At 67.0% G+C, this 55,055-nt stretch carries 54 protein-coding genes and 1 tRNA gene (2 of these 55 only partly in view); 34 read left to right on the forward strand and 21 right to left on the reverse strand.

What is annotated here, in order from left to right:
* On the forward strand, positions 1-763 hold the final stretch of the coding sequence (locus tag ACQR50_RS03195; protein WP_428969758.1) for a putative bifunctional diguanylate cyclase/phosphodiesterase. Its footprint begins 908 nt before the window's first position; 763 of the gene's 1,671 nt are visible here — the last part of the coding sequence; its start codon lies beyond the left edge, outside the window; the stop codon is at positions 761-763.
* Here the strand turns inward: ACQR50_RS03195 and ACQR50_RS03200 are convergent.
* Genes ACQR50_RS03200 through ACQR50_RS03215 form a run of 4 tightly spaced genes read right to left on the reverse strand, consistent with a single transcriptional unit; the run spans position 754 to position 3,624 of the window.
* Positions 754-1,914: a CCA tRNA nucleotidyltransferase gene (locus ACQR50_RS03200; RefSeq protein ID WP_428970631.1), complete on the reverse strand. Its 1,161-nt coding sequence runs from the start codon at positions 1,912-1,914 to the stop codon at positions 754-756. The two genes, ACQR50_RS03195 and ACQR50_RS03200, sit on opposite strands and share 10 nt — an antisense overlap.
* Positions 1,902-2,495 carry a CoA pyrophosphatase gene (locus ACQR50_RS03205; protein ID WP_428969759.1) on the reverse strand — a complete coding sequence of 198 codons (594 nt, stop codon included), beginning with the start codon at positions 2,493-2,495 and terminating at the stop codon, positions 1,902-1,904. Before ACQR50_RS03205 ends, ACQR50_RS03200 begins: the two co-directional genes overlap by 13 nt.
* Positions 2,492-3,064 carry a DUF1285 domain-containing protein gene (locus ACQR50_RS03210; protein WP_428969760.1) on the reverse strand — a complete coding sequence of 191 codons (573 nt, stop codon included), beginning with the start codon at positions 3,062-3,064 and terminating at the stop codon, positions 2,492-2,494. Before ACQR50_RS03210 ends, ACQR50_RS03205 begins: the two co-directional genes overlap by 4 nt.
* A 50-nt stretch (positions 3,065-3,114) precedes the next feature.
* Positions 3,115-3,624 carry a GNAT family N-acetyltransferase gene (locus ACQR50_RS03215; RefSeq protein ID WP_428969761.1) on the reverse strand — a complete coding sequence of 170 codons (510 nt, stop codon included), beginning with the start codon at positions 3,622-3,624 and terminating at the stop codon, positions 3,115-3,117.
* A 125-nt stretch (positions 3,625-3,749) separates the two neighbouring features.
* Between ACQR50_RS03215 and ACQR50_RS03220 the strand changes: the two genes are divergently transcribed.
* Positions 3,750-4,118 carry a dihydroneopterin aldolase gene (locus ACQR50_RS03220; protein WP_042486371.1) on the forward strand — a complete coding sequence of 123 codons (369 nt, stop codon included), beginning with the start codon at positions 3,750-3,752 and terminating at the stop codon, positions 4,116-4,118.
* Positions 4,119-4,123: 5 nt separating this feature from the next.
* Positions 4,124-4,411 carry a Rossmann fold domain-containing protein gene (locus ACQR50_RS03225; RefSeq protein ID WP_428969762.1) on the forward strand — a complete coding sequence of 96 codons (288 nt, stop codon included), beginning with the start codon at positions 4,124-4,126 and terminating at the stop codon, positions 4,409-4,411.
* Here the strand turns inward: ACQR50_RS03225 and ACQR50_RS03230 are convergent.
* Positions 4,387-5,280, reverse strand: coding sequence for a hypothetical protein (locus ACQR50_RS03230; protein ID WP_428969763.1), 894 nt, complete (start codon positions 5,278-5,280; stop codon positions 4,387-4,389). The two genes, ACQR50_RS03225 and ACQR50_RS03230, sit on opposite strands and share 25 nt — an antisense overlap.
* A 215-nt stretch (positions 5,281-5,495) precedes the next feature.
* Here ACQR50_RS03230 and ACQR50_RS03235 point away from each other — a divergent pair, with 215 nt between their 5' ends.
* The 5 genes from ACQR50_RS03235 to ACQR50_RS03255 all read left to right on the forward strand — a co-directional run bounded on the left by ACQR50_RS03235 (position 5,496) and on the right by ACQR50_RS03255 (position 9,109).
* Entirely contained in the window at positions 5,496-6,179 is a 684-nt protein-coding gene (locus ACQR50_RS03235; protein WP_042486331.1) for an energy transducer TonB, read from the forward strand.
* A 54-nt stretch (positions 6,180-6,233) separates the two neighbouring features.
* Positions 6,234-7,028, forward strand: coding sequence for a MotA/TolQ/ExbB proton channel family protein (locus tag ACQR50_RS03240; protein WP_056430507.1), 795 nt, complete (start codon positions 6,234-6,236; stop codon positions 7,026-7,028).
* A 100-nt stretch (positions 7,029-7,128) separates the two neighbouring features.
* Positions 7,129-7,608, forward strand: a complete 480-nt coding sequence (locus tag ACQR50_RS03245) for an ExbD/TolR family protein (protein ID WP_042486325.1) — start codon at positions 7,129-7,131, stop codon at positions 7,606-7,608.
* A gap of 34 nt (positions 7,609-7,642) precedes the next feature.
* Entirely contained in the window at positions 7,643-8,068 is a 426-nt protein-coding gene (locus ACQR50_RS03250; protein WP_042486322.1) for an ExbD/TolR family protein, read from the forward strand.
* A 681-nt stretch (positions 8,069-8,749) separates the two neighbouring features.
* Positions 8,750-9,109, forward strand: coding sequence for a tetratricopeptide repeat protein (locus ACQR50_RS03255; RefSeq protein WP_428969764.1), 360 nt, complete (start codon positions 8,750-8,752; stop codon positions 9,107-9,109).
* Positions 9,110-9,253: 144 nt separating this feature from the next.
* On the opposite strand, the gene dcd is transcribed toward ACQR50_RS03255, so the two are convergent.
* Positions 9,254-9,808 (reverse strand): dCTP deaminase, encoded by a 555-nt coding sequence (gene dcd, locus ACQR50_RS03260; RefSeq protein WP_042486309.1) that lies wholly within the window; start codon positions 9,806-9,808, stop codon positions 9,254-9,256.
* Positions 9,809-9,921: 113 nt separating this feature from the next.
* On the opposite strand from dcd, the gene ACQR50_RS03265 reads away from it, so the two are divergent.
* Positions 9,922-10,701 carry a MerR family transcriptional regulator gene (locus tag ACQR50_RS03265; protein ID WP_428969765.1) on the forward strand — a complete coding sequence of 260 codons (780 nt, stop codon included), beginning with the start codon at positions 9,922-9,924 and terminating at the stop codon, positions 10,699-10,701.
* Between the two features lie 394 nt (positions 10,702-11,095).
* Here ACQR50_RS03265 and ACQR50_RS03270 read toward each other — a convergent pair whose 3' ends face one another.
* The 3 genes from ACQR50_RS03270 to ACQR50_RS03280 are packed head-to-tail and all read right to left on the reverse strand — an operon-like array spanning position 11,096 to position 12,701.
* On the reverse strand, positions 11,096-11,548 hold the full coding sequence (locus ACQR50_RS03270) for a cytidine deaminase (RefSeq protein ID WP_428969766.1): 453 nt from the start codon (positions 11,546-11,548) through the stop codon (positions 11,096-11,098).
* Complete coding sequence (locus tag ACQR50_RS03275; RefSeq protein ID WP_428969767.1) at positions 11,545-12,219, reverse strand: GH25 family lysozyme; 675 nt, start codon at positions 12,217-12,219, stop codon at positions 11,545-11,547. Before ACQR50_RS03275 ends, ACQR50_RS03270 begins: the two co-directional genes overlap by 4 nt.
* A complete protein-coding gene (locus ACQR50_RS03280; RefSeq protein ID WP_056430331.1) occupies positions 12,219-12,701 on the reverse strand; it encodes a UPF0262 family protein in 483 nt (160 codons plus the stop codon). Before ACQR50_RS03280 ends, ACQR50_RS03275 begins: the two co-directional genes overlap by 1 nt.
* A gap of 97 nt (positions 12,702-12,798) precedes the next feature.
* Here ACQR50_RS03280 and ACQR50_RS03285 point away from each other — a divergent pair, with 97 nt between their 5' ends.
* The 3 genes from ACQR50_RS03285 to ACQR50_RS03295 all read left to right on the forward strand — a co-directional run bounded on the left by ACQR50_RS03285 (position 12,799) and on the right by ACQR50_RS03295 (position 15,501).
* Positions 12,799-14,292, forward strand: coding sequence for a replicative DNA helicase (locus ACQR50_RS03285; RefSeq protein ID WP_056430330.1), 1,494 nt, complete (start codon positions 12,799-12,801; stop codon positions 14,290-14,292).
* A 108-nt stretch (positions 14,293-14,400) separates the two neighbouring features.
* Positions 14,401-15,108: a hypothetical protein gene (locus ACQR50_RS03290; RefSeq protein WP_428969768.1), complete on the forward strand. Its 708-nt coding sequence runs from the start codon at positions 14,401-14,403 to the stop codon at positions 15,106-15,108.
* A gap of 141 nt (positions 15,109-15,249) precedes the next feature.
* Entirely contained in the window at positions 15,250-15,501 is a 252-nt protein-coding gene (locus ACQR50_RS03295; protein ID WP_428969769.1) for a helix-turn-helix transcriptional regulator, read from the forward strand.
* Between the two features lie 15 nt (positions 15,502-15,516).
* On the opposite strand, the gene ACQR50_RS03300 is transcribed toward ACQR50_RS03295, so the two are convergent.
* From ACQR50_RS03300 to cobA, 5 genes are read right to left on the reverse strand one after another with little or no spacing between them, the layout of a single operon-like run.
* Positions 15,517-16,251, reverse strand: a complete 735-nt coding sequence (locus ACQR50_RS03300) for a phosphoadenylyl-sulfate reductase (RefSeq protein WP_428969770.1) — start codon at positions 16,249-16,251, stop codon at positions 15,517-15,519.
* Entirely contained in the window at positions 16,244-16,702 is a 459-nt protein-coding gene (locus ACQR50_RS03305; RefSeq protein WP_056430324.1) for a DUF934 domain-containing protein, read from the reverse strand. Before ACQR50_RS03305 ends, ACQR50_RS03300 begins: the two co-directional genes overlap by 8 nt.
* Complete coding sequence (locus ACQR50_RS03310; protein WP_428969771.1) at positions 16,695-18,320, reverse strand: nitrite/sulfite reductase; 1,626 nt, start codon at positions 18,318-18,320, stop codon at positions 16,695-16,697. The genes ACQR50_RS03305 and ACQR50_RS03310 overlap by 8 nt, the downstream gene beginning before the upstream one ends.
* Before the next feature lie 10 nt (positions 18,321-18,330).
* Positions 18,331-18,627 carry a DUF2849 domain-containing protein gene (locus tag ACQR50_RS03315; RefSeq protein ID WP_056430319.1) on the reverse strand — a complete coding sequence of 99 codons (297 nt, stop codon included), beginning with the start codon at positions 18,625-18,627 and terminating at the stop codon, positions 18,331-18,333.
* Entirely contained in the window at positions 18,624-19,415 is a 792-nt protein-coding gene (gene cobA, locus ACQR50_RS03320; protein ID WP_428970632.1) for a uroporphyrinogen-III C-methyltransferase, read from the reverse strand. The genes ACQR50_RS03315 and cobA overlap by 4 nt, the downstream gene beginning before the upstream one ends.
* A 164-nt stretch (positions 19,416-19,579) precedes the next feature.
* Between cobA and ACQR50_RS03325 the strand changes: the two genes are divergently transcribed.
* Entirely contained in the window at positions 19,580-22,609 is a 3,030-nt protein-coding gene (locus ACQR50_RS03325) for a TonB-dependent receptor domain-containing protein (protein ID WP_428969772.1), read from the forward strand.
* A gap of 43 nt (positions 22,610-22,652) precedes the next feature.
* On the opposite strand, the gene astD is transcribed toward ACQR50_RS03325, so the two are convergent.
* On the reverse strand, positions 22,653-24,074 hold the full coding sequence (astD, locus tag ACQR50_RS03330) for a succinylglutamate-semialdehyde dehydrogenase (RefSeq protein WP_428969773.1): 1,422 nt from the start codon (positions 24,072-24,074) through the stop codon (positions 22,653-22,655).
* Between the two features lie 142 nt (positions 24,075-24,216).
* Positions 24,217-25,593: a protein adenylyltransferase SelO family protein gene (locus ACQR50_RS03335; RefSeq protein ID WP_428969774.1), complete on the reverse strand. Its 1,377-nt coding sequence runs from the start codon at positions 25,591-25,593 to the stop codon at positions 24,217-24,219.
* 37 nt (positions 25,594-25,630) lie between these two features.
* Here ACQR50_RS03335 and ACQR50_RS03340 point away from each other — a divergent pair, with 37 nt between their 5' ends.
* The 4 genes from ACQR50_RS03340 (at position 25,631) to ACQR50_RS03355 (ending at position 29,822) form a co-directional block, all read left to right on the forward strand.
* Complete coding sequence (locus tag ACQR50_RS03340) at positions 25,631-26,491, forward strand: alpha/beta fold hydrolase (RefSeq protein ID WP_428969775.1); 861 nt, start codon at positions 25,631-25,633, stop codon at positions 26,489-26,491.
* Positions 26,492-26,688: 197 nt separating this feature from the next.
* Positions 26,689-27,825, forward strand: coding sequence for a glycosyltransferase family 4 protein (locus ACQR50_RS03345; RefSeq protein ID WP_428969776.1), 1,137 nt, complete (start codon positions 26,689-26,691; stop codon positions 27,823-27,825).
* Between the two features lie 101 nt (positions 27,826-27,926).
* Entirely contained in the window at positions 27,927-29,330 is a 1,404-nt protein-coding gene (locus ACQR50_RS03350) for an NAD(P)H-dependent flavin oxidoreductase (RefSeq protein ID WP_322539171.1), read from the forward strand.
* Between the two features lie 6 nt (positions 29,331-29,336).
* Positions 29,337-29,822, forward strand: coding sequence for a hypothetical protein (locus ACQR50_RS03355; protein ID WP_428969777.1), 486 nt, complete (start codon positions 29,337-29,339; stop codon positions 29,820-29,822).
* Between the two features lies 1 nt (position 29,823).
* On the opposite strand, the gene ACQR50_RS03360 is transcribed toward ACQR50_RS03355, so the two are convergent.
* Positions 29,824-30,015 carry a hypothetical protein gene (locus ACQR50_RS03360; protein WP_042486195.1) on the reverse strand — a complete coding sequence of 64 codons (192 nt, stop codon included), beginning with the start codon at positions 30,013-30,015 and terminating at the stop codon, positions 29,824-29,826.
* A gap of 32 nt (positions 30,016-30,047) precedes the next feature.
* Between ACQR50_RS03360 and ACQR50_RS03365 the strand changes: the two genes are divergently transcribed.
* Positions 30,048-30,539 carry a hypothetical protein gene (locus ACQR50_RS03365; RefSeq protein ID WP_428969778.1) on the forward strand — a complete coding sequence of 164 codons (492 nt, stop codon included), beginning with the start codon at positions 30,048-30,050 and terminating at the stop codon, positions 30,537-30,539.
* Between the two features lie 276 nt (positions 30,540-30,815).
* Here ACQR50_RS03365 and ACQR50_RS03370 read toward each other — a convergent pair whose 3' ends face one another.
* Positions 30,816-31,814 (reverse strand): 2-hydroxyacid dehydrogenase, encoded by a 999-nt coding sequence (locus ACQR50_RS03370; RefSeq protein WP_428969779.1) that lies wholly within the window; start codon positions 31,812-31,814, stop codon positions 30,816-30,818.
* Between the two features lie 135 nt (positions 31,815-31,949).
* Here ACQR50_RS03370 and ACQR50_RS03375 point away from each other — a divergent pair, with 135 nt between their 5' ends.
* Positions 31,950-32,453: an SH3 domain-containing protein gene (locus tag ACQR50_RS03375; protein WP_244955748.1), complete on the forward strand. Its 504-nt coding sequence runs from the start codon at positions 31,950-31,952 to the stop codon at positions 32,451-32,453.
* Positions 32,454-32,817: 364 nt separating this feature from the next.
* On the opposite strand, the gene ACQR50_RS03380 is transcribed toward ACQR50_RS03375, so the two are convergent.
* Positions 32,818-33,999, reverse strand: a complete 1,182-nt coding sequence (locus tag ACQR50_RS03380) for an acetyl-CoA C-acyltransferase (RefSeq protein WP_428969780.1) — start codon at positions 33,997-33,999, stop codon at positions 32,818-32,820.
* 213 nt (positions 34,000-34,212) lie between these two features.
* On the opposite strand from ACQR50_RS03380, the gene ACQR50_RS03385 reads away from it, so the two are divergent.
* The 8 genes from ACQR50_RS03385 (at position 34,213) to ACQR50_RS03420 (ending at position 47,770) form a co-directional block, all read left to right on the forward strand.
* Positions 34,213-34,974, forward strand: coding sequence for a prepilin peptidase (locus ACQR50_RS03385; protein WP_428969781.1), 762 nt, complete (start codon positions 34,213-34,215; stop codon positions 34,972-34,974).
* Entirely contained in the window at positions 34,971-35,396 is a 426-nt protein-coding gene (locus tag ACQR50_RS03390; protein WP_428969782.1) for a hypothetical protein, read from the forward strand. Before ACQR50_RS03385 ends, ACQR50_RS03390 begins: the two co-directional genes overlap by 4 nt.
* 99 nt (positions 35,397-35,495) lie before the next feature.
* On the forward strand, positions 35,496-37,721 hold the full coding sequence (locus tag ACQR50_RS03395; protein ID WP_428969783.1) for a BamA/TamA family outer membrane protein: 2,226 nt from the start codon (positions 35,496-35,498) through the stop codon (positions 37,719-37,721).
* Positions 37,721-41,953 (forward strand): translocation/assembly module TamB domain-containing protein, encoded by a 4,233-nt coding sequence (locus ACQR50_RS03400; protein ID WP_428969784.1) that lies wholly within the window; start codon positions 37,721-37,723, stop codon positions 41,951-41,953. Before ACQR50_RS03395 ends, ACQR50_RS03400 begins: the two co-directional genes overlap by 1 nt.
* 179 nt (positions 41,954-42,132) lie before the next feature.
* Positions 42,133-43,302, forward strand: coding sequence for an acetylornithine deacetylase (argE, locus tag ACQR50_RS03405; protein ID WP_428969785.1), 1,170 nt, complete (start codon positions 42,133-42,135; stop codon positions 43,300-43,302).
* Positions 43,303-43,602: 300 nt separating this feature from the next.
* Entirely contained in the window at positions 43,603-44,916 is a 1,314-nt protein-coding gene (locus ACQR50_RS03410) for an EAL domain-containing protein (RefSeq protein ID WP_428969786.1), read from the forward strand.
* Positions 44,903-47,317 carry an ATP-binding protein gene (locus ACQR50_RS03415; RefSeq protein WP_428969787.1) on the forward strand — a complete coding sequence of 805 codons (2,415 nt, stop codon included), beginning with the start codon at positions 44,903-44,905 and terminating at the stop codon, positions 47,315-47,317. The genes ACQR50_RS03410 and ACQR50_RS03415 overlap by 14 nt, the downstream gene beginning before the upstream one ends.
* A 66-nt stretch (positions 47,318-47,383) precedes the next feature.
* Positions 47,384-47,770: a response regulator gene (locus ACQR50_RS03420; RefSeq protein WP_428969788.1), complete on the forward strand. Its 387-nt coding sequence runs from the start codon at positions 47,384-47,386 to the stop codon at positions 47,768-47,770.
* Here ACQR50_RS03420 and ACQR50_RS03425 read toward each other — a convergent pair whose 3' ends face one another.
* On the reverse strand, positions 47,771-48,613 hold the full coding sequence (locus ACQR50_RS03425; RefSeq protein ID WP_428969789.1) for a class I SAM-dependent methyltransferase: 843 nt from the start codon (positions 48,611-48,613) through the stop codon (positions 47,771-47,773).
* Between ACQR50_RS03425 and ACQR50_RS03430 the strand changes: the two genes are divergently transcribed.
* The 6 genes from ACQR50_RS03430 to ACQR50_RS03455 all read left to right on the forward strand — a co-directional run bounded on the left by ACQR50_RS03430 (position 48,603) and on the right by ACQR50_RS03455 (position 53,132).
* Positions 48,603-49,427, forward strand: a complete 825-nt coding sequence (locus tag ACQR50_RS03430; protein WP_428969790.1) for a double zinc ribbon domain-containing protein — start codon at positions 48,603-48,605, stop codon at positions 49,425-49,427. The genes ACQR50_RS03425 and ACQR50_RS03430 overlap by 11 nt on opposite strands.
* A 31-nt stretch (positions 49,428-49,458) precedes the next feature.
* Positions 49,459-49,716 carry a glutaredoxin 3 gene (grxC, locus tag ACQR50_RS03435; RefSeq protein WP_042486177.1) on the forward strand — a complete coding sequence of 86 codons (258 nt, stop codon included), beginning with the start codon at positions 49,459-49,461 and terminating at the stop codon, positions 49,714-49,716.
* Positions 49,713-50,537, forward strand: a complete 825-nt coding sequence (locus ACQR50_RS03440; protein ID WP_428969791.1) for a carbon-nitrogen hydrolase family protein — start codon at positions 49,713-49,715, stop codon at positions 50,535-50,537. Before grxC ends, ACQR50_RS03440 begins: the two co-directional genes overlap by 4 nt.
* Positions 50,534-50,965 carry a DUF1178 family protein gene (locus ACQR50_RS03445; RefSeq protein ID WP_428969792.1) on the forward strand — a complete coding sequence of 144 codons (432 nt, stop codon included), beginning with the start codon at positions 50,534-50,536 and terminating at the stop codon, positions 50,963-50,965. Before ACQR50_RS03440 ends, ACQR50_RS03445 begins: the two co-directional genes overlap by 4 nt.
* 70 nt (positions 50,966-51,035) lie before the next feature.
* Positions 51,036-51,112, forward strand: a tRNA-Arg gene (locus tag ACQR50_RS03450).
* Between the two features lie 139 nt (positions 51,113-51,251).
* Complete coding sequence (locus ACQR50_RS03455; RefSeq protein ID WP_428969793.1) at positions 51,252-53,132, forward strand: methyl-accepting chemotaxis protein; 1,881 nt, start codon at positions 51,252-51,254, stop codon at positions 53,130-53,132.
* Positions 53,133-53,168: 36 nt separating this feature from the next.
* Here ACQR50_RS03455 and asd read toward each other — a convergent pair whose 3' ends face one another.
* Positions 53,169-54,026: an archaetidylserine decarboxylase gene (gene asd / locus ACQR50_RS03460; protein ID WP_428969794.1), complete on the reverse strand. Its 858-nt coding sequence runs from the start codon at positions 54,024-54,026 to the stop codon at positions 53,169-53,171.
* A gap of 38 nt (positions 54,027-54,064) precedes the next feature.
* On the opposite strand from asd, the gene ACQR50_RS03465 reads away from it, so the two are divergent.
* Positions 54,065-55,055: the 5' portion of an aminotransferase class III-fold pyridoxal phosphate-dependent enzyme gene (locus ACQR50_RS03465; protein WP_428969795.1), read on the forward strand. Its footprint extends 689 nt past the window's final position; only the first 991 of its 1,680 coding nucleotides appear in the window; the start codon lies at positions 54,065-54,067; its stop codon lies beyond the right edge, outside the window.

Below are 55,055 nucleotides of genomic sequence, written 5' to 3' on the forward strand. Positions count from 1 at the left end.
GGAGACCGCGCTGCGCCGCGCGATCGAACGGGAGGAACTGCACCTCGCCTATCAGCCGATCTGCGACCTGAGCACCGGCCGCATCGTCGCGTTCGAGGCGCTGGCCCGGTGGCGCGATGCCGAGGGGCGCGATCATTCGCCGGTCGATTTCATTCCCGTGGCCGAAGAATCGGGGCTGATCGTGCCGCTGGGCCGCTGGGCCGCGAACCAGGCGCTGCTCCAGCTGGCGGATTGGGACCGGCGGGCGGGCGGGGACTGTGGCGTGCGCATGTCGGTCAACGTCTCGGCGATCCAGTTGCAGCGCGACGATCTCCCGGCCGTCATCGAATCGGCACTGGCCAAGGCGGGCGTGGCGGGCGAGCGGCTGATCCTGGAACTGACCGAAAGCGCGATCGTCGGCGATCCCGACCGGGTCAGCGCGATCATGAATGCGCTGAAGACGCTGGGCCCCACCATCGCGATGGACGATTTCGGCACCGGCTATTCCAGCCTGGCCTATCTCCAGAAACTGCCGATCGACATCTTGAAGATCGACCGCAGCTTCGTATCGGGCATGCTGGCCGACCGCGACAAGATCGCGATCGTCCGCGCGATCCTGGGCCTGGCGCAGGCCTTGGGCATGAAGACCACCGCGGAAGGGATCGAGGCGGTCGAACTGGGCCAGACGCTGGCCGCCCTGGGGTGCAGCCATGGGCAGGGCTATTATTATGCCCGCCCGCTCGATCCCGATGCCGCCTGGGCGATGATCGCCGATCAGGCCTGAGCCACCGCCTCATCGGCGATGCGGCCGACCCGTTCGGCGTCGGGAAAGCCTTCGGCGATCCACTGGCTCTCGATCCGGCGGAGCAGCCGCGCCACCTCCGGCCCCTTGCCGACTCCCCGTTCGACCAGCGCGCCACCGGTCAGCGGCAGGGCAGGGGGCGTCCAGTCGCGAATCGGCTCGATCGCTTCGCCCGCCAGCAACAGCCGGTCGATCGCGCTCACCAGCCCCGCGCGATAAGCCAGCGCCCGCGGTCCCTCGTCGCCCGATCCGGCGGTCGCGGCGATCAGGCGCTTGCGGTCGGTATTGGACAGTTTCAGCCGCGCCCCGACATTCTCGGCGGCTGGCGGGGGTAGCAGGGCGGCGAGTCGCCGGATCGCATCGGGCGCGATTCCCGCTGCCTCTTCGCGCTCGGCCAGCCGGGTCAGCCGCTCCACGCCCTGCGCATCGATCTCGGGGATGACCGCGCGGAAGATGCCATGCTCGACCATCAGTGCGACCACCGGCACGGCGCGGGCGGCGACCAGCAGTTTCAACAATTCCGCCGCGATCCGTTCGCGCGACAGCGCCATCAGGTCGTTGGCGCGCATGGCGCAAGCGGCCAGTCCGGCCTCGTCGACCGCATGGCCGAAGCGCGCATGGAAGCGGAAGAAGCGCAGGATGCGCAGATGATCCTCGGCGATCCGCTGCAATGGATCGCCGATGAAGCGCACCCGCCCGGCCTTCAGGTCGTCGAGACCGCCGAAATAGTCGAACAATTCGCCGGTCGCGGGATTGGCATAGAGCGCGTTCATCGTGAAGTCGCGCCGCGCCGCATCCTCGCGCCAGTCATCGGTGAAGGCGACCACGGCATGGCGGCCATCGGTCGACACGTCGCGGCGCAGCGTCGTGACCTCGACCGGGCCCTCGGGCAGGACGGCGGTGATCGTGCCATGCGCGATGCCGGTCGGCACCGGCTTGAACCCGCTGTCGCGCACCCGGTCGATGACGGTTTCGGGCGACAGCGGCGTCGCCAGATCGATATCGGCAACGGCCAAGCCCAGCAGCATGTCGCGCACTGCCCCGCCGACGAACCGTGCCTCCAGCCGCTCGGCCAGCGCGATCAATTCAGGTCGGTCGGCCCAGGGCGCGGTGCCGGGCGTCATGCCGCCCATTGCATCCGCCGCGACAGGTTGACGATCATGGCGGCAGTTGCGCCCCAGATGCGCCGGTCGTTCCATAAGATCTCGTAGAAATGGCGGGTCCGTCCGCGCCACGGCGCGCTGACCCGGTGGTGATGGGCAGGATCGAGCAGGAAGGACAGCGGCACCTCGAACAGGTCCGCGACTTCCGCCTCGGCGGGGGTCAGCGTCAGGTCGGGCGGGATGACGCCGACGATCGGCGTCACCTCGAACCCGGTGACGGTGCGATAGCGATCGGCCAGGCCTATGACCGTGACGGTGGCGGGGGAAAGCCCGATTTCCTCCTCCGCCTCGCGCAGCGCGGTCGCGACCAGATCCACGTCGCCGGGATCGGCACGGCCACCCGGAAAGGCGATCTGCCCGGCATGGTTGCGCAAGGTATCGGTCCGCTGGGTCAGCAGCACGCCCGGTTCGGCGCGATCGGTTACGGGCACCAGCACGGCGGCGGCGGTGGGCGTCGCCATGATCTCATGCGGCTCGACGCCGTCGCCGGTCAGCAGGTCGGTCGCCGGTATCCGCGCCATCGCCGCTGCCAGCCTTTCGGCCAGCGTCATGCGGCAGGCGACGCCGTCAGGGGAAAAAAGACGCCGTCGCTCCACACGCCGGGCGCTTCGCCCTCGCCCGCCAGCGCGCGTTCGGCCAGTTCGTAATAGACCGGCCGCGCGATCAACGCCTCCAACCCGTCGCGGACATGCACATAGGGGCGGGGGCCGTCCTCGCCCTCGACGAAGCGCAGGCGGTGGTCCGGTCCCGCCGCGACCAGATCGCCGGTGTTGAGCTGGAACACCAGGCGACCATTCTGGCCCTTTCCTTCGGCCTTCAGCGTGGTGGCGACGAAGGGCGCGTCCTCGACCGCGATGTCGAGCTTTTCGACCGGCGTGACCAGCACGTGACGGCCATCGGGCTCCCGCCGCAAGATGGTGGAGAACAGGCGCACCATGGCGGGCCGGGTGATCGGGCTGCCCTGATGGTACCAGGTGCCGTCGCGCGCGATCCGCATCTCGCTGTCGCCGCAATGGCTGGGATGCCATTGCGAGACGGGGGGCAGCTTCTGCGCCTCCATCGCCTGGACGATTTCGGCCAGGCTCAGCGCGGACAGATCGGGGGGCGGTGCCATCGGCATGATGGACCCGAGTTAGGGATGCGGGGCGGGCAGGTAAAGGCCTGCGCGATTCAGACCTGCCCCGGATCGGGGCCGAGCATGCCAGCCAGTGCAGGCACATCCGGTCCGCGCGCCAGCAGCCGGTGCCGCTCGACCGGGCCGGGCAGTCGCCAATCGGCGGTGCGCTCGGCGGAGAAACCGAAGAAGCGGCCATAATATTCCGGGTCGCCGATCAGCATCATCGCACGGTCCAGCCCCTGTGCCGCCGCAGCGTCCAGCATATGATGCAGCAATTCGCGTCCGATCCCGCCCTGCTGGCGATCCGGATCGACCGCGACCGGGCCGACCATCACCATCGGATGGGTGCCGCCGTCATCGTCGGTCAGCGCGACCGGCCAGCACTGGATCGAACCGATCAGCCGATCCTCCTCGACCGCGGCGAAGCAGAGCGAGGCGATCGGCCGTACGCTGCCTCGCACCTTATAGGCGGTGCGCGCCTGCCGTCCGGGCGGAAAGGCGCGGTCCAGCAGCGCCTCGACCGCATCGGGTGCGACCGCGTCGAGCGGGACAAGGGCGGTCATCACGGTCAAGAGGCGAAGTCCGGTGGTGCGGGGAGGGGGACGCGCGCCCTTAGCGCGACGGCGGGGGGATGCAAGTCTTCCCTGATCCTTTCCATCCGGGCGCCCCCTCTGCTAGGGGCACGGACATGGAAGACCGTCTCCAGCTCGAAGTCCACGACCTCGAAGTCCAGGTGCTGACCGGCATCTACTCCGAGGAAACGCACCTGCCGCAGCCACTGCGCATCTCGCTGACCGTCGATCTCGACTGTCCGGCGCGCTACACGCCCGACAGCCCGCTGACCGAGTCCAAAAACTATCTCGACCTGAAACATGCCGCGACCCAGCTGCCCGAGGGCGTGCATTTCACGCTGATCGAGGGTGTTGCCGACCATATCTGCGACACGCTGTTCCTTCAGGACAAGCGGGTCCGCCGCGTTCAGGTGAAGATCGTGAAGCTGGCCATCGCCGAGGATGGCGAGGCGATCGGCATCACCCTGGTCCGCCACCGGCGCTGAGCCGCATGACGGCGCGGCGAGTCGATCTGGCGCCCGACGCCGATATCGCGGGCGTCGTTGCGAGTTATTCTGGCGAGGATCTGGTGCTGGTGATCCGTCCCGGTCGCGACGCACTGTCCCAGGCGATGGTCGAGGCGGCGATCGCCCCGCTCGCCATCGCGGCGGCGCCGGGCGCACGGATCAACGCGGTGATCCCGGCCGAGGGGGCGGCGGACGAAGCGGTCGCGGCGGCGGTCGCTTATCTCGCCGCCGCGCACGCCGTCACGGGTCAGTCGCTGGCCGTCGGCATCTGACGCTCGCGCCCGCACGGGCCGAGCTTCTGCAGCACGAACCGATAATCCTCGCGCGCGGCCTGGGCATTTTCCGGTCCCAGCGAGGCGGTGCTGCGATCGGGCAGCGATTCCGGCAGCGCACAGGCCAGCCGATACCAGAGCAATGTGTCGCGCGCCGGGGGGGCGGCGGATTCGTCGACGATCTCGCTCAGCGCCACGGCATAGCGCCGCTCCTCGCCCGGGCGACGCAGCACCGATAGCGAGACGGGCCGGTTGTTGGCGGTCGTCAGGAAAATCTGCGTCTCGCCTTCGCCGGGCAGGCTGCCGGGCACGTAGAAGGCATTGCCGACCCCGGTGATGACCGGCGGCGCGTCGGTGGACAAAGCGTCGCGCACGATGGTCCGGCTGCGCTGCTCGGTATCGGGTGTCCAGGGCAGCTGCGCATCGGGCGCGACGAGCTGGAGCTGGTCGGCGGCACTGGGCACCCGGCGGGCATAGATCAGCACCCGCATCTTCTTGAGCTTCGGCGCGCGGCCCCGCGCATCGGTGGCGGCGTCGAACAGATAGCCGACCCGCGCAGGCAGGCCGCCCGCACCGCGGATCAGCGTGCCGACATCGGCCTCGACATAGAAACGCTGATGGCCAGGGGCGACCCCGGCGGCCTCGGCGCCCTTGATCGCGGTGGCCGATCGGATGGTGGCATCGGCGATGACCGGGGCCGACAGGACAAGGTCGGCGAGATCGGCATAGCCCGGTCCTGTTTGCGCTACCATCGAATCACCCGGCCGGGCCGATGGCGCGGTCGCCATCTGGGCGGGCAGGGGAACGGCGAACAGGGGAATCGACAGCGTCAAAGCGCCAGCGCGAATGGCGTGGGACAGGGGATTCATAGCTTCGCGCTACTCCTTTGCTCATTAACGGTACAGAAATAATTTCGTCATGCGCAGGTTGTACGTTTATTACGTCCGACAAACTGATTGCACCGCGCCAGCCGTCACGATAGGGTCCAAGGCTCTGCCGCATGCCGAAAGAGCATGGCAGGAGTTTCCCACGTCCCCACGCTACGGCGAGGCGAAACTGGCAGACTGAGGAGTTTCGTTGCTGAATGGCCTATACTGACCAGAAGATGTCCGGGGGCAAGGTGGTCGCGATCGTTATCGTCGTGCTCATCCATGCTGCTCTGGGCTATGCCTTCGTCACGGGGCTGGCTTACCAGTACGTGAAGAAGGCGACCGAAAAGCTCAACACGTTCGACGTGCAAGAGCCGCCACCCCCACCCCCGCCGGAGGAACCGCCGCCCCCGCCGCCGCCGGAACAGCCCAATGTTCCGCCGCCGCCGACGACGGTTGTGACGCCGCCGCCGATCGTCAACGTGCCGACCCAGGCGCCGACGATCGCGACGACGACCGTGATTCCGCTGAGCCAGCCCACTGCGCCGCCGGCCCCGCCTGCGCCGCCGTCGCCGCCCGCCCCGCCGGCCCCGCCTGCGGTGTCGAAGGCGGCTGGCCTGAAGGGCAATCCGGGCCAGTTCTTCGGTCCCGACGCTTATCCGCCCTCGGCCCAGCGCGAAGGCGCGGAAGGTCGCGTGGTCGCCAAGCTGACGGTCGGTACCGACGGACGTGTCACCGATTGCGTCGTGACGACGAGCAGCAACAATCGTGCGCTCGACGATACGACGTGCCGGATCGCGAAGGCGCGCGTGCGCTTCTCGCCCGCGCTCGATCAGAACGGCAACGCGATCACGTCGTCCTACACGCTTCCGGTACGCTGGCAGCTGCCGCAGGAATAACGGCTCAGGCCACCTTTAAAAATTTAACGCTTTAGTCAGAGGACCTAACCAACCATGCTCACCACCATCCTCGCCGCGGGCGGCGCCGCGGCCGGTGCCGAAAACCCCTACGGTCTCGGCCAGGCTCTCAAGGAAGGCGGCCTCATCTCGCAGTCGGTGTTCACCATCCTCTGCTTGATGTCGATCGTGTCGTTCTACATCCTGTTCTCGAAGCTGTTCGAGCAGCAGAAGATCATCAACCAGGCGAAGCGCGTCCGTCAGGGCTTCTGGTCGGCGAACTCGCTGCGCGAAGGTTCGGCCAAGCTCGAGAAGAACTCGGCCTACAAGCAGATCGTCGACGACGGTCTGGCCGCGCAGGACCAGCACTCGAAGCTGACCGATCCGGTCGAAGCGCATGACTGGCTGCACGGCTCGCTGGCGCGTTCGGAAGCCGCGATCAACTCGAAGCTGGGCGGCGGTCTCGCCTTCCTGGCGACCGTCGGTGCGACCGCGCCGTTCATCGGTCTGTTCGGTACCGTTATCGGCATCTACCGCGCGCTCATCAAGATCGGCTCGTCGGGCCAGGCCTCGATCGACGCCGTCGCCGGTCCGGTCGGTGAAGCGCTCATCATGACCGCTCTGGGTCTCGTCGTCGCCGTTCCGGCGGTGCTCGCCTTCAACTGGCTGCAGCGTCGTAACAAGGGCATCGCGGAAGACCTGTCGTCGTTCTCGAACGACGTGCTGGGCTTCCTGGCCTCGAACGGTGCGGTTCGTCCGGCGGTTGCCGGTGCGGCCAAGCCGGCCGCCGTCAAGGCTCCGGCTGGCACCACCACCGCCGGTCAGGCCGGTGGCGTTCAGACCCGCGCCTGAGCTTAAGGGGGCGGGGCGGCGGTCTTCGGACCGTCGCTTCGCCACCCCCCGCCGCCCATTTCGGGGCGGCGCAAGAATGCATGGATAGGATAGCTCTCTCATGGCGATGAGCGTTGGCGGTGACTCCGCCGAGAAACCGATGTCGGAGATCAACACGACGCCCCTCGTGGACGTCATGCTGGTGCTCCTCATCATCTTCCTGATCGCGGTTCCGGTCGTGATTCAGACCGTTCCGCTGAAGCTGCCGAACGTCCGCTTCGATCCGACCACGACGAAGCCGGAAAACGTGTCGCTCTCGGTCACCAGCGAGAATGGCCAGTGCAAGGTGTACTGGAACCTGACCCCGGTCAGCTCGGACGAACTGCGCACCCGCGCGGTCGAAAAGCTGAAGGCCGAGGTCGAACGGCTGGGCGGTGTGGGTAACATCACGCCCGACCAGCTGCCCGAAGCGCATATCCGTGGCGACGTGAACACGCCGTACCGGTGCATCGGCGGCACCATCTTCACGATGCAGCAGGCCGGTTTCGCCCGGGTCGGCTTCATCTCCGAGCCGCCCCCCGGCGGCAACCCCCGCGCCTGATCGGCCGGGCGGACAGAATAGGAGTTAGCACGCCATGGCAATGAGCGCCGGATCTGATGATGGCGAGCCCATGATGGACATGAACACGACGCCGTTGATCGACGTCATGCTCGTGCTCCTCATCATGTTCATCATCACCATCCCGATCCAGACTCACGCGGTGAAGGTCGACCTGCCGGTCAACTCGAACACGCCGCAGACCGTCGTGAACACCGACAAGAACAAGATCGGTATCGACGCTGCCGGCACGGTCACCTGGAACGGTGCCCCGGTCGACGAGGTGACGCTGCGCCAGTTCCTGGACCAGAGCGCCGCGATGAACCCGGAACCGGAACTGCACTTCCAGCCGGCCCCCGACGCCAAGTACGCCAAGGTCGACGAGACCCTGGCCGTGATCAAGCGTTCGGCGGTGACGAAGCTCGGCTTCATCGGCAACGAGCAGTATCGCAACGACTTCTGATCCTTTCGATCAGGTCGGTGATGAAATGGGGCGGTCTCTCCGGAGGCCGCCCTTTTTCGTTTGTGGTGGGGTGGGGCGGCGTGGTGATGGTGGCCCTTGGCCTTCGACCGCGCTCAGGCTGAGGGGAGGGTGGGTCTGTGGCTGATTTTAAGCCCAAGCCCAAGCCTGAAGCAGAATGACGAGAGTTAGACCCACCCCTCCCCTTCAGGGGAGGGGCCGGGGGTGGGGCGCTTCCGCGAGCGCGGCGTTGGCGGCAAGGCCCCACCCCAACCCCTCCCCTGAAGGGGAGGGGCTCACGTTGCTTCAACGCAATGTCATCGGGGCCTAAGCCTATGCCCCACCCCGCTGCTGGTTGATCAGATATTACCCCTAATTCCGTTCAGCCTGAGCGAAAGCCACGCCCAGCGCTGCCCCGTCATTATGAAATATGATGATCGCCAGACAGGCGGATCGCTAAAGCAACTGACACAACCAGCCCGCCTCGTCCTGAACCCACAAATGGCCAGGTACATCAAACGCAACGGGCGACCATCGCCCCCGCTCGAGGCTGGTACACCACCTCCCGAAATGCCGCCCCGCACCCCCTTCCACCGCCCCGAAATTGCGCATCTTTCCCCGCTTGCGCACGTTTCACAAAAGTGACACTCTCAAGTCACAAAAGTGAAACATAGGAGACGGGATATGCGTGGATTGTTTTCGGTGTTGCTTGTGGCGGCGGCGGGCATGGCGGCCCCGGCCATGGCCCAGGATTCGTGGCCGCAGCGCACGGGGTTTCAGGAAATTGCGGCGGGCAATTTTACTGCCGCGGAGCGGACGCTTCTTGAGGAACGTCGCACCGATCCGAACAGTCCGGAGCTGATGCTCAACCTGGCTGCGGTCTATGCCAAGACCGGCCGCGCGGCCGACGCGCGCGCGCTGTATGACGCGGTGCTGCAGGAAAAGGCCATCGCGATGGATATGCCGTCGGGCGCGATCCTGTCGTCGCACACCGTGGCCCGCACGGGTCTGCGCCATCTGCCGCAGACGATCGCCGCGCGGTAGATCGACAAGGGCAAGTCCGGATGCCGAGGCGTCTGGACATGCCCGACCGGCGGGGCGCGGACCGATGGGATACCGCGCCAGCCCGCCTCTTACCGGATTTTCGTCGGCGAACTGAAAGGAACCACCTTCGGGCGGTTCACGCTGTCACAGCCGAGGCAGCGTCACCCCGCGCTGGCCCATATATTTGCCCGCCCGGTCGGCATAGCTGGTCTCGCAGGGCTCGTTGCCCTTCAGGAACAGGAACTGGCAGGCGCCCTCATTGGCGTAGATCTTGGCAGGCAGCGGCGTGGTGTTGGAAAATTCCAGCGTCACATGGCCTTCCCAACCCGGCTCCAGCGGCGTGACGTTCACGATGATCCCACACCGCGCATAGGTCGACTTGCCGAGGCAGATGACCAGCACGTCGCGCGGCACCCGGAAATATTCGACCGTCCGCGCCAGTGCGAAGCTGTTGGGCGGGATGATGCAGCAGTCGGTCTTGCGGTCGACAAAGCTGTTCGACGCAAAGTCCTTGGGGTCGACGACCGCGCTGTCGACATTGGTGAAGATCTTGAACTCGTCCGCCACCCGCGCATCATAGCCATAGGACGACAGGCCATAGCTGATGCAGCCGTCGCGACGCTGGCTCTCGACGAAGGGTTCGATCATGCCTTGGGTCTGCGCGGCTTCGCGAATCCAGCGGTCGGACAGGATCGACATCTTCATTTCCTTCAGGTTTGGCCGCTCATCGCCGGATCGCGGGGGGAGGGCAAGCGGCAACCGCCAAAAAGGGGCTTGCGGTTGACGCAACGTCAAGCGGTACGGTGCGGTGCATGACCACCATGCTCGACATCACCGAGATTGCCCGTGCGACCGGGCTGAGCAGCCGGGCGCTGCGCTTTTACGAGGCGCGCGGGCTGATCCGGCCGCTGCGCAGCGAGGGCGGGCGGCGGGTTTTCGGCGCGGGCGAGTTGGAGCGGCTGCACGCCATCGTCGCGCTGAAACGCGCAGGCTTCACGCTGGCGGCGATCGGGCAGATGCTCGACCGGCCGAGCGCGGCGCTGGGGCCGATGATCGCGGCCCAGGCAAAGGCGGTGGACGCCGAACGTCGGACGCTGGCCGAGACCGCCGCGCTTCTGACCTCCATCCAGTCCCGCATCGATGCCGGCGAGCGCATCGACGTCGCGACGCTGTGCTCGCTGATACGAAAAGGGAATGCCATGACGACGACGCAGTGGAAGTCGGTGGTCGACCGCCATTTCACCGAGGAGGAACAGGCGCATTGGGCGACGCGGATGGAGGCACTCGGCCCCGACTTCGACCAAAAGGCCTATCAGGCGCGCTGGGCCGATCTGGGCCAGCGGATCGCGGCGGCCCTGCCGATGGACCCGGACTCGGAGGCAGCACGGGGCTTTGTGCGCGAATGGTTTACGCTGCTGGCGCCGTTCCGCGCGGTGGCGTCACCGGAGATGTGGGCGGGCGCGACTCGGCTGCACGAGAATCGCGCGGATTGGGATGGACAGGCCGATCCCGGCTTTTCGGCCGATGTGTGGCAGTTCATTCAGGCCGCCGGTGCGGCGATGCGGGCGCGGGGCGAAGAGCCGGGGGGCTGAGGCGGTTTGTTCACGCGAAGCCGCGGCGCCGCAAAGAAGGATGATGTTCGCGCGGAGGCGCGGAGACGCGGAGGGGAGCGTATCCGATCGTAAGCGATGGCGGGTCATCGTCGGGGTGCGGGAGACTGAAACTCTTCTTCTCCGCGCCTCCGCGTCTCCGCGCGAAAAAATCTTCGCGTCTTCGCGCCTTCGCGTGAGAAATCAGCCATTGCACCAAGCTATGTGCTCGCGCGAAGCCGCCTGGTTTCAACATTGGTTCGCGCAGAGGCGCGGAGGACGCAGAGAGGGAGCGCGAAGTTACTGGCGATGCGCAGCTATCGCTGGAAAACAGAGGAACTCCAAACTTGCTCTCTGCGCCTCTGCGCGAACAAGATATCCGCGCCTTCGCGAGAATTCAGCCGATCCCCAGATCCGCCGGGCCGAACGCGTCGGGAAGCAGTTCCGACAAACGATAGGTCCGCACTGCGTCGCCCTCGGCCGCGCCGCAATGGACGGGCAAGTCGCGGCCGCCCATCTGCGCGGCTTCGTTGATGACCTGGCGACAACGGCCACAGGGACTGACCGGGGTGGTGCCGGTCGGCGCACCGTCAGCGTCCATCGCGCCGCCGATCACGCCGACCGCGACGATCTCGCGCAGACGCCCCGCCGCCGAGGCGGTGGCGATCGCGACGGTCTCGGCGCAGAGCGACAGGCCGTAGCTGGCATTTTCGAAATTGGCGCCCGTGATGATCGAGCCGTCCTGCATCAGCAACGCGGCGCCGACCGCGAAGCGGCTATAGGGCGCATGGGCGTTGCGCGCGGCGTCGCGGGCGGCCGTGATGAGGGCGTGAGGATCGATGGCATTCATGGCGTGACGACGTCCCAGTTGACGGGGCCTTCCACCCCCTCGACCCGGCGGAAATCGCTGGCACGCCACATGCGCCAGGGGCGCGCGGCATAATCGGGCTTGAACAGATTGCCGATCGCCCAGACCGGACGGTCGAGCGCGGTGGTGATGTCATATTCGCGCTCGAACGGTTTGGACACGCGCAGTATCACGGGCTTTCGCGTATGCGTCTCGACCATCGACACGAAGCGGGTCAGGTCGGCGACCAGCTGCGCGCGCTCGGGCCGGGCGGCGCAGTCGTCGTGAAAGGACAGGTCGATCGCGGTGGGCAGAGCGTCGCCCGCGCGCGGCACGAAGATGTTGAAGGCGTCCGCCTGCGCCGCGGCAGGCTGGCACAGCGAATAGATATGAACCGCGCCGCGCCGCATCCCCGCCTCGGGCAGGGCGTCCCAATTGCCCTCGAACGACGGATCGCGCCGGTCGGTGCCCGAAGTGGCGACCAGATAGGCGAAGTCTGCGCCGTTCGCGCGCAGCGTGCGCCATTCGACGGCGGGCGGGTTCTCGGGCAGGTCGATGCCCTGGAGCGCATAACGCTCGGTCGGCGGCTGCCAATGGGTGGCCCAGTGCCGCCCGCCCGCGCTGATCGCGCCAAGGGCCAGCAGGCCCGCGCCGATTTTCCAGAGAATCGCCATCAGTTGCGGATATGCAGGACGCAGAGCAGCGTGAACAGACGGCGCGCGGTGTCGAAATCCACCTCGATCTTGCCGGTCAGCCGCTCCTTCAGCATCTGCGCGGCGTCGTTATGGATGCCGCGCCGGGCCATATCGATCGTCTCGATCTGTTGCGGCGTGGCGGCGCGGATCGCCTGGTAATAGCTGTCGCAGATCGCGAAATAGTCCTTGATCGGCCGCCGGAAGCGCCCGAGCGCCAGCACCAGGGTCTCGATATGCGTGCCGTCCTCGCGGTGCATATGGATGCCGAGTCGCCCTTCTTCCGACTCCAGCTTGATGCGATAGGGCCCGGCATAGCCGTCCGCCTGGGGCCGTTGCGGCGCGAAGTAATTTTCCTCGATCAGGTCGAAAATCGCGATCCGCCGTTCCTGCTCGACATCGGCCGAGCGCCAGCCCAGGCTGCGCTCGTCGAGATCGATGGATATGATCCGGGGATCGGCCATGGGACGGGGATAGTCGCGAAGCGCGTGCGCCGCAAATCCCCCGCTGATCGACGCAATGCGTTTTGCTCCGACGCCACTCCGCGCTAACGCCGACGAAATGGCCACCCTCGCATTCCAGAACCCCGCTGCCGCCACCGAGCCGCAGCAGCTTCCCCGCAATATCGAGGCGGAGGCCGCGCTGCTGGGCGCGATGATGATCGACAACCGGCTGGCCGACGATCTGGTCGACCGGCTGGACCCGGAGCATTTCTTCGAGCCCGTCCATGGCCGCGTATTCTCGGCGATCAAGAATCTGCGCGCCACCGACATGCTGGCGACGCCGGTCACGCTGCGCCCGATGTTCGAGGCGGACGAAGGGATGAAGGCGCTGGGCGGTCCGTCCTATCTGGCGCAGCTGACGGGTTCCGGCGCGGGCCTGATCGGTGCGCGGCAGTTCGCGACGCAGATTTACGACCTGGCGATGCTGCGCGCGCTGGTGACGGTGGGGCGGACGCTGGTCGACCGGGCGATGGATACCTCCGAAGAGGTGAACCCGCGCGCGCAGATCGAGCTGGCCGAGAACGAGCTGTTCAAGGTCGCGGCGGACGGCGGCTCCGAAAATGCAGTCAAGAGCTTCTCCCAGGCCACCACCATGGCGGTCAAGAATGCCGAGCGCGCACTCAATTCGGGCGGCCATGTCTCGGGCATCACCACGGGTCTGGACTCGGTCAACGCCAAGATCGGCGGTATGCACCGTTCCGACTTGATGATCCTGGCGGGCCGTCCGGGCATGGGCAAGACCTCGCTGGCGACCAACATCGCGTTCAACGCGGCGCGCCGCTGGATGCGCGACATGCAGGACGGCATCCCGCCCTCCGAGTCGGTCGGCGCCAAGGTCGCGTTCTTCAGCCTCGAAATGTCGGCCGACCAGCTGGCGACGCGTATCCTGGCCGAGCAGTCGGGGATCAGCTCCGAAGCGCTGCGCATGGGCAAGATCAGCCGCAACGAGTTCGCCCAACTCGCCGCCGCCGCCGCCGAACTGGAGCAGTTGCCGCTGTTCATCGACGATACCGGCGGCCTGACCATCTCGGCGCTGCACACCCGTGTCCGGCGTTTGCAACGGCGGCTGAACAACGAGCTCGGTCTGGTCGTGGTCGACTATCTCCAGCTGCTGACCGGCTCGGGCAAGTCGTCCGAGGGCAACCGCGTGCAGGAAATCTCGGAGATTTCGCGCGGGCTGAAGACGCTGGCTAAGGACATGAATGTGCCGGTGCTGGCGCTGTCGCAGCTGTCCCGTGCGGTCGAGCAGCGCGAAGACAAGCGCCCGATGCTGTCCGACCTTCGCGAATCGGGCTCGATCGAGCAGGACGCCGACATGGTCTGGTTCGTGTTCCGCGAAGACTATTACATGATGCAGCGCGAGCCCAAGCGTCCGATGGAAGGCGATGACGGCAAGGTCTTCGAGGACCACGCGAAGTGGGCGACAGAGGTGGAGCGGGTGTATGGCCTGGCCGAACTGATCGTCGCCAAGCAGCGTCACGGTGCGACCGGCAAGGTCGTGATGAAGTTCGACCCGACGATCACGCGGTTCACGGATTTCGCGGGGTATTGAGGCCCACCGGGTTCGATGGGACCGGTCGGGACCGCGCCTCATCAAATAGGTTAGACTCCACCCATAATCTTATCGCATGTTTCCCCGCAGGCGAAGGGAGGTCTGGCCGTGGGCGATGGGCTGCAATCGGCGATCGACGGTGCTTATGCGGCCGCGCTCGACGAAAGTCTGTGGGGTGACTGGACATGGCAGACCGCACGGATGCTCGGCGGGGTCTGCGGCACCTTTCATGTGGTCGATGCGACGGGACGTATTCGGCATCAGCAGATACGGCATGAGGATCCGTCACGGATCGAACGGTATATCGCTGACGGCATCGCCCGCCTCGACCCGCAAGCCGCTTATGCGGCAAGCCGGCGCCAGGCCCATGTCTATGTAGACACCGATCATGCCGACCGGGACGATCCGGCCACCCGGGAGTATTTCGCGTGGCAGTCGTCGAATGGCGGGCTGCAGCATTATCTGACTGTCACGGTGCCACTTGACGGGGCGCGGATCTTCGCTGGTCTGTCCGTGCACCGGCATGTCGATGACGGCCCGACAACGGGCGTATCGCGTCGGCGGTTGGAAAGGTTGTTGCCGGACATCCGACGCGCGCTCGAACTGTCTTTCCTCCACGCCGAAAAAATGACCAGCGCCTATTGGGATGGGCTTCTTTCCCAGCGAACCGAACCCTGCCTGTTGCTGGGCGAGCGCGGGCATGTCCTGCGGATGACCGCCGAGATGGAGGCCGTGTTCGCACAAGGGGACGGGTTGCGCTGCTTGCGCGGGCGGCTGAGCGGCGGCAGCGGTGTCGCCGACGCGGCGATCGGGTGATTCATCGGTCTGCTGACCATGGGAGCGGGGGCGCCCGACGCATGTCGCGTCGATCGACCATCCGGCAAGCCGGCCTATGTCCTCACCGGCTATCCTTTGGCGGGCCGAGCGCGCCTCCTGGCTCCGGCAGAGGCGGTCGCGATGGTTACCGTCGTCGATCCCGCCACCATGCCGCCCTCACTCGCTCGTCGATGGCAACGCGCCTATGGTTTGACCCCGCGGGAGATGGAATTGGCCGAACGGATGGTCGCGGGACAATCCCTGGAAACAGCTGCCGATCATCTCGCCATCACCAAGGGGACGGCGCGGGTTCATCTGCGTCAGCTATTCGCCAAGACCGATTTGAATCGACAAGCCGAACTCATCCGGCTTCTTGCCCGCATCGGGAACTGACGGCTTTTTTCGAGGTCAGGACGCAACCGGCTGGTGGATGCCGCATTCGACCTTGTCGAAGCCGCGCCAGCGACCGGCGCGGGGGTCTTCGCCGGGCTTGACCTTGCTGGTGCAGGGCGCACAACCGATCGAGAGATAGCCTTCGACCTCCAGCGGATGACGGGGCAGGTTATGGGCCGCGAAATAGTCGTCCAAGGCCGCCTTGTCCCAGTCCGCCAGCGGGTTGAGCTTCAACCGGCCATTCTCGACCTCGAAGCGGGGCAGGGCGCGGCGGGTGCCCGCCTGAAAACCCTTGCGACCCGAAATCCACGCCTCGAACGGAGCAAGGCCGCGCGCCAGCGGCTCGACCTTGCGCAGGTCGCAACAGCCATCGGGGTCGTACCCGTGGCGGATGCCCTCCGGGTCCCTGGCGGCCAACAGCGTGGCGTCGGGCTGGATGACGCGGACGTCCAGCAGGCCCAGCCGATCGACCAGTGTGTCGCGATAGGCGAGCGTTTCGGGAAACATCTTCAGCGTGTCGGTAAAGACCACCGGCGTCGCGCGATCGGCGCTTGCGACCATATGCAGCAGCACGGCGGACTCGGTGCCGAAGGACGACACCGCCGCGATCTGTCCGTGCAATTCCCCGGTCAGCAGGACGCGCAGCATCTCCGGCGCAGGCAGGCCCGCGAACCGCGCCTCGTAAGCTGCGGCGTCTTCCGCCGTGTACGCGGGACGAACGTCGATCCGGTCGAGTGCACGCTCAGCCATGGCGTAGCTTCCACACCGGCACGCGGGCGTCGGCGGCCTTCTGATAGGGCTGGGGGTACAGCGCCAGCAGCTTGGTCAGCGTCGCCGCATCGACCGGCTTTTCCGGCGCGAAACTGTCGAACCCGCAGCGGCGCATATGCGGGATCTGGTCGACCAGCACGTCGCCCGCCGCACGCAACTCGCCCTCGAACCCCGCCTCGCGCAGGATGCGCGCCGCCGAATAGCCGCGTCCGTCGCGGAAGGTCGGGAAGCTGATCTCGACCAGCGCGATCTGTCCCAGATGCTCCAGCAGCTCGCGCGCATCGTCGCCCGCCTCCAGCCGGACGGCGGTGGCATTGGTCTGGCCCAGAAAGGCATCCAGCGTCACCGCCGGTTCGTCATGCACCACATCGTCGCGGAAACGCAGCAGCGTCTCGCCCGCATTCGTGTTCACGGTGATGGGATCAACCATAGATCGCTTCCTTGAACGGCTGCATGCCGACGCGGCGATAGGTGTCGAGGAAGCGCTCGCCGCCCTCGCGCAGCTCGACATAGCGGTCGGTCACGCGCTCGATCGCGTCGACCACGCCGTCCTCGTCGAAGCCGGGGCCGGTGATCTTGCCGAGCGAGACGTCCTCCGCCCCCGATCCGCCGAGCAGCAGCTGGTAATTCTCGGTGCCCTTCTTATCGACGCCCAATATGCCGATATGCCCGGCATGATGATGGCCGCAGGCGTTGATGCAGCCCGAGATCTTCAGCTTCAACTCGCCCAGCTCGCGCTGTCGCCCGGCGAAACGCTCGCCGATCTTCTGCGCCAGCGGGATGGAGCGGGCATTGGCCAGGCTGCAATAATCCAGGCCCGGGCAGGCGATGATGTCCGAGATCAGGTCGAGATTCGCCTCGGCCAGCCCGGCGTCGCGAAGTGCGGTCCATATGGCGTACAGGTCGGCCTTGCGGACATGCGGCAGGACGATGTTCTGGGCGTGGGTGACGCGCAGCTCGTCATGGCCGTAACGCTCCGCCAGGTCGGCCATCAGGTCGATCTGGTCGGCCGAGGCGTCGCCGGGGATGCCGCCGATCGGCTTCAGGCTGATCGTGACGATGGCATGGCCCGGCTGCTTGTGTGCCGCGACATTCTGGTCGAGCCAAACCGCGAAATCGGGGTCGGAGCGATCGACCGTGTCGGGCGCATCGCTGGCGAAGTCGGGTCCCGCGAACATCGCGGTGATCCGCTCCAGCTCGGCGAGCGGCGGGTCGATGCCGAGGTCGCGAATGGCGGCGAACTCCGCCTCCACCTGCTCGCGATAGGCATCGACGCCGATCTCGTGAAGCAGGATCTTGATCCGTGCCTTGTAGATATTATCGCGGCGGCCATAGCGGTTATAGACGCGCAGGCACGCCTCGAGATAGCTCATCAGATGGTCTGCGGTGATGAAGTCCTTCACCTCATGCGCGATCATCGGGGTGCGACCCATGCCGCCGCCGACGAAGATTTTCGCGCCGAGCACCCCGTCCCGCTCCAGTAGCTGGATACCGATATCGTGCAGCCGCATCGCCGCGCGATCCTCGTCCGCCGCGATCACCGCGATCTTGAACTTGCGCGGCAGGTAGGTGAACTCGGGGTGGAAGGTCGACCATTGCCGCAGCAGCTCGGCCCAGGGGCGCGGGTCGGCGACCTCGTCGGCGGCCGCCCCGGCGAACTGATCCGACGAGATGTTGCGGATGCAATTGCCCGAGGTCTGGATGGCGTGCATCTGCACCGTCGCCAGCTCGGCCAGGATGTCGGGCGCATCGGCCAGCTTGATCCAGTTATACTGGATGTTCTGGCGCGTGGTGAAATGGCCGTAACCGCGATCGTACTTGCGTGCGATATGGCCCAGCATCCGCATCTGGCGGCTGTCCAGCGTGCCATAGGGCACCGCGACGCGCAGCATATAGGCGTGCAACTGGAGATAGAGGCCGTTCATCAGCCGGAGCGGCTTGAACTGATCCTCGGTCAGTGCGCCCGACAGGCGGCGTTCCACCTGGTCGCGAAATTCCTCGACACGGGCATCGACGATGCTCTGGTCATATTCGTCATAGCGATACATGGCGGTTCTCTCAGATAACCCAGGCGCCGGCATCCGCATCGGCGGGCTTCAGCGTCAGGTCGGGGCGCACCGTGGGGCCGAGCGCGCGGATACGGTCCTTGATATGGGCGGGGCGGGGGCCCTGTTCGGTCGCCTCGGCATCGATGAGATAGGGGACGTTGACCCGGCGCGCGCCTTCCTCGGCGCGAAGGATCGCCTCGCCTTGTCCGCCGACATCGACCGCGTCCTCGATATGACGCGACCAGTCGCGCCCCGTCCACCACACCACATCGCCGGTGCCCAAGTCATTGCCCGTCAACAGCTTCATGCGCCCATTCCTTCCGCCACGCGGGCCCAACGCGCGAGCTTGTCTTCGGCATCCGACAGGGTCACGACTTCGCCGACGACGATGATCGCCGGGCTCTGCACCGCCTCGCGCTCGACCATCGCGCCGAGATCGGCGAGCAAAGTGCGGATGGCACGGTGGCCCTCCAGCGTGCCGCGCTCCAGCACCGCGACGGGCATGTCGGGGGCGACGCCGTCGGCCATCAGCTTGTCGGCGATACCGTTGGCGGTCGCCACGCCCATATAGATGACGAGCGTGCGGCCCTGGCCCGCCAGGCCCGACCAGTCCTGATCGGTCAGCCCCTTGCACTGGCCTGCGACGAAGGACACGGCCGAGCTATGGTCGCGGTGGGTCAGCGGCAGCATCGCCTCCGCCGCGCAACCGAGCGCCGCCGACACGCCGGGGATCACCTCGACCGGCAGGCCGGCGGCACGCACCGTCTCCACCTCTTCGCCGCCGCGCCCGAAGATGAACGGGTCGCCGCCCTTCAGCCGCACGACGATCGCACCCGTCTTCACATGCGCGACGATCAGCGCGTTGATCGCGTCCTGCGACAGCGTATGCCGCGCGCGCCGCTTGGCCACCGAGATGCGCTGGGCCTGCGGCGGCGCGAGGTCGAGGACGCGGGGATCGATCAGCCCGTCATGCACGACGACATCGGCGGTCTTCAACGCCTCGACCGCGCGCACGGTCAACAGGCCCGGATCGCCGGGGCCTGCACCAACCAGGATCACGCGGCCACGCGCGGTGGGATCGAGAAGACTAGCCATGCTCCACAGATGATCCCCCCGGACGCCATCCACAACCGAGCGATGCTTGGGGCGGGGGTAGATCAGCTTCGCCATGCTGCGTTGCATATAGTATATAATATTGCATTTTGCTCGGAGTTATGATGGGATGCCCCTAGGGACACAAAATTCGGGGAATAGGGGCGATGTTGAAATCATCGAATCGCAATTGGGCGGTCGGCGCATCATTGGTGGCGTTCATGTGGGCGGGTGTCGCGTCTGCTCAGGTGGCGACGGAAGCAACGGCGGAACCGGGGCAGGATGATGTTCCAGCGGTCACCGGCGTGATGGCCTCGACCGACAAGATCGACGCCAAGCAGGAAAAGGCCGATCCCGGCGACGTGATCGTCACGGGCACACGCATCGTCCGCCCCAACATGACCAGCAATGCGCCGATCACGACGATCGACGCGACCTATCTGAAGGAGCGGGGCCTGGCGCGCGTCGAGGACGCCCTGGCGCAGCTGCCGCAGATCACGCCGATGCTGGGCCTTCAAGGATCGTCCTGGACCTCAGGTGCGGCGCCTGTCGGGCTGCGTAATCTGGGTGCGGGCCGGACGCTGACGCTGCTTAACGGGCAGCGTATGGACAATGACGTCAATATCGTCCCCGGCGCGCTGATCGAGCGTATCGACATCATGACCGGGGGCGCCTCGGCGGTATATGGCTCGGACGCGATTGCGGGCGTTGTGAACTTCATCGTCAAGCGCAAGTTCAACGGCATCGCCTTCGACGGCGAAGTCAGCGGTTTCAATCACAACAACAACAGTCCGCTGCTTGCCAAGGCGGCGCAGGATGCAGGCTATACGTATCCGCGTGGCAGCTATCTGGGTGGCGGCAATTACTATGCTTCGGTGGCGGCCGGACATTCGTTTCTGGACGACAAGTTGAACATCAGCGCTTTCGCAACCTATAAGCGAGCGGACCCGATCCAATTCCGCAACCTCGACACCACCAACTGCCCTCTGCTTATGTTCGACCCGAACAATGTCGCGGCGGGCAACACCAAGTGGACGTGCAACGGCACGACTTACAACCCGTACAGCTATTTCGGTGTCAACAATCAGGACCTGAGCAACGCGCGGGACGGGTCGCGGACGTTCCGCCCCTATGACAGTAACGACGAGCAGCGCATTCAGCGGGTCGACTCGGTCCAGCGTCGCAATGAGCAGATGAATGCCGGCGGATTCCTGAGCGCCGACTTGCCCGCCGGAATGCGGTTGAACGGCAGCTTCCTCTATACCAGTATCGTCGAACGAGGTGCCAATTCGCTGGACGGCGGCATCTGGACATCGGCCGCTCCGATCAACTGCGACAACCCCTTTTTAGGTCAACAGCAGGCACAGGCAATCTGCGGCGCAGCAGCGGGTACGACGGCGCTGAGCGCTCCGATCGCTGCATGGCTCTTCCGTCCGGGCATGATCCAGAATTTCCGCAACACCACGTCGGACTGGCGCGGGTCGTTGAACCTGTCGGGCATGATCGTCGACAAGATCCGCTTCGAGCTGAGCTATCAGCAGACCCGTAACATTATGCGGGGCTATTCGGATCACATGTGGCTGCCCGACCAGGAACAGCGCCTGGCGCGCGGGCTGCAGGTCCGCAACGTGAATGGTGTGCCGACCTGCCTGTCCAAGATCGACGGCTCGGACCCGTTCTGCCAGCCGGTCGATGCCTTCTCATCCAATGTCTCGATCAGCGATGCGGCCTACGGATATCTGACCGCAGACGGCAGCCGCCGCCAGCAGAACGATCTTCAGGTCATCAACGGCATCGTGTCGGGCACGCTGGAAGACTATGGCCTAAAGAGTCCGTTCGCGGAAAATGGGATCGGTTTTGCGATTACCGGCGAGTATCGCAAATATCGTAACCAATCGAAGGGGGTGGGCGCCTGGTCGACCTTCACGACCTTCGACGGCCGGACCACGGTCCGCGAAATCGGCGGCGAGATCGACATTCCGCTGGTCGAGAACAAGCCGTTCTTCAAGGAACTCAGCGTCAATGGCGGCTATCGGATTTCCGATTACGACATTTACGAGAAGCTGATTCACAGCTGGAAGGCGGAGGCGAGCTGGTCGCCGTTCGACGGCATCCGGTTCCGCGGCAGCTATAATCGTGCGGTCCGCGTCGGCGTCCAGCAACGACTGGAGGGCGAGAACCGCTATCCGAACACCCTGATGCTCGACCTTTGCGCGCCGCCGCGCGCCGCCAGCAACGGGCAGGAGGCCCAGCGTTACACCTTCGACCAGTGTTCGATCGGCATGACGCGGGCGCAATATGATGCACTGTCCAGCTATACCGGTTGCGACACCAACGGCTTCTGCCCGACGACGCTGGTCAATGGCGGCAACCCCGATCTTCAGCCCGAGCGGTCGCGCAGCAAGACGCTGGGTGTCGTATTCCAGCCGCGCTTCATCCCCGGCCTGACGGCATCGGTCGACTGGTACGACATCAACATCCAGGGCGCGTTCGAATGGACCCGCATCGGCATGGCGTTCAACCAATGCTATGACAACAAGGTCCAGTTCTTCTGCAACCTGTACCAGCGCGATCCGCAGACCGGCCGCCTGTTGGTCGCCGATGCGCGCTACAACAATTCGGGTTATACCGCGACGCGTGGCATCGACTTCAGCACCAATTACGCCCTCGATCCCAAGCGCTTCGGGCTGAAAGAGAATATCGGCACCTTCGGCCTGAACTTCAACGGCACGCTGACCACCAAGTTCGAGCGTCAGTTCGCGCCGAACAACACGCCCTGGTCGTGCCTGGGTTATTTCGGCTTTGCCTGCGCCGATCCGATGCCGCGCTGGCGGCATGTCGCGGGCGTCAACTGGCAGCTTCCCTGGATCAAGGGCGGCCTGGGCTTCACATGGCGCTATATCGCTGGCACCGACAACTCGAAACTTTCGAGCAACCCGATCCTGAAGGCGGCACCGGGCCAGACCTATCCGCTGGCCAACCGTATCCCGGCCTACAGCTATTTCGATTTCAACACCAATATCACGCTGGTGAAGGGGATCGACGTGCGCTTCAACGTCCAGAACCTGTTCGACAAGGACCCGCCGCTGATCGGCTTCGATACCAGCTATGGCATCGGGCAGAACTTCAACACATTCCCGACCTATTATACGGTTCGGGGACGTACGATGCGGGTCGGCATCTCCGCCCGCTTCTGACCGATGCGATGGCCCGGAACCCAGGTTCCGGGCCTTTTCCCTATCAGCGCAGGCCGATCGGGATCGTGGCGGCGGCGCTGTCGCTTTCGGCGCTGGCGACCGGATAGGCGCAGTAATCGGCGGCGTAATAGGCGCTGGGGCGGTGGTTGCCCGACCAGCCGATGCCGCCGAACGGGGCGCTGGAGGCCGCGCCGTTGGTCGGGCGGTTCCAGTTGACGATCCCGGCACGGATGCCGGTCCAGAAGGCGTCGTACCGCTCGCGCGAGGGCGAGATCAGCGAGGCGGACAGGCCGTAACGGGTGGCGTTGGCCTGCGCGATGGCGTCTGCGAAGTCGGATGCGCGGGAGACTTGCAGGACAGGGCCGAACAGCTCGTCGTCGGGACGCTCGGCGACGGTGCCGACGTCGAGGATGGCGGGGGTCAGAAGCGGCCGGTTGGGCGAGATGCGCTCCAGCGGGCGGATGGTCTTCGCGCCGCTCCCCACCAGTTCCTCGACCCGCGTGAGCAGATGGTCCGCTGCGTCATTGTCGATCACCGGCCCCATGAAGGGCGCGGGCTCGTCATGCGGCGCGCCGAGGATCAGCCGGTCGACCAGCCGGGTCAGCGCCGTCATCAGCGGATCGAACAGCCGGTCCTCGACGATCAGCCGTCGCCCGGCGGTGCAGCGTTGTCCGGCGGTGGTATAGGCCGACTGGACGATCAGCGCGGCGGCGGCGTCGAGGTCGGGATCGTCCCAGACGATGATCGGGTTGTTGCCGCCCATCTCCAACGCCAGGATTTTCTCCGGCCGCTCGGCGAACTGACGGTTGAGCGCCAGGCCCGTGCGCGCCGAACCGGTGAACAGCAGCCCGTCGATCTGCTCATGGCCCGCCAGCGCCCGGCCCTGATCCGGTCCGCCGATCAGCAGCCGCACGACCCCATCGGGCACCCCCGCCGCATGATAGCATTCGACCAGGAACGCGCCCGTCGCGGGTGTCTTTTCCGATGGTTTGAACACCACCGCATTGCCCGCCAGCAGGGCTGGCACGATATGGCCGTTGGGCAGATGGGCGGGGAAATTATACGGCCCCAGCACCGCCAGCACGCCATGCGGCCGGTGACGCAGCGCCATGCGCCCGCCGCCCGGCTGCTCGGTGAAACGCTCGCCCGCGCGCTCGGCTTGCGCGGTGATCGAGATCGCGACCTTGGCGATCACGGTGTCGACCTCGGTCCTCGCTTCCCAGAGCGGCTTGCCCGTCTCGCGCGCGATCAGGTCGGCAAAGGCGTCGGCGCGGCCCCGCACGATTTCGGCAAAGCGGCGCAGCGTCTCGATCCGCCCGGCCAGTGGCGTCGTCGCCCAACCGGCCCATGCCGCCCTGGCGGTAGCGACCTCCGTACTGGCATCGCCGATGGGAAGCTCGGCGATCAGCGCACCGGTCGCGGGTTCATAGGTCGATAGCGTTTCGATCGTGCGCGGTGATGACATGGCATGGATCCAGGCAAGCCCCTCTCCTTCAGGGGAGGGGTTGGGGTGGGGCCTCTCCACCGATGCCAGGTCTGGGGCGGGCGCCCCACCCCCGGCCCCTCCCCCGAAAGGGAAGGGGGAGTCAGGCCCTTGTGATGCGATGCTAGGCCGCCGCAACCGGGTCGGCAAGCGCCCGGCCCATGGCACGCACCCGCGCGACCTTGTCGTGGAGCAGGGTCCAGTCGTCATGCTCGGCGATCGGGGCCCAGATCGACTCGACCTCTTCGATCAGCATCGACTCGGGCTCGCCCTGCCAATAGGCATCGTCGCGCAGGCGGCGTGGGGCATAGGGCTCGATCAGGTCGCGGAGCGCGTTCCACGTCTCGTCGTAATGATCCGGCACCTGTCCGCCGAACAGATCGAAATAGGCGCGGTCTAGGCTCGCCTGGCTGTCCCGCAGCGCGCGTTCGAAAGTCTGGACGAGCGCGCGGTCCTCGGTGCCGCCGCGCGGGGTCAGCCCCAGCCGCCAGAGGATCGCGGTCACGATCTCTTGCTGATAGGTCGTGGCAAAGCCCTCCAGCGCGGCGATCAGCGGCTCGCTCTCGGCAATCAGGCGCAGGCTGGAGGCGAGCTGCATCACGTCCCACTGGATCGCCTCGGGCTGGCGGGCGAGCGCGTAGAGGCCGCTATGGTCGAAATAGGCGGCAGTGAACTCGGGATCCCAGGTGGGGGCGAACCGCCAGGGGCCATAGTCGAAGCTCTCGCCGGTCACGTTGATATTGTCGGAATTGAGCACGCCATGGACGAACCCGGCGGCCATGTAACGCGCCGCCAGCGTCGCGGTCCGCTGCGCCACCAGGGTCAGCAGCCGGACGGGATCGTCCGAGTCCTCGCCGTAGAAATGCTTGAGGACATAAGCGACCAGCCGCTGCATTCCCGCTTCGTCGCGTTCGAAGGCCAGCCGCTGGAAACTGCCGATACGGATATGGCCATGGCTCATCCGCACCATCACTGCCGAGCGGGTGGGGGAGGGCTCGTCACCCCGGTGCAACGCCTCGCCCGTCTCGATGATCGACAGCGTGCGCGAGGTGGGGACGTTCAGCGCCTCCAGCATCTCGGTCGCCAGGATTTCGCGCACGCCGCCCTTCAGCGTCAGGCGGCCGTCGCCGGAGCGGCTGTACGGCGTCTGCCCTGACCCCTTGGTGCCGAGTTCGAGCAACCGGCCATCGCGGGCCGTCATCTGCGCGAAGGTGAAGCCGCGTCCGTCGCCCAGGTCCGAATTGTAATGGCGGAACTGATGCCCGTGATAGCGCATCGCGAAGGGCCCCGGCAGCGTGTCGGGCAAGGGCTGGAACCGGCCGAGATGCGCGGTCCATTCCGCATCGGTCAGCGTCTCCAGCCCGATCTCCGCCGCCGCCCGGTCGTTGCGGAAGCGGATGATCGTCTGCGGGAAATCGGCGGGCGCGACGGGATCGGCGATGAAATCGGCGATCTCGGTCAGGGCGGTCGAAGGGCGATAGGCTTGCGGGGATACGGGCATGCCGCGATATGGAGGCGGCACCGGAGGACCTTCAAGCATGATCCCTCATGAGAATCGATATTGGTGGTCGAAGGACGGCCTGCGGCTCCATGCACGGGATTATCCGGGGGACGATACGCTGCCCCCGGTCATCTGCCTGCCCGGCCTGACGCGCAATGCCCGCGATTTCGAGGGGCTGGCCGAGGCGCTGGACGGCCGCGCGCGGGTCATCGCGGTCAGCTTCCGGGGGCGGGGCGAGAGTGCCTATGCCAAGGATCCGATGAGCTATGTGCCGCTGACATACGTGCAGGATGTCGAGGCGATGCTGGACGAGTTCGGCATCGGCCGCTTCGTCGCGGTCGGCACCTCGCTGGGCGGGATCGTGACGATGGTGCTGGCGGCGACCGCGCGCGGGCGGCTGGCGGGCGCGGTGCTCAACGATATCGGGCCGGAGATCGAGGCGGCGGGGCTGGGGCGTATCCGCGGTTATGTCGGCAAGGGGCAGAGCTTTCCCACCTGGCTGCACGCCGCGCGCTGCGTCCAGGAGAATAACGAGGACGTCTATCCCGGCTGGGGCGTCGAGGACTGGCTGGCCATGGCCAAGCGCACGCATCGCCTGACTAGCACAGGGCGGATCGTGCTCGATTACGACCTGAAGATCGCCGAGCCGTTCCGCGTACCCAATACCGAGGGCGGGCCGGACATGTGGGCCGCGCTGGACGCGCTCAACGGCGTGCCGACGCTGGTGGTGCGCGGCGAGCGGTCGGATATCCTGAGCGCCAGCGTCGCCGAGCGGATGGTAGAGCGCCTGTCGCCGTCCGAACTGGTGACGGTGCCGGGTGTCGGCCACACGCCGCTGCTGACCGAGCCCGAGGCGCTGGCGGGGATCGGCCGCTTGCTCGACAAGATTGCGGAATAGGCCGATACTCGTCCTCCCCTGCAAGGGGAGGTGTCGCGCGAAGCGTGACGGAGGGGTATCCCCGGTCGCGAGCGATCCCCAACATCTCCAACCGTGACACCCCTCCGTCAGGCCTTCGGCCTGCCACCTCCCCTTGCAGGGGAGGAAAATGGCGCGGGCGGTTTTCATGTGGCCCGCCGCCCGCTAATCCGGCGGGCATGGCCCGTCCGCTGAACATCCTGCATCTCCACTCCTCCTTCTCGCTGGGCGGCAAGGAGGCGCGGGCGGTCGCGTTGATGAACGCCTTCGGCGATGCCGCCAGGCACACCATCGTCTCGGGACTGCCCGACGAACTGGGCGCGCGCGATGCCATCGCCAAGGGCATCCGCTACGAGATCGCGCAGGATGCGCCGCCGCTGACCGGCAAGCCCTCGGTCAAGCGGTACGAGGCGATTGCGGGCTATATGCGCCGCTTCGACCTGGTGCTGACGTATAATTGGGGTGCGATCGACGGGGTGATGGCACGCCGCGTCTATTCCAAGGGCGCGCCGCCGCTGGTCCATCACGAGGACGGTTTCAATGCCGACGAGGCGCGGGGCCTCAAGATCGAGCGCAACATCTATCGCCGCATCGCCCTGTCGGCGGCGGACGCGCTGGCGGTGCCGAGCCATATTCTGGAGGGCATCGCACGCCAGACTTGGAAACAGCCTGCCGAGCGCGTGCATCGCATCCCCAACGGCATCGACACCCGGCTCTATGCCCGCGATCCCGATCCCAAGGGCATTCCCGGTTTCGTCCGCCAGCCCAAGGAGATCGTCGTCGGCGCGCTGGCGGGGCTTCGGACGGTCAAGAATCTGCCGATGCTGGTCCGCGCGATGGGCGGCATACCCAACCGCTTCCGGCTGGTGATCGTCGGCGAAGGGCCGGAACGGGCGAACATCATGCAGGCCGCCGCCGCCATGGGCATCGCCGACCGGCTGGTGATGCCGGGCTTCCTGGAGCGGCCGTACAACTACATCCGCCACTTCGACATCGTCGCCTTGTCGTCGCTGTCGGAACAGGCGCCGATCTCGGTGCTGGAGGGGATGGCGGCGGGCCTGCCCGTCGCCTCGCTGCCGGTGGGCGACGTGCCGATGATGGTGTCCGAGCCCAATCGCCAGTTCATCGCCGACGCCCCCAATGAGGTGCGCCTGCGCGACGTGATCCAGGCGCTGATCACGCATCCCGAGTTGCGCGCCCAGGCGGGGGCGGCCAATCAGGCACGGGTGCGTGCCGAGTTCGACCAGGCACAGATGGTCGCGCGCTACAAGGCGCTCTACGAACAGGTGCTCGGACGACCCGGCGCGCTCGGCTGAATGTCGTGGCGGAACCCGGCACGAAGGGGTGCCGTTAATTCCCCTCGCATAGCGATCCTAACACGCTATATGAAACCCTTTCGGACCAGTAAGGTGAAGACGTGTTCAAAGGCCTAAGCCCCATCCTGTACAACGGCCGCGAGGTTTGGCCGCTGATCGAAGGCGGGAAGGGCGTTGCTGCGACCAATCACGCTTCTGCCGGTGCCTGGGCGGCGGCGGGCGGCGTCGGCACCGTGTCGGCGGTGAACGCGGACAGCTATGACGCCGAGGGCAAGATCATTCCCCAGATTTACCGCGCGCTGACCCGGCGCGAGCGGCATGAGGAACTGATCGAATACGCCATTGAGGGTGCGGTCCAGCAGGTGAAGCGCGCCTGGGACATTGCCGGTGGCAAGGGCGCGATCAACATCAACGTGCTGTGGGAAATGGGCGGCGCGCAGCGGGTGCTGGAAGGCGTGCTGGCGCGCACCAAGGGTCTGGTCGCGGGCGTCACCTGCGGTGCGGGTATGCCCTATAAGCTGTCGGAGATCGCGGCGCATCACCAGGTCAGCTATCTGCCGATCGTCTCCTCGGGCCGCGCGTTCCGCGCCTTGTGGAAGCGCGCCTATTCCAAGGCGTCGGAATGGCTGGCGGCGGTGGTCTATGAGGATCCCTGGCTCGCCGGTGGCCATAACGGCCTGTCCAACGCCGAGGACCCGTTGCAGCCGCAGGACCCCTATCCGCGTGTGAAAGCGCTGCGCGACACGATGCGCGAGGGCGGTATCTCGGACGAAGTGCCGATCGTGATGGCGGGCGGCGTCTGGTATCTTCGCGACTGGAACGACTGGATCGACAATCCCGAACTCGGCAAGATTGCCTTCCAGTTCGGTACGCGCCCCCTGCTGACCCAGGAAAGCCCGATCCCCGAAGAGTGGAAGCAGCGGCTGATGACGATCGAGGAGGGCGATGTCCTTCTCCACCGCTTCTCGCCGACCGGCTTCTATTCCAGCGCGGTGCGCAATCCCTTCCTGCGCGGCCTGGAGGCGCGTTCGGAGCGCCAGATCGCCTTCTCGACCCAGGAAGCGGGCGACCATGTCTTCCAGCTCGACGTGGGCGTGAAGGGCAAGAATTTCTGGGTGACGAAGGGCGACCTGCTCCGCGCGCGCGAATGGTTCGGCGCGGGCTTCACCATGGCGCTGAAGACGCCCGACAACACGCTGGTGTTCGTGAGCCCGGAAGAGGCCAAGGAAATCCGCAAGGATCAGGCCGACTGCATGGGCTGCCTGTCGCAGTGCCTGTTCTCCAGCTGGGCGGACAGCGAAACCAACTCGACCGGCCGTCTGGCCGACCCGCGCAGCTTCTGCATTCAGAAGACGCTGCAGGAGATCGCGCATGGCGGCGATGTCGAACAGAATCTGATGTTCGCCGGGCACGCAGCCTATAACTTCAAGCGTGACCCCTTCTACTCGAACGGGTTCGTGCCGACCGTGAAGCAACTGGTCGACCGCATCCTGACCGGAGACTGATCCATCATGATGACGCCGGAACTCTGCGCGACGTTGCACAGCGTCGCAGGGGCGATGGCGTCCTTCCCCGATGGCTGGTGGATCATCGGCAGCGCGGCGCTGACGCTGCATGGTATCGATGCCGGTCCGGTCGACGATGTCGATCTGCTGATCGAGGCCGGGCTGGCCGATGCGGTGTTCGATCGGCTGGGTATCGTGCCGATCGTCTTGCCGCCTGATCCGCTGTTCCGCTCGACGGCTTTCGCATGCTGGGAGGCTGCGCCGGTTCCGGTCGAGGTGATGGCCGGTCTCGATGTCGCCGTCGCCGGAGGCTGGCAGCGTGTCGAACCCCGCACGCGTCAGCGGATCATGAAATCCGATGGGCCGTTGTTCGTGCCCGAGCAGCAGGAATTGCTCGCGCTGTTTCGCCTTTTCGGGCGGCCCCAGGATGCGCCGCGTATCCGGGCACTGATGGCGGAAGCGGCGGGGAAGGCCGCCGCTCCCGCACGATAGATTAGTCGGCGACGGTCCCGACGACCGCGCCCGCCGTGCCACCGACCGCCGCGCCACGCTCGACACTGCCGCCCGTCGCCGCCGCCACGCCTGCGCCGCCCGCACCACCGATGGCGGCCCCCTTCAGCGTCGAACAGGCCGAGATCGACATCGCCGCGGCTGCCAGGGTGAAGGTAATTGCCAGCTTTTTCATGGTGGTAGCTCCCGTTGAATGACAGGAGGGGAATGCAATCCCGCAGCAACGGTTCCGCATTGCAACAATTTGACATGGATCAAAGGCGCTCTTTCCAGCAGCCTGTCACCATCATCGAGCGCGAGGTTGATCCGGTCCATGGGCTGTGTCAGTCGCACGTCATGCAACCAGATATCCGCGCGATCATCGCCGCTTCGTCCCATGCGCTCGTGACCGGCCGGAAGGTGGCCGGGCTTTATGACCAGACGCAGGACCGGCACCGCCGCATCGCGGCGGAGGCTCGGGGCGAGCATCTGCAGGGCCTGGACGGCGACCGGAACGTGAAGTTCGGCGGCACGCTTCCCGAACTGCGCGAAACCGGAACGGGTGCCGCAATCTATATGGAAATCGCCGACGATACGACGAAGGGCTTCGACCGCAGCAGCGCGGGCCACTTCACCTGCCGGATCGAGGATCAGGTCGTCCAGCTTTACGATCACGCCGACAGCGCATGGTTCACCTTCGTCGTGCAGGCCGCCGAATAATCGCGCTGAGTCCGGGGTTTGGGGAGAACGAAATAGAACTAGTTCATTCTTCCCTCTCCCCTGGACAGGGGAGAGGGTTAGCGGAGCTTGCCAGCGTGCTGGCTAGCGCAGCTTGGGTGAGGGGTTGAGCGAACCTTCAGGTTCGCGCGCTCTTCGAGCGCTTCACCCCTCACCCAGCTCCGACTAGGCCTTTGCTTTCGCAAAGACCAAGTCTGCGCAACCCTCTCCCCTCAGAGAGGGGCGAGGGGGGACTGGCACCTCCGATGCCGATCGCGTCTATAGCCATCCCTCCAGCACCTGATCCGGCGGGCGATGGCCATCGGCCCAGCTGCGGATATTGGCGATGACCTTTTCGGCCGAGGCGACGCGGCCCTCCAATGTGGCCGAGCCCATATGCGGGGTCAGCACGACATTGGGGAGGGCGAGCAGGCGCGGGTCGATCTCGGGTTCGTGGCGCCACACGTCCAGCCCTGCCCCGGCCAGTTGCCCCTTCTCCAGCGCCTCGACCAGCGCGTCCTCGTCAACGATCCCGCCGCGACTGGCGTTGATGAGATAGACGTGGGCACGCATCAGCGCGATGCGGCGGCGATCGATCAGGTCGTGGCTGTCGGCGTTGAGCGGTGTGTGGATCGACACGATGTCCACCGCGCCCAGCATCGCGTCGAGATCGTCGTGCCAGGTCGCGCCCAATTCCTGCTCCACGCTGGCGGGCAGGCGGCGGCGGTTGTGGTAATGGATGGACAGGCCGAAGGCGCGGGCACGCCGTGCGACCGCCTGGCCGATCCGCCCCATGCCGACGATGCCCAGCGCCTTGCCGCCGATCCGGTGGCCCAGCATACCGCCGGGGCTCCAGCCCTTCCACGCGCCCGAACGGACCAGCTTTTCCCCTTCGGGCAGGCGGCGCGGCACCGACAGGATCAGCGCCATCGTCATGTCGGCGGTGTCCTCGGTCAGCACGCCGGGCGTGTTGGTGACGATGATGCCGCGCGCGCGCGCCGCCTTCAGGTCGATATGGTTCACACCCGCGCCGAAATTGGCGATCAGCTTCAGGCGCGGTCCGGCATTCGCGATCAGGTCGGCATCGATCGGATCGGTGACGGTCGGGACCAGCACGTCGCAATCGGCCATGGCGGCGGCCAGTTGCTCGCGGCTGAGCTTTTCGTCGCCCTGGTTGAGCTGTGTCTCGAACAGCGCGGCCATCCGCTCCATCACGGGATCGGGCAGTTCGCGGGTGACGACCACCCTGGGGTTCAGGCAGCGGCGTGGATCGACCATGACCATCGGATTGCGGCAAGCCCGCGGGTCCGTCAACCGGCGATCGCGCGCCCGAACATGGTTGAAGCGGCCCCCCGGCTCGGCGTAGAGCAACGCGCAGGCGGGCAAGTAAAGGTACGGATGATGCGCAGGTCCATGGCCGGGCTGGCTGTTTTGGCGGCGACGCTGGCGAGCGGAATGCTGGCGGTGGGGCCGCTTGCCCCGGTGGCGAAGGCCGCGACCGAGAAGCGGGCATTGCCCTATTATGGGTCGATCGGCGCGTCGGTGGCGCGGATGCGGACCGGCCCGGCGCGTACCTATCCCGCCAGCTGGAATTACCGCCGCGCCGACCTGCCCGTGAAGGTCGTCGCCGTGTTCAAGGAATGGCGCAAGGTCCAGGATCCGGACGGCACGGAGGGCTGGATGCTCGCCGTCCTGCTGCGCAACACGCGCACCGCCATCGTGCGCGGCACCGAGCCGCTGCCGATGCGCTCGGCCCCGGATGAGGGCGCCAAGACATTGTGGCGCGCGGCACCCGGCGTGGTCGGGCGGATCAGCGAGTGTAACGGCGGCTGGTGCCGGTTCGACGTGAAGGGGCAGGCGGGGTTCGTGCCGGTGGGCTCGATCTGGGGCGTCGAGCCGGGTGAGGTTCTACCGTAAGGCCCGTCGCTCACGTCCTGGCACGCCCCTCCCGCAGGCGGGAGGGGATGGGGGAGGGCTGGGCCGCAGGCGATGGTCTCGGTGAGACTCCGTGCCCTCCCCCGACCCATCCCGCCTGCGGGAGGGGAGAAACGTCGTGGCACTACCTGGCTTTTAGGGCTGCGCGTCGCGCCGTGGCAGTTGTAAGGATTCCTTCGTTCGCCGCCAGACACGCCCCTCCCGCCTGCGGGAGGGGATGGGGGAGGGGAGGGCCGCAGGCGATGGTCTCGGTGAGACTCCATGCCCTCCCCCGACCCCTCCCGTTTACGGGAGGGGAGTAAGAAGAAGGATGCTCTCCCGTCTGCGGGAGGGGCGAAGAAGAACCCTACATCAACTCCACCGCCATCGCGGTGGCTTCGCCGCCGCCGATGCAGAGCGACGCGACGCCGCGCTTGGCGCCCTTCGTCTCCAGCGCCGACAACAGGGTCGCCAGCACCCGCGCGCCGCTCGCGCCGATCGGATGGCCGAGCGCGCAGGCGCCGCCATGGACGTTCAGCCGGTCGTGCGACAGGTTCATGTCCCGCATCGCGATCATCGCGACCGCCGCGAACGCCTCGTTGACCTCGTAGAGATCGGCGTCGCCGGTCGCCCAGCCCGCGCGCTCCAGGGTCTTGCGCATCGCAAAGACCGGGGCGGTGGTGAAGCGGGCGGGGGCATGGGCGTGGCCCGCCTGCGCCACGACCCGTGCGATCGGCGTCAGGCCCAGCTTTTCGGCGACACTCAAGCGCGTCATCACCAGCGCCGCCGCACCGTCCGAGATGGACGAGGCATTGGCTGCCGTGATCGTGCCGTCCTTGGAGAAGGCGGGCTTCAGCGTCGGAATCTTGGCGGGGTCGCCCTTGGCGGGCTGTTCGTCGAGGGTGATCCGTTCCTCGCCCTTGCGGGTCTTGACCGTGACGGCCACGATCTCCCGGTCGAACGCGCCCGCGCCCTGCGCCGCCTTGGCGCGTTCCAGCGAGGCGATGGCGAAATCGTCCTGCGCGCCCCGCGTGAACTGATATTCCTGCGCGGCTTCCTCGGCGAAATGGCCCATCAGGCGGCCACGCTCATAGGCGTCTTCCAGCCCGTCGAGGAACATGTGATCGTAGAGCGTGTCGTGCCCGATCCGCGCGCCGCCGCGATGCTTGTGGCTGAGATAGGGCGCGTTGGTCATGCTCTCCATGCCGCCCGCGACGATCAGGTCGGCCGATCCCGCCGCCAGCGCTTCCGCCGCCATGATCGCGGCCTGCATGCCCGACCCGCACATCTTGTTGACCGTCGTCGCCTCGACATGTTCGCCGAGGCCCGCAAAGATCGCCGCCTGGCGCGCGGGCGCCTGGCCCAGCCCGGCCGGGAGGACGCAGCCCATATGGATACGCTCGACCAGCGCGGGGTCGACGCCCGCCCGCTCGACCGCACCCTTGACGGCGGCGGCCCCCAGCTGGGTTGCGGACAGGGCCGACAGGCTGCCCTGGAACGAGCCCATGGGGGTGCGGGCATAGGACAGGATGACGATGGGGTCCGTCATGGCATACTCTCCGATTGGGTCTGTTTTGATGTCGTTATTTGGCGCGCGCCTTACGCCTTTTGCTCGAGGCAAGCAAAGGGGTTAGGGGGCCATGGAAGCCCCTCCCCTGAAGGGGAGGGTTTGGAGCGGGGCGTCGCCACGCGCGTTGCGTTCGCGGAAGCGCCCCACCCCCGGCCCCTCCCCTGAAGGGGAGGCGAGATGTAAGGGTTCGGCATGACGTTCGGGGCGGCATCGGCGGTTTGGGCCGCGATCTATGGCGTGGTGGGGGCGATCATCGGGTCGTTCGTCGCGGCGCTCGTGCTGCGCTGGCTGGACGATCGCTCGGTGCTGACGGGGCGGTCGGCCTGCGACCATTGCGGCAAGACGTTGCGAGCGTGGGAGTTGGTGCCGGTTCTCAGCTTCGTCGCGCTGCGCGGACGATGCGCGCGGTGCCGCCAGCTGATCGATCCGGTGCACTGGCGGATCGAGACGATCGCCGCGGTAATCGGCGTATCGGCGGGCTGGGTCGCCGGGCCGGATGGCTGGACGGGGGCGTTGTTCGGCTGGACGCTGCTGGCGCTGGGGGCACTCGACGCGCTGGCCTTCTGGCTGCCCGACCGGTTGACCGTGTGGCTGGCGGGAGCGGGGCTACTGACCGGTGTGCTCGGCCATGCACCGTTGCTGAGCGAGCGGATCATCGGCGGGCTGGTCGGCTTCGGCGCGCTTTGGGCCATTGCCGAGGGCTATCGCCGATGGCGTGGGCGCGAGGGTATGGGCGGCGGCGACCCCAAGCTGCTGGGCGCGATCGGGCTGTGGCTGGGCTGGCGGATGCTGCCGGGCGTGTTGCTGGCGGCGTCCGTCATCGGGCTGGGCTTCGTCGCCATGCGTCATCTGCTCGGGCGGCGGGCGAGCGGGCAGGACATGGTGCCGCTGGGATCGCTACTGGCCCTGGCGGCTTACCCGGCCTGGGTGTTGATGATAGGAATGGCCACATGATGCTTCTGTCGATCCTCGCTTTGGCACAGGCGACTCCGACCGTGCCCGCGCCCCCGGTTCTGGGGGCGCTGCCCAAACAGGCTCTGCCCGAGCGCGGCTGCGCGGCCTATCTCTGGGCGGTGCAGGACCAGCGTTTCGTCGCGATGGTCGAGCCGGGACGGTTGCGCATCATGCTGGACGGCAAACCGACCGACCTGGCCGCGGCGGAGGCCGGGGGGGGCGCGACGCTGGGGCTGGCGAGTACGACCCGTTATGCCGGGGCGGGTGTCACCGCGACACTCGACATGACGATCACCCAGCGCGAGACGTTGCAAGACGGGGCGATCGTCTCCGATGCCAGTATTCGCCTAACGCGCGGGAATCAGGATGAAATCATCGTGCCCGTCGGCGGTCTGGTCGGGTGTGCGCCTGCCGCGCGCTGATCGCCCGAGGGAACTTCACCGCTTCTGTCGGCGTTATGGTGCGGTGGGGGATCATTCCGAATTGCGGAAGAGCCCTGTCGGAAAGGGGCTTTTGACGGCGTGGCGGAACGGATCGGCAGACACACCTGGCTTGCGTTCGCGCTGATCGCTCCCACCCTTTTCTCCTCCCCGGTATCGGCACAGCTGTCCAAGCCCGGCACCGCCCCCGCGCAAGGGCCGAGCCTGCCGCAGGACCAGCGCGAGGGTAGCGCCGACCCGCAGGGCAATGCCCCGATCGTGCCGGATGCCCAGTTCAACGCCGCGCTGCCGCCGCTGAGCGGCGACATCAACGCACCGCTGGAGCCCATGTCGTCGATGACGAAGGACGAGCCCCCAGCGCTGACCAGTCCGCAGGCCATTCCTTCCCCGCAGACCGCGCCGCCGCTGGCCAACGCCCAGACGAACCAGCCGCTGGCGACCGGCGAGACGATCGGCGCCATCGCGCCCGAGGATCCGCAACTCGCCCAGCCGCTGACCCCGTTGAGCAGCTTCGACACGACGCCGCTCGACACCATGGCCGATGCCAAGGGGCAGCGCGCGCCCGACATCCGTTATGACATGGAGGTGCGCGGGCTCGCCGAGCTGAAGCTGGACGACGAGTTCAAGGGGCTGTCGGCGCTGCGCGAGGGCAAGGGCAAGGCGGCGAACGCGACCCAGGTGTCGGCGCGGGCGCGCGAGGACGAGCAACTGGCGATCCGGCTGATGAAGTCGCTGGGCTATTACGACGCCACCGCCATATCGACGCTCCAGCGCGAAGGGGCGGAGGATGGCGAGGCCGGGCGCCTGAAGGTCGTGCTGACCGCGACGCCGGGGCGGCTCTATCGCCTGTCGTCGATCACGGTGAACGCGCAACCGACCGTGCCGACCGACCTGATCCGTTCCAACCTGCCGCTGAAGGTCGGCGACGCGATCGAGGCGGCGCGGATCGAGGGGGCGGAGGCCAATGTCAGCCTGGTCCTGCCTCAGCGTGGCTATCCCTTCGTAAAGGTGGGGCAGCGTGACATCCTGCTGGAGGATCAGGGGCCGGAGCCGGTCGGCGCCTATACGCTGCCGGTCGATACTGGGCCGCGTTCGTCCTTCGGCAAGCTGACGACGGTGGGCGATACGGTCTTCGACCTGAATCACCTGAACGTCTTTCCGCGCTTCGACGAGGGGCAGCTGTACGACTCGCGGCTGACCGACGACCTGCGCAACGCGCTGGTCGCCACCGGCCTGTTCAACGGCGTCGCGGTCGAGCCGAAGCGGACCGGCCGGATGAATCCCGACGGCACCGAGCAGATCGATCTTCAGGTCACGCAGACCAAGGGGCCGAGCCGTACCCTGTCGGGGGAGGGCGGCTATTCGACCGGCCAGGGCGTGCGGTTGCAGGGCAGCTTCACCAACCGCAACGCCTTCCCGCCCGAAGGTGCGATCATCGCCTCGGTCATCGCGGGTACGCAGGAACAGGGCTTGAGCGGCACCTTCCGCCGTTCCAATGCCGGGCGGCGCGACCGGACCTTCCAGGTCATCGCCTCGGCCAGCCACCAGAATTACGATGCGTTCGATGCGTTCATCGGCACGGTCGCCTTCCGCTGGAGCTATGACTCGACGCCGATCTGGCAGAAGAAATTCACCTATGCCTATGGCGGCGAGCTGACCGGCACCAACGAAAGCGTCTACGACTTCGCGCTGGGCGACCGGCGGCGCGCGACCTTCGGTATCGCGGCGATCCCCGGACAGGTGGTGTTCGACCAGTCCAACGACCTGCTCAATCCGACGCGCGGCTATCGCCTGAAACTGAACCTCAGCCCCGAAACCTCGGTGCGCGGGGCGGTGCGGCCCTATGCGCGGACCATGATTGAGGGGACCTTTTATTATCCCTTCAACGACAGCCTGGTGATTGCGGGTCGGGCGCGGGCGGGCGCGATCTTCGGGATCGACCGCGATGACCTCGCCCCCTCGCGGCGCTATTATGGCGGCGGCGGCGGGTCGGTGCGCGGTTATGGCTTCCAGCGGCTGGGGCCGCTCGATCCGCAGGGCAATCCGGTCGGCGGACGCAGCCTGAATGAGTTCGCGCTGGAGGCGCGCTATCGCTTCGGCAATTTCGGCATCGTGCCGTTCGTCGATGCGGGCAACAGTTATGAAAGCACGCTGCCGACCGGCAAGGACCTGCGCTTCGGCGCGGGCGTCGGCGGGCGCTTCTACACCAATTTCGGGCCGCTGCGCGTCGACGTGGCGACGCCGCTGAACCCGCGACCGGGTGACGGCAAGGTCGCCCTGTACATCTCGATCGGGCAGGCCTTCTGATGGCGGACGAACAGACCATGGCCGCCGAACCCGTCAACGAGACGGTCATCGTCCGTCGCCCCTTGTGGCAGCGCGTGCTCAAATGGATCGGCATCGCGATCCTGGGGCTGATCCTGCTGGTCGGGGCGATCTTGCTGGGCATCAACACCGATCCGGGCCGCCGCTTCGTCGCGGACCAGTTGGGCGGCTATACCACCGCCTCGGGCCTGAACATCAAGGTCGGGCGGATCGAGGGTTCGCTCTATGGCCGGATGAACCTGGTCGACCTGCGGGTCAGCGACCCCAAGGGTGTTTTCCTGTCGAGCCCGCGCCTCGCGGTCGACTGGCGGCCCTTCGCCTATACCAAGAACCATGTCGATGTCCGCTCGCTGACCGCGGACCTCGTCACGCTGGCGAGGCGGCCCGAGCTGAAGCCGACGCCCAGCGATCCCAACGCGCCGCTGCTCCCCGATCTCGACATCGACGTGAACCGTCTGGCCATCAAGCGCTTCGTGATCGGTGCGCCGGTGACGGGGCAGCGTCACATCCTGGCGATCGACGGCAAGGTGCATATCGCCGACCGCCGTGCGCAGGTGACGGCGAGCGCGGATGCGCTGCGCGGGCCCGGTATCGCGGGCGGCGACCGGCTCCGCCTGGTCCTCGATGCGGTGCCCGATGCCGACCGGCTGGCGGTGGACGTCAAGCTGACCGCGCCGACCGGTGGTGTCGTCGCGTCGATGGCGGGGCTGAAGGCGCCGATGACCCTGACCGTCGACGGACGCGGCGGGTGGAAAGCCTGGCAAGGGCGTGCCGTCGCGACGCTGGGCGGCGGCGAGCTGGCCAATCTGAACGCCACGGCGCGCGACGGTCATATCGAGGTTCGGGGCGTGACCCGCCCCGGCCTGTACCTCGAAGGCCCGGTCGAGCGGCTGACCGCGCCTGCGCTGCAGGTCGCGATCAACACCACGCTGAACGAGCGGCGGGCGGATACGCGGATGAAGCTGCGCTCCTCGGCGCTGCTGGTCGATGCGGGCGGGCTGATCGATCTGGCCAAGAGCCAGTTCGGCAATTTCGCGGTCGATGCCAAGCTGCTGACGCCCGGCGCCATCGCGCCCAATCTGACGGGCCGCGACGTGCTGGCGCGCGTGGTGCTGAACGGGGCGTTTGCGACGCCCACGGTCGACTATAAGCTGCGCGCCGCCGCGCTGGGTTTCGGCGAAACCTCGGTCCAGAATCTCTATGCCGAGGGTCTGGCGAAGGTGAATGCCGACCGCATCCTGGTGCCGGTCAAGGCGCGCGCGAAGCGGATCGCAGGGCTGAACGCCGCTGTCGGCGGGTTGACCACCAATGTCGCAATCCAGGGCGATTTCGCGATCGCCATGCCCAATATCCTGTCGGACAATCTGCGCATCCGGTCGGACAATATCGATGCGACCGCCGTGGTCGTCGCGAATCTCAACACCGGCCGCTACACCGGTGCGCTGAAGGGCCGGGTGAACAATTACCGGGTCGAGAGCATCGGCATCATCAACCTGACCACCGACGCCAATCTGGTGGCGACGCCGGGCGGCTTCGGGATGAAGGGCCGGGTGGTCGCCCGCACCTCGCAGATTTTCAATGAGGGCGCGCGCAACTTCCTGGGCGGCAATGCGATCGTTCGCGCCGATGTCGAGTATAGCCCACAAGGCATCGTGACCTTCAGCGGCCTGAGGCTGGCCGCGCCGCAATTCCGCGTGACGCGGGGCAGCGGGCGTTACAATCCCGCCAACGGCGCGCTGGCGGTCGAGGCGGATGCCTATTCCAATCAGTACGGCCCGATCACCGCGCGGGTGACGGGATCGCAGACCAACCCGGTGATCGTGCTGCGCGCGGCCAGGCCGGGCGTCGGGGTCGGCCTGGCGAACCTCCAGGCGCGGGTCGTGGGCCAGAACGGCGCCTATGCCGTCAATGCCAGCGGTGACACCAATTACGGTCTCTTCACCGCCAATGTGCTGGTCAGCACCGGGCGGCAGCTGGCGGTCGACATCCGCAGCCTGGTCTTTGCCGGGATCAACACGACCGGGCGACTGGTGCAGACGGCGGCGGGGCCATTTGCGGGAACGCTGCAATTTGCCGGGCAGGGGATCAACGGCCGCGCCCAGCTGTCCGATCAGGGCGGCAACCAGCGGGCCGATATCGCCGTGCGGGCCTATAATGCCCGTGTGCCCGGCATGGTCGACTTCACCATCGGTCGCGCCATCGTCAACGCCAGCGTGGTCATGCTGCCGAACGCGCCGCAGATCGTCGCCGACGCCCAACTGGCCGACACCCGCTATGGCGAGGTGGTCATCCAGTCGGCGCGCGCGAAGGTCAATTATACCGGCGGGCGCGGCACCGCGCAGGCGGTGCTGACCGGATCGTCGAGCATTCCGTTCAATATCGCGCTCAATGCGCAGCTCGCGCCGAACAACTATCTGGTCGCGGCCAAGGGGCAGGCCAACGGCATCAATTTCCGCACCGCCAACCCCGCGCGCATCCAGAATGTAAAGGGCGAGTGGCAGGTGACGCCGACCCGGATCGATTTCGGGCGCGGGTCGGTGCTGGTCGCGGGTTCCTATGGCAATGGCCTGAAGGTGCAGACGCGGCTGGACAAGCTGCAACTGTCGATCCTCGACGCCTTCGTCCCCAACCTGGGCATTTCGGGCGAGGCGAGCGGCGCGCTCGACTTCGCGCAGGCACGCGACGCCAGCTTCCCCGCCGCCGAGGCGCGGCTGACCGTCGCCAATTTCCGGCGCACCGGCCTCGCCGCCGTGTCGGAGACGGTGGACATCGTGTTCGCGGGTCGTCTGGTTCCCGATGGCGGCGAGGCGCGCGCGCTGATCCGGCGCGGGCAGATGGTGGTCGGCCGTATGGTTGCGAACCTGCGTCCGCTGCCGCCGGGCAATGGCGGTTGGGTCAACCGGCTGATGCAGGCGCCCCTGTCGGGCGGCATCCGCTACAACGGTCCCTCCGCGGTGCTGTTCTCCTTCGCGGCGCTCCCCAACCAGCAGTTGAGCGGCCCGATCGCGGTCGCCGCCGATTTCGGCGGACGCGTGTCGTCGCCGCAGCTGAACGGCCTGATCCGCGCCGACAACCTGACTTATGACAATGAGGCATACGGCACCCGCCTGACCAACATGCAGCTGGCGGGTCGCTTCAACAACGACCGGCTGGAGATCACCCGCTTGCAGGCCAAGGCGGGCGAGGGGACGATCCAGGCGCAGGGCTCGATCGGCCTTGCGGCGGACAGCGGCTATCCCGTCGACATCCGCGCGCAGCTCAACAACGCGCGGCTGGCCGACAGCGATGCGCTGGCCGCGACGACCAGCGGCACGATCCGCCTGACCCACAACCGCGACGGCGGCCTGATCCGGGGCGACCTGACCGTGCCGAACGCGCGCTATCAGATCATCCGCCAGGGCCAGGCCGAGGTGCCCGAGCTGACCGGCGTGCGCCGTCGCAGCGAGATTCGGACGCCGCGTCCGACCGACCGGCCCGCGCCAGCCGCGCCGCCGGGGCTGTTCCGCCTCGACCTGCGGGTGCGGGCGGACAACCAGCTGTTCGTCTCCGGCATGGGGCTGGAGTCCGAATGGGAGATGGACCTGCGCATCGGCGGCACCAGTGCGGCGCCGACGATCAATGGCGGGCTCGACCTGGTACGCGGTACCTACAGCTTTGCCGGCAAGCGGTTCGAGGTGAATCGCGGCACGATCCGCTTCCGTGGCGGCGCGCTGACCGATCCGGACATCAATATCCAGGCGACCACGACGACGGACGGCATCACCGCGGTCATCAACGTCACCGGCACCGGCCAGCGTCCGCAGATCAGCTTCACCTCGACGCCGACCCTGCCGCAGGACGAGGTGCTCAGCCGCTTGCTGTTCGGGACCAACCCCGAGAACCTGTCCGCGACCGAGGCGATCCAGCTGGCCGCCGCGCTCAACTCGCTGCGCGGGTCGGGCGGCGGCGGGCTGAACCCGCTGGGCAAGCTGCGCTCGGCGACCGGGTTCGACCGGCTGCGCGTGCTGGGCGCCGACGAGGCGACCGGCCGGGGCACCAGCCTGGCGGCGGGCAAGTACATCACCGACAATATCTATGTGGAGATCGTCACCGATGCGCGCGGCTTCACCGCCACCCAGTTACAGATCGCGCTGACCCGTACGCTCAGCCTGCTGACCCAGACCGGCTCGTTCGGCGGATCGGCGGCGAGCCTGCGCTACTCGCGCGATTTCTGAGGTAAAATTCCTCCCCTGCAAGGGGAGGTGGCGCGCATCGCGCGTCGGAGGGGTGTCCTGCTATCGAGAGGATGACACCCCTCCGTCAGGGCTTCGCCCTGCCACCTCCCCTTGCAGGGGAGGAAGATGACGTCCCCATCAGGGTTTCATCAAAATGAAACATCCGGCAGGATGCTCGCATGACCCCCGAGCATCTTGCCGCCGAGGCTACCGCCATCCTGGCCGACCTGATCGCGATCGACACCACGTCGCGCGAATCGAACCTGGCGCTGATCGACTATGTCGAGCGGCATTTGGGTGGAATCGGCGTCACCGGGCGGCGGGTGTTCAACGCCGATGGCAGCAAGGCCAATCTCTATGCCACGGTCGGCCCGATGGAGCCCGGCGGCGTCGTCCTGTCGGGGCATAGCGACGTGGTGCCGGTCGACGGCCAGCCCTGGACCAGCGATCCCTGGCGGTTGACCCGGCGTGGCGACCGGCTGTTGGGGCGGGGGACCTGCGACATGAAGGGGTTTCTGGCGCTGTCGCTGGCCCTGGCGCCGCATGTAGCTCGGGGCGGCATGACGCGGCCGCTGCATCTGGCCATCTCCTATGACGAGGAAGTGGGGTGCCTGGGCGCGCCGTCGATGATCGCCGAGATCGCACGCGAGTTGCCGTCACCCGCCGCCGTGGTGGTGGGCGAGCCGACCGAGATGGTGGTCGTCAGCGGGCATAAGGGCATCGCCACCTGGAACGTCACGGTCACAGGGCATGAGGCGCATTCCAGCCTGATCCATCTCGGCGCCTCGGCCAACATGGTGGCGGTGCGGCTGATGCAGCAATTGGCGGACCTCGCCGACCGGCTGGCGGGGGAGGGCGATCCGCATGGGCCCTTCTGCCCGCATCACGCCACGCTGACCATCGGCCAGATGAACGGCGGTACGGCGGTCAACATCCTGGCGCGCGAGTGCCGCTTCGCCTTCGACTTGCGCACTCTGCCGGGGCAGGAGCCCGAGGCGATCCTGGCGCCCTTCTTCGCGGCGTGCGAGGCGGCGGATGCGAAACTGCGCGCCCGCTTTCCGGAAGCCGGGGTCCGGGTCGAACGACGGTCACGCACACCCTCCTTCGCGCCCGAGGCGGATGGTGTCGCGGAGCAACTGGCGCGGCGCTGGGCGGGCGATAACGGCCCGGCGCGGGCGGTGCCCTATGCGGCGGAGGCCGGGCAGTTTCAGGGGGCGGGTTTCTCGACCGTGATCTGCGGTCCGGGCTCGATCGCACAAGCGCATCAACCGGACGAATATATCGAGGTCCAACAGATGGAACGCGGCGCCGCGTTCATGCTGCGGCTGGCGGATGATCTGATCCGTTAACGGACGCGATCATTACTTGGGTTAGTCAAAAATCACGGGGCGATCGACGGCGTTAACTCCGCCGCAATCGCCCCATGACTTAACTTGGATTACCAAGGACGCATCGTCTCGCCGTGAATCAGCGCCAGAATGAACTTCAGCATGGGTTTTCTCCCTCGAAAGCACCCTTTTGAGTGCCGTGATATGGTTAATTCCCCATTAACCATTACGCAATGGGTAAGCGACGAACGGCAAATGATTGGTTTGGCGGGGCTAACGGGGTTAACGCCTTGTTTAATCCCCGACCCTAGTGTCACGGGCGTGAAGAACGGCCCTCCGTCCGCCGCGCCTGACGCGTCTCCGTCCACCACGGTGCCCGCCGCCGCCCATGGTGATTCCCAGTGGCAATCGCTGGTGCTGATCGGCATCGGCAACTTCACCCTGCTGCGCCGCCAGCTTGGCCGCACGCTGAGCGCCACGCTGGTCGAGGCGGTTGCCGAGCGGGTCGCCCAATGTATCCCCGACGCGATCGCCCGACCGACCGCCCCCGCCCAGGTCGAGGTCATGGTCCGCGCCGCGACTCGCGTGGCGCTGGATTCGCATCTGGTGACGCTCTCGGAGGTGTTGGGGCATCCCTTGGCGCTGCCGGACGGCGAGTGTCGCATCGAACCCGTGCTCGGTGCTGCCGTCGCCGCCGTGCCGCATGACGACGATATCCGCCTGCTCGAAGAGGCGGAGCAGGCCTTGGCCGATGCGCAGGTCGAGGGGCGATTGGTCGTTCGCAAAATGGCGGTCCCCACCGGACGGCTCGACCGCATCGCGCTGGCGCATGAACTGACCGGCGCCATCGCCAGGGACGCCCTGTTCGTCGAATATCAGCCCAAGGTGCATGTCCGCCAACAGCGGGTCGCGAGCGTCGAGGCGCTGCTGCGCTGGCGGCACCCCAGCTATGGCCTGATCAGCCCGGTCGAGTTCATTCCGGTCGCCGAGGAATCGCGGATCATCGGCTCGCTGACCCTGTGGATCCTGCGTCACGTCATCGCCGACCAGCGTCGTCTGACGGCGGCGGGCCACCCGCTTCGCATCTTCATCAACATCTCGGGCATGTTGCTGGGCGACCCGCATTTCGTGCGCGAGGCCTGTGCGCTCGTCCTCGACAGCGGCGCATGCATCGGGTTCGAGATCACCGAGACCTCGGTTATCCGCGATCCCGACAGCGCGATGGCCAACCTCCAGGCCTTTGTCGACATGGGCATCGCGGTGGCCATCGACGATTACGGTGCGGGGCTTTCCTCGCTGTCGTATCTCAAGCAGCTTCCGGCGTGCGAACTCAAGATCGACAAGCTGTTCATCACGCAACTGACCAGCAGCAACCGCGACCCCTTGATCGTGCGTTCGACGATCGACTTGGCGCATGCGCTGGAGATGGAAGTGGTCGCCGAGGGGGTGGAGACGCCCGCGACGCTGGCGCTGCTCAGCGTCATGGGGTGCGACATGATCCAGGGTTACCTGATCAGCCGTCCGATCGGGCTGGAGGCGCTGATCCACTTCCTGGACGAACAGGCGCATCAGGCCGTGACGGAGCTGGCCCGGCCGACGCCGTTGGCCCGATTGGTGACCCGTGCGCGCGCTTAGGATCGCGCTGGTCATTGCCGGATTGCTGGTGGCGGCGGCGGAAGTCCGGGGCCAGAGCAACGCCACCGCCTTTCAGCCCGCCTTCGACCGGGCGGTCGATACGGCCAAGGCCGAGATGCTGCGCGACCCAGCGCGCGCCATGCAGGAGGCCGAACGGGCACGCCTGCTGGCCCATGGCATCGGCGATCCGGGGCAGCGGTCGCTGGCGCTCGCCACGGCGGACTGGCTTCGCGGCGAGGGGGCCAGCCGGCTCGGGCAGCATGAGGCGGCAAAGGCCGCCATTGCCGCTGCGTTGCGCACGGCCCGGCAAAGGGCGCCGCAATCCGATCTTTACGGCAATCTCCTGCTGTCCGCCGGGGGGCTGGATACCGATGGCGGCCGGATCGCCGACGCGCTGAGCACCTATCAGGGTGCCTATCGCATCTTCCAGCATCTGAACGACATGCGTGGACAGGCGCGGGCGCTGGTCCAAATCGCCAATCTCTATCTCGACGCGAAGGATTATGTCTCGGCGTTGCGTTATCTGGAGCAGGCGCGTGCCATCTATCGTGGCGACGACGCGCTGCGCATGGTCATCCTGAACAACCGCTCGGTCACGCTGAGCGAATTGGGGCGGATCGACGATGCCCTGGACCAGCTGCGCGAGGCGGCCAGCCTGGCCCGCAAGATGGGCAGCCCGACGCTCCTTGCGCAGGTCTGGCGCAACATGGCGCGCTCGGAGCTGCGGCGGGGCCATGTCGCCGCCGGGGAAAGTGCGATCGCACGCGCCCGTCGCGTCGATCCGTCGGACCAAGACGCGCTGGACGCGATCGCGGCTCAGGCCGCGTTCCAGCGGGGGCGGGCAGCCGATGCGGCACGGCTGATCGATCGCAGCTTTCAAAGTGTCGATCTCACGGAAACCCCGGTGGCGCAGCGCGATGCGCATCAGAGTGCCTATCGCATCTATCAGGCGGTCGGGCGGACCGCCGATGCGCTACGCCATCTGCAGGCGCTGAAGCGGATCGACGACGAGTCGACACGGCTCGCGACCTCGACCAACCTTGCCCTGATGGGCGCGCGCTTCGACTTCGCCAATCAGGAGCTGCGCATCGCGCGGATGAAGGCGGCGGACCTCCAGCGGAACATCGCGTTCGAGCGGGCGCAGTTGCGGACCGAGCGTTTCATCCTGATCGGCTCGGTCGCGGGCATCATCGTGGTCCTGGCCCTGCTCGGCATCTGGCTGGTGACGCTGGGCCGCAGCCGCAACCGCATCCGCGCCGCGCATGGCGAACTGGCCGTGACCAACGACCAGCTGGAAAAGGCGCTGGCGGTCAAGACCGAGTTCCTGGCGACGACCAGCCACGAGATCCGCACCCCCCTGAACGGCATATTGGGCATGACGCAGGTGATGCTGGCCGATGCCGCCTTGGCCAGCGAACAGCGCGAGCGCGTGGAAGTGATGCACGGCGCCGGGCTGACCATGCGCGCGCTGGTCGACGATCTGCTCGACGTCGCCAAGATCGAGCGCGGCAAGCTGACGCTGGAACACACGCCCTTCGATCTGGCGATCACGATCCGCGACGCCTCCCGCCTGTTCGAGGGGCAGGCGGCGGCCAAGGCGATCGGCTTCGCGGTCGATCTGGACGATTGCCCCGCGACGGTGATGGGCGACCCGGCGCGTATCCGGCAGATCGTGTTCAACCTTCTGTCCAATGCCCTGAAATTCACCAGCGTCGGGCAGGTCCGACTGGTCGCGTGCCGGGACGCGGGCGGCGTGTCGATCAGCGTCATCGACTCGGGCATCGGCATCCCGCCGCACAAGCTGGAGGAGATATTCGAGGCGTTCCGCCAGGCCGATGCCAGCACCACCCGCCAGTTCGGCGGCACCGGGCTGGGGCTGGCGATCTGTCGACGGCTGGCGCGCGCCATGGGCGGCGACGTGACGGTGGAAAGCGAGCAGGGTCGGGGATCGCGCTTCATGCTGACCGTGCCGCTGACCGAAGTCGAGCCCGCCGCCCGGCCGGAGCGTCCGCTGGTCCTGATCCTCGACCGCAATCCGATCCGCCGCGCCATGTGGACGCAGTTGTGCGCGCCGCATGCCCAGGTCGCCTTTGCCGCGACCGCCGGGGAGGCCGCGTGTCGGCTGAGTGACGGCGGCGTCACCCAGATGCTGATCGACGACAGCGCGATCCGCGATGAGGGCGTCACCGCCGCACTGGCCCGAATCGTGACCGCCAGCGACCGCCCGATGCCCGTCCGGCTTTTATGGCCGGAAACGGAATCGATGGAGCGGAACGAGTTCCTCGATGAAGGATTGATCGAAATCATCGTCAAGCCGATCACGGGGGCCGAGCTGATGCGGAAGATGTTCAACACCTCACCGCAAACCGCCGCCCAACCTCTTGTAACGCAAGCGGCATGATCGTTAGGGCGCCAGAATGACCGCGATGACATATGCGATCCGGCGGCACGGGCCAAGGGGCCGGGGATGAACGTCCTTTTCATCGAGGACGACCGGATGAACCGCCGTGTCGTGCGCGACATGCTGGATGTGGCGGGCGCGAGCATGGCCGAGGCGGAGAATGCCGAACTTGGCCTGGAGATGATCGACCGCGACCAGTATCACATGATCCTGATCGACCTGCGCATGCCCGGCATGGACGGCATCACCGCCATCCGCCACATCCGCGCACGGGGCGATCAGAAGGCCGAGGTGCCGATCATCGTGGTGACCGCCGACAGCGGCGTCGACCTGCGCGAACGCTGCCTGAGCGCGGGGGCCGACGACGTGATCGTGAAGCCGGTCGCGATGGATCAGCTGTTCGAGGCGATGGGCCGTATCCTGGCGGGGGATCGCGGCGCGATCATCGGCTGATTATTCGCCCGCCTCGGGCTTGGGCTTCAGCGCCTCGGCCAGCGACGCGGTCGCGCTGCCGCGCTTGGCGGGCACGGGCTGCGACGGATCGGGTGCCCAGCCGGTCAGGAAGACCAGGTTGAACTGTTCGGCCACGCGGCCATCGGGATCGGCCATCTCGGCAAAGGCCCCCGCCGCCGCCGCCAGCGCGTCCCGTCCGATCGGACGCCGCTCGGCCAGCAGGTTGCTCGCCCCCATGCCGCGCAGATCGCCCAGCAGCCGCCCGAAATCGCGGTAGCGGACCGCCAGAGTCTCGATATCCGCGACCGGCAGGGTAAAGCCCGCGCGCATCAGCAGATCGCCCGCCGACCGAACATCGACCTGCGGATGGAGCCGTGCGACCGGCCGTTCCGCCTCGGCGACGCGCAACGCGGCGCGCAGGCGGGGCAGCGATCCGCCGCCGACGAACGCGCCCAGGAACAGGCCATCGGGCCGCAGCACCCGGCGGATCAGCGTCAGCGCGCCGGGCAGGTCGTCGATCTGGTCGAGCACGCCTGCGCTCACCACCAGGTCGAAGCTGCGATCGGCGAAGGGTAGGCGATCCTCGTCGCCCTGCACGCCCTGCGCGGTGCGGGCAAAGGCGAAGCCGGGGTCCAGCCGCGCCACCCGCGCCCCCGGCGGGGGCAGGAAGCCGCCGTCGAAACAGCCCAGGTCCAATATGTCGTGAAACGGCCGGGTGACGGCATCCAGCCGCTCGGCAAGCCCGTCGAGCATCGTAGCGCGCAGGAAATCATGCTCGGCGAAATCGGGCTGGGCACGGTCGCGGCGCAGGCGGCGGGCGCGACGGTCGAAGATGGTGGACATGCTCACCCGCGCGCTTGTGCGCGCTCGCGCGATCGGGGACAAGGCAAAGCCGATGGGGGCGGGATCGAAACAGGCCGGATTTGCGATGGAGCGGGGCCGCGCCGTGCTCGCCGCCCCGCTGCTGGCCCTGGCGCACTGGGCCTTGCCGCCGCGCTGCCCGGGCTGTGCCGAGCCGGTCGAGGCGGATCATCGTTTCTGCGGGCCGTGCTGGGGACAGTTGCGGTTCCTGGACACGCTGGGCTGTACGGGTTGCGGAACGCCGCTGGGCGGGCTGACGGGGCGATGCGGGGCATGTCTGGCCGATCCGCCGCACCATGCGGGGGTGTATGCCGCCGTCGCCTACGGCCCCATCGCGCGCGAGCTGCCGATCCGGCTGAAACATGGGGGGCGGATCGGTGTGGCCGAGACGATGGCGGGGCCGATGGCGCGGCGGATGCCGCCGGGGGCGGATCTGCTGATCCCCGTGCCGCTTCACCGTTGGCGCTTGTGGCGGCGCGGCTTCAACCAGGCGGTGCTGATCGGCGAGGGCGTGTCGCGGCGCAGCGGGGTGCCGATGGCGCGACAGGTCCTCCAGCGGGCGCGCGCGACGCCGCTATTGCGCGGACTCTCCCCCAGACAGCGGCGCGCGGCGGTGACGGCGGCGTTTCGCGTCACCGATCCGGCGGCGGTGAAGGGGCGGCATGTCGTGCTGGTCGACGATGTCTATACCACCGGCGCGACGGCCGGGGCGTGCGTCCGGGTGTTGCTGGCGGCGGGGGCGGCATCGGTGGCGATCCTGTGCTGGGCGCGGGTCATCGACGGGGCGGACGATTGACAAGCGGCGTCCCGCGACACACCTGAAGGGCATGGCAAAGGTCGAAATCTACACCAAGGCGTTCTGCCCCTATTGCACGCGGGCCAAGGCGCTGCTCGCCTCCAAGGGCGTCGAGCCCCAGGAATATGACATCAGCATGGGCGGCCCCCAGCGTGCCGAGATGATCCAGCGCGCGAACGGTCGCACCACCGTGCCGCAGGTCTTTATCGACGGCCAGCATATCGGCGGCTCGGACGATCTGGCGGCGCTGGACAAGCGCGGAGGGCTCGACCCGCTTCTGGCGGCATGACCCGAATCGCGGTGTTGCAGATGACGGCGGGGATCGATCCCGCCGCCAATGCCGGGATTCTGGAGCGCGCCATCGCCGAGGCGGCGGCGAAGGGCGCGGCGATGCTGTTCACGCCGGAGATGTCCGGGCTGATCGACCGCGATCGTGCGCGGGCGGCGGCGCATCTGGTGTCCGAAGGCGAAGACCCCGTGCTCGCCCGCGTTCGCACGGCGGCGGCGGCGCATGGTCTGTGGGTCCATCTCGGCTCGCTGGCGGTGCGGGAAGCGGACGGGCGGTTGGCCAATCGCGGCTATGTCATCGACGACCGGGGCGACATCCGAGCCCGTTATGACAAGATGCACCTGTTCGACGTCGACTTGCCCAGCGGCGAAAGCTGGCGCGAATCGGCATCCTATGCGCCGGGCGAGCAGGCCGTGGTGGTCGATACGCCCGTAGGCCGTCTGGGCCTCGCCATCTGTTACGACCTGCGTTTCCCGGCGCTGTTCGCCGCGCTGACCGGGGCGGGGGCGACGATCCTGTCGGTGCCCGCCGCCTTTACCCGGCCGACGGGCGCGGCGCACTGGCATGTGCTGCTCCGCGCCCGCGCGATCGAGGCGGGGGTGCATCTGGTCGCCGCCGCCCAGACCGGCGAGCATCAGGACGGCCGCGCCACCTATGGCCATTCGCTGGTCGTCGGCCCCTGGGGCGAGGTGCTGCTCGACATGGGCGAGGCGGCGGGGCTGGGCTTTGCCGAAATCGATCCGGCGCAGGTCGAGTCGGTGCGCGAACGTCTGCCCGCCATCCGCCATCGCCGCGCCATTCCGCCAGTGGCGCAGGCATGATCGTCTTCGATCTGCGCTGTGCGGGCGGCCATGTGTTCGAGGCGTGGTTCGCCTCGTCGGCCGCCTATGCCGAACAGCGCGACAAGGCGCTGGTCGAATGTCCGCTCTGCGGCGATCGCAGCATCGAGAAGGCGGTCATGGCGCCGCAGATCGCCGCCAAGGGCAACCGCAAACCCGATTTGCCCGGTCCACAGGCGATGAAGGCCGCGCTCGAACATCTCGCCCAGGCGCAGGCGAAGATGCTGGAGACATCCACCTGGGTCGGCGGCGCCTTTGCCGAGAAGGCGCGCGCCATGCATGAGGGCGAGGCGCCCGTGACGCAGATCCACGGTCAGGCCAGCCTGGCCGAGGCCAAGGCGCTGATCGAAGAGGGGGTGCCGGTCGCGCCCTTGCCCTTGCCCGTGGTGCCGCCCAAGCTGGCGAACTAGACCGGCGATCGCGCCCGTCAAACCGCTCTGGACCACGCCGCGCCCCGCCTGTATCACCCGGCCTGCATGGGGCCCCGTAGCTCAGCAGGATAGAGCATCAGATTCCTAATCTGAGGGCCACTGGTTCGAATCCAGTCGGGGTCACCATGCAAGATCACGGCCGCTTCCATCCCGAAATCGTAACGATTGCGAAACGGCTTTTTCATAAGTCAAGCTGCAATTGTGTCATGAAACGCGATCTTAAGAGGTCCACGTCATAACCACACTGTTATCGGGGTGGACGACGATGAAGAATCTGAAGATCAGCAATAAGTTGTTCGTGGCGTTCGGCATCCTCGCCACTGCCTTGGTCGTCACGATGGTGTTGTCCATCATGAGCCAGCAGCATTTGAACAGCGTGGCCGAAAATCTGGGGCGCAGCCGCCGCGACAAGCTGGTCGCGATTCTGGCGATCAACTCCGCGACGTCGGACTATCGTGTCTACGAGGCGTCGGTCGTTCTTTCGACCGAACCGGATCATATCACCACCGCGCTTCGGGAATTGCGGAGCAGCGCCGAGGTGATCGGCAAGAACGAGGATTTCCTGCAGCGGACGCTGACGGCGCCCCAGGCGATCGAGCGGTTCCGCCTGTTCCGCGAACATTGGGATACGTATCAGCAATTGTCGCGCAAGACGACCGAGCTGGGCAGCCGCAACCTGAACGTCGAGGCGCTGGCCAATTTCCGGACCAGCAAGCGGGTCTTCGACATGGTGGACAAGGATGCCGCCACCATGCGCGATATCCAGATCGCGCTGATGGATCGGGAAACGGCCGAGGCGACGCAGGAGTATATCTGGTCGCGCAATGTCTCGATCGCGATCTCGCTGCTGGTGCTTGCCTTGACCGGCTATCTGCTGATGACGCTGATCCGCGGTATCGCCAATCCGTTGGCGGCGATGACCGTCGCGATGCGGCGGCTGGCCGCGGGCGACCTGAACACCAAGCTGGAAGTCGAGTCGCGTCGTGACGAAGTCGGCCAGCTGGCCGAGGCGATGGTCGCCTTCCGTGACCAACTCGTCGGGGCGGAGCGCGCCAAGGCCGAACAGACCAGCCTGATCGTCAGCAGCGTCGGCAGCGGCCTCGACGCGCTGGCACAGGGCGACCTGACCAAGCGGATCGACGCGGACCTGACCGGGCCGTTCGCAAAGCTGAAGCAGGATTTCAACAACGCGATGGACTCGGTGTCCGCCACCCTGACGGCGGTGAACGCCAGCGCACAGGGGATCACCAACGGCGCCGCCGACATTCGCGAGGCGTCGGACGACCTGTCGCATCGCACCGAGCAGCAGGCGGCAAGCCTGGAGGAAACCGCCGCCGCGATGCACGAGATCACCGAGACGGTGCGCGAGACGGCGGAAAATGCCAAGCGCGCCAACCAGGCGGTCACCGAAACCCGCGCCGATGCCGATCAGTCCACGGACGTGGTGCGCAAGGCTGTCGAGGCGATGCACGGCATCGAACGCTCGTCGCATGAGATCAGCGAGATCATCGCGGTGATCGACGGCATCGCCTTCCAGACCAATTTGCTGGCGCTGAATGCCGGCGTCGAGGCCGCGCGCGCCGGGGATGCGGGCAAGGGCTTTGCGGTCGTCGCCTCCGAAGTGCGCGCGCTGGCACAGCGTTCGGCCGACGCGGCCAAGGACGTGAAGGAGCGGATCACCGCCTCGACCCAGCAGGTCGATACCGGGGTGCAGCTGGTCGCGCAGGCGGGCAATGCGCTGACCCGCATCACCGGGCGGATCGGCGAGATCAACGCGCTCGTCTCCGACATCGCCTCGGCCGCGGCACAGCAGGCAACCGGTCTGCAACAGGTGAACACCGCCGTCGCCGAGATGGACGGCGTGACCCAGCAGAATGCCGCGATGGTCGAACAGGCGACCGCCGCCGCGCGCAGCCTGTCCGAGGAAACCGGCCACATGACCCGCGAGGTCGGCCGCTTCCGCCTGATCGACGGCGGCATGGTCGCGCGGGCCCCGGCGCCGGTGGTCCATCACTCGCCGGTCCACCAGCTTCAGGCCCGGGTGGCGCAGGCGACGCCCCGCATCGCCCCCGCTCCGCGCGTCGCCCGCGCATCGAGTGCCGCCGCAGCGGTCGTGGTCGACGACGGCGACTGGTCGGAATTCTGATCCCCCTCCACAGGGGGAGGCGGCAAAGCCTGTTCGTTACAGTTGCCCGACGATCGTCCCGGCGCGGATCGCTTGTCCCTCGACCAGCGATCCCGCCAGTGTCATGCCCTTGGGCAGGAACAGGATGATGGTCGAGCCATGCTCGAACCAGCCCATTTCCTCTCCCTTGCCGATGCGGGCGGAACAGGCGGTGCGGCCGGGGTCGTGGTCGCGGAGTGTCGCAACGGTATCCAGGCAGTGGAGGCGGATACTCGCCACCAGGATCGCCGCGACCGGCACGATCAGCAGCGGCTGGCCCGAGATCAACGTCCGCGCCTCGATCACCGCCCGTTCGTTGCGGCAGAACAGGCGCTCGACCCGCTTCAACGCGATCGGATTCACGTTCCAGCAGTCGCCCGACAGATAGGTCACGCCCTCCACCACGATATCCGTCGGTGCATGGAAACGGTGATACATGCCCGCCGTCAGCCGCAGGGTCAGGAACGACCCGTCGCGGAAACGCTCGACCAGTCCGGGATCGGGGATCAGCTCGCCCAGCGTGTAGGGGAAGCCCTTTACCTGATAGAGACGGTCGCCCTCGATCCGGCCATGCGCGCCGACCAGCGCGTCGCAGGGGGAGGCGATGGTATCGGGGTCGCTGTCGAAGACGCGCGCGCCGTCGCGCAAGGGACGGACGAAACCGTCGCGCAGCGATCGGAACCGGGTCGTGCGCGCATCCGACAGGTCGACGCCCGCGAAGAATTTCCAAAGCGCCAGGCTGGGCTTGGCGATCAGCGGATGCTCGATCCGGGCGAGTCGGCCGACCAGTTTCGTCGCGAATCGACGCGGCAGGCGGTTGGTGACGAGGAAATTGATGTCCTCGTTCAGGAAGAACCGCATGATGGGTCCGCGCATTGTCATGCCTCCGTCATGGGTACGCGGTCAAAGGCCGCATGAACCCGATTCTCACTGGCCTGCTGGCCGCTTCCGCCGGTGCCGTTGCCCTGACGAAGGGGCATCGGCGGCTGACCCTGTCGCGCGCCAAGCATCCGGGGCTGGGCGGCCATGTCCGCATGGCCAAGCGGATTGCCGGGCAGATTCCGTTCTACAGCTATGGCGAGGATCGCTTCTTCCGCGTCGACGATGCGCCGGACGCGATTGGCGACCAGCGACGCGCCGGGTTCGAGCGCTTGGGCGCGCTCTTCGCCGAGCGCTATGCGAAGACGCTGGCGCTGACCCGCGAGACGCGCGGCGGCCTCTCCGACCTGCAATTCACCGGCGCGTATCGCGTGCCGTTCCAGTTCCGCGAGAAGGTGCGCACGACGCTGGCCACCGGCGCCTTCTATCAGCGCTCGGAGGGACCGATCCTGGTCGACCTCGACGGCAACCGGTTGATCGACCTGACCGGCTCCTACGGCGTCAACCTGTTCGGCAACGACTTCTACAAACAGACCATGGCCGAGGGGGCGGCGATGGTCGCCGACCTGGGCGGGGTGCTGGGGTCCTTCCACCCGGTCGTCGCCGACAATGTCCGCCGCCTGACGACCCTGACGGGCATGGACGAGGTGTCGTTCCACATGTCGGGCACCGAGGCGGTGATGCAGGCGGTGCGGCTGGCACGTTACCACACGAAGCGTCCGCGTCTGGTGCGCTTCGCAGGGGCCTATCATGGCTGGTGGGGCGATGTTCAGCCCGGCATCGGCAACCCGGTGTCCGCCGATCGGACGCTGACGCTGGCCGACATGTCCGATCGCACGCTGAAGGTGCTGGCGACGCGCAAGGACATTGCCTGCGTGCTGGTCAACCCGCTCCAGGCGATGCATCCTAATGGTTCGGCGCCGTCGGACGGGCAGTTGGTCGATGGCGGGCGCAAGGCGGGGGCCGATCTGGCCGCCTATCGCGAATGGCTGCACCGGCTGGCCGAGACCTGCCGCGCGAACGGCA

It is taken from the genome of Sphingomonas sp. Xoc002, from assembly GCF_050408055.1.
In the GTDB taxonomy this organism is placed as follows: Bacteria; Pseudomonadota; Alphaproteobacteria; order Sphingomonadales; family Sphingomonadaceae; genus Sphingomonas; species Sphingomonas yabuuchiae.

What these genes read in the sequence shown, in the direction of transcription:
- ACQR50_RS03285 (WP_056430330.1), top strand. Translation starts at nt 12,799, where the DNA reads ATGGCCACCCTCGCATTCCAGAACCCCGCTGCCGCCACCGAGCCGCAG.
- ACQR50_RS03375 (WP_244955748.1), top strand. Translation starts at nt 31,950, where the DNA reads ATGGCCGGGCTGGCTGTTTTGGCGGCGACGCTGGCGAGCGGAATGCTG.
- astD (WP_428969773.1), bottom strand. Translation starts at nt 24,074, where the DNA reads ATGTCATCACCGCGCACGATCGAAACGCTATCGACCTATGAACCCGCG.
- ACQR50_RS03335 (WP_428969774.1), bottom strand. Translation starts at nt 25,593, where the DNA reads ATGCCCGTATCCCCGCAAGCCTATCGCCCTTCGACCGCCCTGACCGAG.
- ACQR50_RS03430 (WP_428969790.1), top strand. Translation starts at nt 48,603, where the DNA reads ATGGTGGACATGCTCACCCGCGCGCTTGTGCGCGCTCGCGCGATCGGG.
- ACQR50_RS03280 (WP_056430331.1), bottom strand. Translation starts at nt 12,701, where the DNA reads ATGGCCGATCCCCGGATCATATCCATCGATCTCGACGAGCGCAGCCTG.
- ACQR50_RS03210 (WP_428969760.1), bottom strand. Translation starts at nt 3,064, where the DNA reads ATGCCGATGGCACCGCCCCCCGATCTGTCCGCGCTGAGCCTGGCCGAA.
- ACQR50_RS03400 (WP_428969784.1), top strand. Translation starts at nt 37,721, where the DNA reads ATGGCGGACGAACAGACCATGGCCGCCGAACCCGTCAACGAGACGGTC.
- ACQR50_RS03390 (WP_428969782.1), top strand. Translation starts at nt 34,971, where the DNA reads ATGATGCTTCTGTCGATCCTCGCTTTGGCACAGGCGACTCCGACCGTG.
- ACQR50_RS03200 (WP_428970631.1), bottom strand. Translation starts at nt 1,914, where the DNA reads ATGGGCGGCATGACGCCCGGCACCGCGCCCTGGGCCGACCGACCTGAA.
- ACQR50_RS03265 (WP_428969765.1), top strand. Translation starts at nt 9,922, where the DNA reads ATGACCACCATGCTCGACATCACCGAGATTGCCCGTGCGACCGGGCTG.
- asd (WP_428969794.1), bottom strand. Translation starts at nt 54,026, where the DNA reads ATGCGCGGACCCATCATGCGGTTCTTCCTGAACGAGGACATCAATTTC.
- dcd (WP_042486309.1), bottom strand. Translation starts at nt 9,808, where the DNA reads ATGTCGATCCTGTCCGACCGCTGGATTCGCGAAGCCGCGCAGACCCAA.
- grxC (WP_042486177.1), top strand. Translation starts at nt 49,459, where the DNA reads ATGGCAAAGGTCGAAATCTACACCAAGGCGTTCTGCCCCTATTGCACG.
- ACQR50_RS03340 (WP_428969775.1), top strand. Translation starts at nt 25,631, where the DNA reads ATGATCCCTCATGAGAATCGATATTGGTGGTCGAAGGACGGCCTGCGG.
- ACQR50_RS03445 (WP_428969792.1), top strand. Translation starts at nt 50,534, where the DNA reads ATGATCGTCTTCGATCTGCGCTGTGCGGGCGGCCATGTGTTCGAGGCG.
- ACQR50_RS03365 (WP_428969778.1), top strand. Translation starts at nt 30,048, where the DNA reads ATGCAATCCCGCAGCAACGGTTCCGCATTGCAACAATTTGACATGGAT.
- ACQR50_RS03425 (WP_428969789.1), bottom strand. Translation starts at nt 48,613, where the DNA reads ATGTCCACCATCTTCGACCGTCGCGCCCGCCGCCTGCGCCGCGACCGT.
- ACQR50_RS03230 (WP_428969763.1), bottom strand. Translation starts at nt 5,280, where the DNA reads ATGAATCCCCTGTCCCACGCCATTCGCGCTGGCGCTTTGACGCTGTCG.
- ACQR50_RS03225 (WP_428969762.1), top strand. Translation starts at nt 4,124, where the DNA reads ATGACGGCGCGGCGAGTCGATCTGGCGCCCGACGCCGATATCGCGGGC.
- ACQR50_RS03305 (WP_056430324.1), bottom strand. Translation starts at nt 16,702, where the DNA reads ATGGTTGATCCCATCACCGTGAACACGAATGCGGGCGAGACGCTGCTG.
- ACQR50_RS03310 (WP_428969771.1), bottom strand. Translation starts at nt 18,320, where the DNA reads ATGTATCGCTATGACGAATATGACCAGAGCATCGTCGATGCCCGTGTC.
- ACQR50_RS03295 (WP_428969769.1), top strand. Translation starts at nt 15,250, where the DNA reads ATGGTTACCGTCGTCGATCCCGCCACCATGCCGCCCTCACTCGCTCGT.
- ACQR50_RS03370 (WP_428969779.1), bottom strand. Translation starts at nt 31,814, where the DNA reads ATGGTCGATCCACGCCGCTGCCTGAACCCCAGGGTGGTCGTCACCCGC.
- ACQR50_RS03245 (WP_042486325.1), top strand. Translation starts at nt 7,129, where the DNA reads ATGGCGATGAGCGTTGGCGGTGACTCCGCCGAGAAACCGATGTCGGAG.
- ACQR50_RS03255 (WP_428969764.1), top strand. Translation starts at nt 8,750, where the DNA reads ATGCGTGGATTGTTTTCGGTGTTGCTTGTGGCGGCGGCGGGCATGGCG.
- ACQR50_RS03455 (WP_428969793.1), top strand. Translation starts at nt 51,252, where the DNA reads ATGAAGAATCTGAAGATCAGCAATAAGTTGTTCGTGGCGTTCGGCATC.
- ACQR50_RS03220 (WP_042486371.1), top strand. Translation starts at nt 3,750, where the DNA reads ATGGAAGACCGTCTCCAGCTCGAAGTCCACGACCTCGAAGTCCAGGTG.
- ACQR50_RS03355 (WP_428969777.1), top strand. Translation starts at nt 29,337, where the DNA reads ATGATGACGCCGGAACTCTGCGCGACGTTGCACAGCGTCGCAGGGGCG.
- ACQR50_RS03205 (WP_428969759.1), bottom strand. Translation starts at nt 2,495, where the DNA reads ATGACGCTGGCCGAAAGGCTGGCAGCGGCGATGGCGCGGATACCGGCG.
- ACQR50_RS03250 (WP_042486322.1), top strand. Translation starts at nt 7,643, where the DNA reads ATGGCAATGAGCGCCGGATCTGATGATGGCGAGCCCATGATGGACATG.
- ACQR50_RS03300 (WP_428969770.1), bottom strand. Translation starts at nt 16,251, where the DNA reads ATGGCTGAGCGTGCACTCGACCGGATCGACGTTCGTCCCGCGTACACG.
- cobA (WP_428970632.1), bottom strand. Translation starts at nt 19,415, where the DNA reads ATGGCTAGTCTTCTCGATCCCACCGCGCGTGGCCGCGTGATCCTGGTT.
- ACQR50_RS03385 (WP_428969781.1), top strand. Translation starts at nt 34,213, where the DNA reads ATGACGTTCGGGGCGGCATCGGCGGTTTGGGCCGCGATCTATGGCGTG.
- ACQR50_RS03315 (WP_056430319.1), bottom strand. Translation starts at nt 18,627, where the DNA reads ATGAAGCTGTTGACGGGCAATGACTTGGGCACCGGCGATGTGGTGTGG.
- ACQR50_RS03275 (WP_428969767.1), bottom strand. Translation starts at nt 12,219, where the DNA reads ATGGCGATTCTCTGGAAAATCGGCGCGGGCCTGCTGGCCCTTGGCGCG.
- ACQR50_RS03215 (WP_428969761.1), bottom strand. Translation starts at nt 3,624, where the DNA reads ATGACCGCCCTTGTCCCGCTCGACGCGGTCGCACCCGATGCGGTCGAG.
- ACQR50_RS03345 (WP_428969776.1), top strand. Translation starts at nt 26,689, where the DNA reads ATGGCCCGTCCGCTGAACATCCTGCATCTCCACTCCTCCTTCTCGCTG.
- ACQR50_RS03360 (WP_042486195.1), bottom strand. Translation starts at nt 30,015, where the DNA reads ATGAAAAAGCTGGCAATTACCTTCACCCTGGCAGCCGCGGCGATGTCG.
- ACQR50_RS03420 (WP_428969788.1), top strand. Translation starts at nt 47,384, where the DNA reads ATGAACGTCCTTTTCATCGAGGACGACCGGATGAACCGCCGTGTCGTG.
- ACQR50_RS03440 (WP_428969791.1), top strand. Translation starts at nt 49,713, where the DNA reads ATGACCCGAATCGCGGTGTTGCAGATGACGGCGGGGATCGATCCCGCC.
- ACQR50_RS03380 (WP_428969780.1), bottom strand. Translation starts at nt 33,999, where the DNA reads ATGACGGACCCCATCGTCATCCTGTCCTATGCCCGCACCCCCATGGGC.
- ACQR50_RS03325 (WP_428969772.1), top strand. Translation starts at nt 19,580, where the DNA reads ATGTTGAAATCATCGAATCGCAATTGGGCGGTCGGCGCATCATTGGTG.
- ACQR50_RS03240 (WP_056430507.1), top strand. Translation starts at nt 6,234, where the DNA reads ATGCTCACCACCATCCTCGCCGCGGGCGGCGCCGCGGCCGGTGCCGAA.
- argE (WP_428969785.1), top strand. Translation starts at nt 42,133, where the DNA reads ATGACCCCCGAGCATCTTGCCGCCGAGGCTACCGCCATCCTGGCCGAC.
- ACQR50_RS03235 (WP_042486331.1), top strand. Translation starts at nt 5,496, where the DNA reads ATGGCCTATACTGACCAGAAGATGTCCGGGGGCAAGGTGGTCGCGATC.
- ACQR50_RS03270 (WP_428969766.1), bottom strand. Translation starts at nt 11,548, where the DNA reads ATGAATGCCATCGATCCTCACGCCCTCATCACGGCCGCCCGCGACGCC.